At 56.1% G+C, this 57,671-nt stretch carries 42 protein-coding genes and 3 pseudogenes; 23 read left to right on the forward strand and 22 right to left on the reverse strand.

Annotated features, from left to right (window positions below; translation table 11 throughout):
* Positions 1-229 precede the first annotated feature (229 nt).
* Together LAQ58_RS17330 and LAQ58_RS17335 are read right to left on the reverse strand one after the other, a co-directional pair.
* On the reverse strand, positions 230-946 hold the full coding sequence (locus LAQ58_RS17330) for a DUF2270 domain-containing protein (protein ID WP_224450512.1): 717 nt from the start codon (positions 944-946) through the stop codon (positions 230-232).
* A gap of 579 nt (positions 947-1,525) precedes the next feature.
* A pseudogene (locus LAQ58_RS17335) lies at positions 1,526-1,971 on the reverse strand (response regulator).
* A gap of 558 nt (positions 1,972-2,529) precedes the next feature.
* Here LAQ58_RS17335 and LAQ58_RS17340 point away from each other — a divergent pair.
* Together LAQ58_RS17340 and LAQ58_RS17345 are read left to right on the forward strand one after the other, a co-directional pair.
* Positions 2,530-3,651 carry a hypothetical protein gene (locus LAQ58_RS17340; protein WP_224450514.1) on the forward strand — a complete coding sequence of 374 codons (1,122 nt, stop codon included), beginning with the start codon at positions 2,530-2,532 and terminating at the stop codon, positions 3,649-3,651.
* A gap of 338 nt (positions 3,652-3,989) precedes the next feature.
* Entirely contained in the window at positions 3,990-4,715 is a 726-nt protein-coding gene (locus LAQ58_RS17345) for a hypothetical protein (protein ID WP_224450515.1), read from the forward strand.
* 16 nt (positions 4,716-4,731) lie between these two features.
* Here LAQ58_RS17345 and LAQ58_RS17350 read toward each other — a convergent pair whose 3' ends face one another.
* From LAQ58_RS17350 to LAQ58_RS17395, 11 genes are all read right to left on the reverse strand, one after another.
* A complete protein-coding gene (locus LAQ58_RS17350; protein ID WP_317988552.1) occupies positions 4,732-5,745 on the reverse strand; it encodes a Cdc6/Cdc18 family protein in 1,014 nt (337 codons plus the stop codon).
* A 22-nt stretch (positions 5,746-5,767) separates the two neighbouring features.
* Positions 5,768-6,028: a DUF8156 family protein gene (locus LAQ58_RS17355; RefSeq protein WP_224450517.1), complete on the reverse strand. Its 261-nt coding sequence runs from the start codon at positions 6,026-6,028 to the stop codon at positions 5,768-5,770.
* The gene (locus LAQ58_RS17360) at positions 6,015-6,575 is read right to left on the reverse strand and encodes a P-loop NTPase family protein (RefSeq protein ID WP_224450518.1); all 561 of its coding nucleotides are present in this window, start codon (positions 6,573-6,575) and stop codon (positions 6,015-6,017) included. The genes LAQ58_RS17355 and LAQ58_RS17360 overlap by 14 nt, the downstream gene beginning before the upstream one ends.
* Before the next feature lie 65 nt (positions 6,576-6,640).
* Positions 6,641-7,141, reverse strand: a complete 501-nt coding sequence (locus LAQ58_RS17365; RefSeq protein WP_224450519.1) for a DUF7845 domain-containing protein — start codon at positions 7,139-7,141, stop codon at positions 6,641-6,643.
* A complete protein-coding gene (locus LAQ58_RS17370) occupies positions 7,138-7,401 on the reverse strand; it encodes a hypothetical protein (RefSeq protein ID WP_224450520.1) in 264 nt (87 codons plus the stop codon). The genes LAQ58_RS17365 and LAQ58_RS17370 overlap by 4 nt, the downstream gene beginning before the upstream one ends.
* 31 nt (positions 7,402-7,432) lie before the next feature.
* Positions 7,433-7,972, reverse strand: coding sequence for a hypothetical protein (locus LAQ58_RS17375; protein ID WP_224450521.1), 540 nt, complete (start codon positions 7,970-7,972; stop codon positions 7,433-7,435).
* A gap of 274 nt (positions 7,973-8,246) precedes the next feature.
* Complete coding sequence (locus LAQ58_RS19175; RefSeq protein WP_425490742.1) at positions 8,247-8,471, reverse strand: DUF7563 family protein; 225 nt, start codon at positions 8,469-8,471, stop codon at positions 8,247-8,249.
* 112 nt (positions 8,472-8,583) lie between these two features.
* Positions 8,584-11,475 (reverse strand): MEDS domain-containing protein, encoded by a 2,892-nt coding sequence (locus tag LAQ58_RS17380; protein ID WP_224450522.1) that lies wholly within the window; start codon positions 11,473-11,475, stop codon positions 8,584-8,586.
* A gap of 724 nt (positions 11,476-12,199) precedes the next feature.
* Positions 12,200-12,538, reverse strand: a complete 339-nt coding sequence (locus LAQ58_RS17385) for a hypothetical protein (protein ID WP_224450523.1) — start codon at positions 12,536-12,538, stop codon at positions 12,200-12,202.
* A gap of 115 nt (positions 12,539-12,653) precedes the next feature.
* A complete protein-coding gene (locus LAQ58_RS17390; RefSeq protein ID WP_224450524.1) occupies positions 12,654-12,992 on the reverse strand; it encodes a HalOD1 output domain-containing protein in 339 nt (112 codons plus the stop codon).
* A 77-nt stretch (positions 12,993-13,069) separates the two neighbouring features.
* Positions 13,070-13,720, reverse strand: a complete 651-nt coding sequence (locus LAQ58_RS17395; protein WP_224450525.1) for a helix-turn-helix domain-containing protein — start codon at positions 13,718-13,720, stop codon at positions 13,070-13,072.
* Between the two features lie 342 nt (positions 13,721-14,062).
* Between LAQ58_RS17395 and LAQ58_RS17400 the strand changes: the two genes are divergently transcribed.
* The 4 genes from LAQ58_RS17400 (at position 14,063) to LAQ58_RS17415 (ending at position 17,773) form a co-directional block, all read left to right on the forward strand.
* On the forward strand, positions 14,063-14,872 hold the full coding sequence (locus LAQ58_RS17400) for a hypothetical protein (RefSeq protein WP_224450526.1): 810 nt from the start codon (positions 14,063-14,065) through the stop codon (positions 14,870-14,872).
* Positions 14,873-15,437: 565 nt separating this feature from the next.
* The gene (locus LAQ58_RS17405; protein ID WP_224450527.1) at positions 15,438-16,286 is read left to right on the forward strand and encodes a hypothetical protein; all 849 of its coding nucleotides are present in this window, start codon (positions 15,438-15,440) and stop codon (positions 16,284-16,286) included.
* A gap of 400 nt (positions 16,287-16,686) precedes the next feature.
* Positions 16,687-17,070, forward strand: a complete 384-nt coding sequence (locus LAQ58_RS17410) for a hypothetical protein (protein WP_224450528.1) — start codon at positions 16,687-16,689, stop codon at positions 17,068-17,070.
* Between the two features lie 133 nt (positions 17,071-17,203).
* Entirely contained in the window at positions 17,204-17,773 is a 570-nt protein-coding gene (locus LAQ58_RS17415; protein ID WP_224450529.1) for a flavodoxin domain-containing protein, read from the forward strand.
* Positions 17,774-17,784: 11 nt separating this feature from the next.
* On the opposite strand, the gene LAQ58_RS17420 is transcribed toward LAQ58_RS17415, so the two are convergent.
* Together LAQ58_RS17420 and LAQ58_RS17425 are read right to left on the reverse strand one after the other, a co-directional pair.
* On the reverse strand, positions 17,785-18,039 hold the full coding sequence (locus tag LAQ58_RS17420) for a DUF7542 family protein (RefSeq protein WP_224450530.1): 255 nt from the start codon (positions 18,037-18,039) through the stop codon (positions 17,785-17,787).
* Between the two features lie 146 nt (positions 18,040-18,185).
* Entirely contained in the window at positions 18,186-20,984 is a 2,799-nt protein-coding gene (locus tag LAQ58_RS17425) for a PEP/pyruvate-binding domain-containing protein (protein ID WP_224450531.1), read from the reverse strand.
* Between the two features lie 331 nt (positions 20,985-21,315).
* Here LAQ58_RS17425 and LAQ58_RS17430 point away from each other — a divergent pair, with 331 nt between their 5' ends.
* On the forward strand, positions 21,316-22,641 hold the full coding sequence (locus tag LAQ58_RS17430; protein ID WP_224450532.1) for a right-handed parallel beta-helix repeat-containing protein: 1,326 nt from the start codon (positions 21,316-21,318) through the stop codon (positions 22,639-22,641).
* Positions 22,642-22,669: 28 nt separating this feature from the next.
* Here the strand turns inward: LAQ58_RS17430 and LAQ58_RS17435 are convergent, their stop codons facing one another.
* Together LAQ58_RS17435 and LAQ58_RS17440 are read right to left on the reverse strand one after the other, a co-directional pair.
* Positions 22,670-23,227, reverse strand: coding sequence for an RNA 2'-phosphotransferase (locus tag LAQ58_RS17435; protein WP_224450533.1), 558 nt, complete (start codon positions 23,225-23,227; stop codon positions 22,670-22,672).
* A 551-nt stretch (positions 23,228-23,778) separates the two neighbouring features.
* Positions 23,779-24,570: a helix-turn-helix transcriptional regulator gene (locus LAQ58_RS17440; protein WP_224450534.1), complete on the reverse strand. Its 792-nt coding sequence runs from the start codon at positions 24,568-24,570 to the stop codon at positions 23,779-23,781.
* A gap of 343 nt (positions 24,571-24,913) precedes the next feature.
* Between LAQ58_RS17440 and LAQ58_RS17445 the strand changes: the two genes are divergently transcribed.
* The 11 genes from LAQ58_RS17445 to LAQ58_RS17495 all read left to right on the forward strand — a co-directional run bounded on the left by LAQ58_RS17445 (position 24,914) and on the right by LAQ58_RS17495 (position 43,819).
* On the forward strand, positions 24,914-35,080 hold the full coding sequence (locus LAQ58_RS17445) for an Ig-like domain-containing protein (protein ID WP_224450535.1): 10,167 nt from the start codon (positions 24,914-24,916) through the stop codon (positions 35,078-35,080).
* A gap of 354 nt (positions 35,081-35,434) precedes the next feature.
* On the forward strand, positions 35,435-35,773 hold the full coding sequence (locus LAQ58_RS17450; protein WP_224450536.1) for an ArsR/SmtB family transcription factor: 339 nt from the start codon (positions 35,435-35,437) through the stop codon (positions 35,771-35,773).
* Positions 35,770-36,288 (forward strand): SRPBCC family protein, encoded by a 519-nt coding sequence (locus LAQ58_RS17455; RefSeq protein ID WP_224450537.1) that lies wholly within the window; start codon positions 35,770-35,772, stop codon positions 36,286-36,288. Before LAQ58_RS17450 ends, LAQ58_RS17455 begins: the two co-directional genes overlap by 4 nt.
* A complete protein-coding gene (locus LAQ58_RS17460; RefSeq protein ID WP_224450538.1) occupies positions 36,285-36,758 on the forward strand; it encodes an SRPBCC domain-containing protein in 474 nt (157 codons plus the stop codon). Before LAQ58_RS17455 ends, LAQ58_RS17460 begins: the two co-directional genes overlap by 4 nt.
* A 537-nt stretch (positions 36,759-37,295) precedes the next feature.
* Complete coding sequence (locus LAQ58_RS17465; RefSeq protein ID WP_224450539.1) at positions 37,296-38,435, forward strand: DUF4382 domain-containing protein; 1,140 nt, start codon at positions 37,296-37,298, stop codon at positions 38,433-38,435.
* Between the two features lie 259 nt (positions 38,436-38,694).
* Complete coding sequence (locus tag LAQ58_RS17470) at positions 38,695-39,351, forward strand: helix-turn-helix domain-containing protein (protein WP_224450540.1); 657 nt, start codon at positions 38,695-38,697, stop codon at positions 39,349-39,351.
* 317 nt (positions 39,352-39,668) lie between these two features.
* Positions 39,669-40,922, forward strand: a complete 1,254-nt coding sequence (locus LAQ58_RS17480) for an RNA-guided endonuclease InsQ/TnpB family protein (protein ID WP_224450541.1) — start codon at positions 39,669-39,671, stop codon at positions 40,920-40,922.
* Positions 40,923-41,073: 151 nt separating this feature from the next.
* Positions 41,074-41,601, forward strand: coding sequence for a DUF7342 family protein (locus tag LAQ58_RS17485; protein WP_224450542.1), 528 nt, complete (start codon positions 41,074-41,076; stop codon positions 41,599-41,601).
* Positions 41,602-42,051 (forward strand): toxin-antitoxin system TumE family protein, encoded by a 450-nt coding sequence (locus LAQ58_RS19180; protein WP_425490743.1) that lies wholly within the window; start codon positions 41,602-41,604, stop codon positions 42,049-42,051.
* A gap of 143 nt (positions 42,052-42,194) precedes the next feature.
* Positions 42,195-42,584 carry an IS200/IS605 family transposase gene (gene tnpA / locus LAQ58_RS17490; RefSeq protein WP_224450543.1) on the forward strand — a complete coding sequence of 130 codons (390 nt, stop codon included), beginning with the start codon at positions 42,195-42,197 and terminating at the stop codon, positions 42,582-42,584.
* The gene (locus LAQ58_RS17495) at positions 42,581-43,819 is read left to right on the forward strand and encodes an RNA-guided endonuclease InsQ/TnpB family protein (protein WP_224450544.1); all 1,239 of its coding nucleotides are present in this window, start codon (positions 42,581-42,583) and stop codon (positions 43,817-43,819) included. Before tnpA ends, LAQ58_RS17495 begins: the two co-directional genes overlap by 4 nt.
* A 162-nt stretch (positions 43,820-43,981) precedes the next feature.
* Here LAQ58_RS17495 and LAQ58_RS17500 read toward each other — a convergent pair.
* Positions 43,982-44,431, reverse strand: a pseudogene (locus LAQ58_RS17500) (zinc ribbon domain-containing protein); the annotation flags it as partial.
* Between the two features lie 1,007 nt (positions 44,432-45,438).
* On the opposite strand from LAQ58_RS17500, the gene LAQ58_RS17505 reads away from it, so the two are divergent.
* The 5 genes from LAQ58_RS17505 to LAQ58_RS17525 are packed head-to-tail and all read left to right on the forward strand — an operon-like array spanning position 45,439 to position 54,445.
* Positions 45,439-48,237, forward strand: coding sequence for an alkaline phosphatase family protein (locus tag LAQ58_RS17505; RefSeq protein WP_224450545.1), 2,799 nt, complete (start codon positions 45,439-45,441; stop codon positions 48,235-48,237).
* Positions 48,234-49,043 carry a hypothetical protein gene (locus tag LAQ58_RS17510; protein WP_224450546.1) on the forward strand — a complete coding sequence of 270 codons (810 nt, stop codon included), beginning with the start codon at positions 48,234-48,236 and terminating at the stop codon, positions 49,041-49,043. The genes LAQ58_RS17505 and LAQ58_RS17510 overlap by 4 nt, the downstream gene beginning before the upstream one ends.
* A gap of 27 nt (positions 49,044-49,070) precedes the next feature.
* Positions 49,071-49,364: a hypothetical protein gene (locus LAQ58_RS17515; RefSeq protein ID WP_224450547.1), complete on the forward strand. Its 294-nt coding sequence runs from the start codon at positions 49,071-49,073 to the stop codon at positions 49,362-49,364.
* 6 nt (positions 49,365-49,370) lie between these two features.
* Positions 49,371-53,216 (forward strand): hypothetical protein, encoded by a 3,846-nt coding sequence (locus LAQ58_RS17520; RefSeq protein ID WP_224450548.1) that lies wholly within the window; start codon positions 49,371-49,373, stop codon positions 53,214-53,216.
* Positions 53,213-54,445, forward strand: a complete 1,233-nt coding sequence (locus LAQ58_RS17525; protein WP_224450549.1) for an ATP-binding protein — start codon at positions 53,213-53,215, stop codon at positions 54,443-54,445. Before LAQ58_RS17520 ends, LAQ58_RS17525 begins: the two co-directional genes overlap by 4 nt.
* Positions 54,446-54,453: 8 nt before the next feature.
* Here LAQ58_RS17525 and LAQ58_RS17530 read toward each other — a convergent pair whose 3' ends face one another.
* From LAQ58_RS17530 to LAQ58_RS17545, 4 genes and pseudogenes are all read right to left on the reverse strand, one after another.
* Positions 54,454-54,738, reverse strand: a complete 285-nt coding sequence (locus LAQ58_RS17530) for a hypothetical protein (protein WP_224450550.1) — start codon at positions 54,736-54,738, stop codon at positions 54,454-54,456.
* A gap of 463 nt (positions 54,739-55,201) precedes the next feature.
* Positions 55,202-55,699, reverse strand: a pseudogene (locus tag LAQ58_RS17535) (DUF8008 family protein); the annotation flags it as partial.
* Between the two features lie 1,048 nt (positions 55,700-56,747).
* The gene (locus LAQ58_RS17540) at positions 56,748-57,224 is read right to left on the reverse strand and encodes a hypothetical protein (protein WP_224450552.1); all 477 of its coding nucleotides are present in this window, start codon (positions 57,222-57,224) and stop codon (positions 56,748-56,750) included.
* 157 nt (positions 57,225-57,381) lie between these two features.
* Positions 57,382-57,576, reverse strand: coding sequence for a DUF8118 domain-containing protein (locus tag LAQ58_RS17545; RefSeq protein WP_224450553.1), 195 nt, complete (start codon positions 57,574-57,576; stop codon positions 57,382-57,384).
* Positions 57,577-57,671 lie beyond the last annotated feature (95 nt).

Consider the following 57,671-nt stretch of genomic DNA (forward strand, 5'->3'; position numbering starts at 1 on the left):
ATGACATAGTGATGTTTGGAATGGTGTGTTAAATACTGAGCCTTATTGAGTAGGTTCTCAGCACAGAGTCAGATATCATTCTATTGGAGATATTCGGAGTGCATCTGGTTGTTCGCCAGCACTGCCGAAAGCTGAACTCCCGATACAGTACTCATCACATGTCGTATAATTACAGTAATGAGGAAATCACACGCCCACCATCCTCTATGGTATTTGCAATTGGAACGGATCAATGACGTTCATCGTCTGTCTCCTTCCAATCGCCGGGGTCAACGCCGTGGATTTCTCCTTTCGCCTCACGTTTACCCGGCCAGAACGCAATCAAAAAGACTCCGATATAGAACAAAGCCAGCACTGTTGCGACGACCAGGCCAGGGATCCCCGGGAGCTCTGCGGCCTCAGTCCACTGTACTTCGGGGCTAAAGAGAGTGACCTTAGAGGCCCAGGCGAGCCCGACGACAACAAACAGTAACGCGTACACCCGACGGACCCGACGAGACAGAGCATTGAAGTATGAGACCTTGAATGTCGGTTGACGGAGATCGTCGCTAATTTTTTCTCTCCAATTTGGATGATATTCGACGCCTGCAGGATTGAAGGCGTTTGCGAAGATGTTCTCCTCAACGAACCGGACTTGAGACCGCCAGACGTCGTAGAACCGATAGCGTCGGACTTCAAAATAGAGGAACATACCCAGCAGTATCAGTCCAATCAGTAGGAGGTACGCCGGCATAGCCTCGCTTGCAAACACTACCGAGAGTAAGGCGGCGATCAAGGTGATTGCCCAGTCGGTTGTTCGGTCGAGACGATCTTGTGCGTTTACCGCCTGAGTCACACTACCTCGATAAAAGTGCGGGAGGAGCGAAAGGAACTCCTCCGGATTAGCGCCGGCCTCGGCCGCAATCTTCTCATCTTCCGTATCGAGTTGGTCGGATGTCTCGTCCATGTCAATTGTACCCCTCTAACCGGGATAAGTTCTCTACGTGCCCAATACAGTTAGACAAGTATCATTTCCTCTGCCATCGGTTTCAGTTTTTAGTCTATGACTTCTACATTGAATAAAGGAAAATTTCATCGAAATAACAGCGACGATGTGCTGGATGCATCCTCTGTGCCTTGTTTAGATATTCAGCAGGCCAGTCCTGAGAACATCCAGAGAGACAGAGTCCTACCTCAATAACTGTACTACCTGTACCTACCGACTTGGTTAGCTCACATTGAGTGGCGAGCCAGTAACCGACACGCGCGCTGCATTCAGCACAACAGCTGAAATCTACCACTCCCTTGTCAGGATCAGCGTACGAGATACAGAGGATGTAGTCAGCAAGACTCCCTCGTTTATTCCGGAAAATTTGTGGCGAAACGGCCGCTAAGTAGGATGTCATATCTAACACCCAAACAGCGAGTGCACTGGGAGAAGGATACCGAGAAGTAACGGGTTGATCACGGAAAATTCGAGGTGAAAGCCTCGCCCGTCAGCAGCGGGAGGATGTGGATATGTCCTCTTCCATAGCAATCACACTGTTCAGTGTGTAGATGGGAGTTCTGCGAGGGAGAACCAAAACTCCTCGACCGTTCTCGCCAGTGAAACGAACTCGATCGGATCGACGGGTTTGATGAGATACGCGTTTGCGCAGTGGGCGTAGGCGTTGCTGATGTCCTCTTCGCTGGCCGAACTCGAGAGGATGATTACGGGAATCCGTCGCACGTCAGGGTCCTCTGCAATCTCTGTGAGGAGTTCGCCACCATCCTTGTTCGGGAGATCCAGATCGAGCAGGATGAGGTCGGGGCGGTGGCGTCGGCGTACGCGCCCCGTTGATACAGGAAGTCCGTGGCTTCCTCCCCATCCCGCGTAACGTGGATTTGGCAATTGGTTTTGCATTCGTTAAATGCCTCCTGTGTGAGGCGGATACCTCCCGGATTATCTTCGACCAGCAGGCCTGCAACCGATTCGGTATTCGCTACTCTCAGTCCCTCTACAGTGCATAATCTTGGCCGTGAATTTTGTCGACATTGTTGTCACTCGAGTGTTAGTTTGTCGAGATGCAGTCCGCGCCGCTCAACCGTCTCGTAATAGTCACTGAGCACATCACTCGCTAATTTCGACCACGAGCGACCCATCTGGCCAATAACCTGCGTGAGCGCACGGCGATTCTTCGATTCAACTAACTGTGAATTCTCGTCGAGGAACCTCTGGGTCACTTTCTCGCAGTCGTGGTCTTCGAGGTAGGCAATGCGCGTCACTACACCGTTGAATCGCTTCGCGGGTCCACCTCTGACGACGAAGAATCGGAGCCCGGCCTCTTGATGGCGACTCAGTGGGGTCGTTGGCAGATCGTCTTCTGGTGAGGGTCCATGTGATTGGAGGTAGGCGATGTTGCGGGTGGGTTGGATGGGATAGAACCAATGCAAAATTCTACAAATCGTACTTATATTGTGACATTATGGGAGCATAATATAAAATCGTAAGACAGTGTTCTATAGAAAGGAAAACTAAGAATTATATCTATATTTCACATTGAGTATTGTATGGCAAATGACAAACATGAATTGGTGGTGAAGACGAACATGGATAATCTGTCTCCCCATGCAGTGGGACTGAATTCCTCTTTTATGGAAAAAAGTGATATCCAGATTGGTAACCGGCTCGTAGTAAAAGGTCGTGACTATACCTCTGCTGAAGCTCAAAGAGCTGATGCTGATATTAGTGAAGATGAAATATGCCTGGGCTCACTTGTTGAAAAAAACTTGAAGGCCAAAAATAGAGATGTCATTACAGTTGAGAAACGTCAACCAAAGGATGCTGACTTAGTTGTCTTTAACAAATCTACAGAGGGAAGGAATGAGGAGACAGAGGAACAGTTGAAGAGGCTATTTAGACACAGGGTGGTAACAACTGGTGATTTGGTACGAAGCGATGGTGACGAATCATCAGCTGGGACACGTCTAGAGGGGTCGACTAATGAACAAATAGAAGTAACTGTTAGGCAAGTTGATTCGGCTTCTCCTTTAGAACTGGGCGATATTGCTTGGAGCCTCACTCCACAGAAAATAACGGATGATACTCGAGTTTTACTACGAGAAAAACCCTCAGATAAGGTACAACAACTCCTATCCGAGGAAGCAAACGACATTTTCAGACTTTCGCTTGAACGGCGAGTACAAATGGAAGATGCTGCATTGCGACTTACTGAACAAAACGCAGTGATTCTTGGTATTACATTTGCGGGATTAACACTCTGGGCAGACCTTCGATCGGGGGGAGGCGGAGGAACACTTCTGTCAGCGTTTGAGCATCCAGTGATGTTGGTGGCTGGGCTTCTGTCTATACTTGGCTCTATCGCGTATTCCTTTGTGACTTTTGCAGACTATCACTATAAATTGCGAATTGGATGGCCATTTGAGAAGAAAAGCCGCGCTGGAGGATTAGATTGGGAAACCACTCGAAGGGCTCTCAATAGCGGTAACGAAATCCCAGAAATCGAGGCGAGGTTATTAGAGGGCAAGATGAAATGGAGTAAATTCAATACCAAATATAATAATAATATGAAAAAGAGACTAATATATTGCCAAACCTTACTTGTATTAGGTTTATCACTAATTGCTGTGGCCCTTTTCTGGCAATTTCTCAACGATTCTGGGGCTCTTTAAAAATTCTGTGTTATCCAGTCGTGATCGGTATGGCTAATTTGAGGACGAACACTAACAACACTCGCCCAGCGCCGTGCAAAAGAGACACTTCAGTACCTTTCTCTCAATGACTCTTCCTCTCGTTCTGATTTACCGCTGCGGTGGTCGACAACTATATCAATGAAATGACTCTATCTGTCATCTACTGTCCGTTGTGTGAAACGGAATATGGCAGCCAGCACAGTTTTAGTTCTATGAAGGTTAAGCTTGTAGCCATAACTGTCCGAATTCGCTCACTGGCTAAAATTAATGAAAAATAGATATCATCTTCTGCATCGTATAGCTCTTGGCGAACTTAAATGTCAGTAAATAGCAATTTAACGCCAGTTGAGGGTGCAGTCATCGCAGAAGCCCTTACGAAGAAGGAAGGGACCTTCGTTGATATTGAAAAACCAGAAGATTTCGTATTTACGAAAGCCGATGAAACTCGGTCTGTAACCTCAGAAACCGTAAGCGAGGCGGTCAAAGTAGTCGTTGCAGAACTTGAAAGTCAGGGAGTGGAAATCCCGGCATCTCTCCGCGAATCTAATTTAGATGTCGTTGTTGGTGACACGCTCCCTGAATCTGCACTGGAGACAGTTCTTATCCATACGGCTAGAGAAAAATCAGGAATGTTCCTCGACTTCGAGGTACACCCCATCTTAGATCTCTACACTCTCCAAAGGGATGCGAAATTCACGTTTTTCGTAGAAGGGAGCCCAAGCTACAGCTTTGATGCTGTGATCACCTTCAAGGTAGCCGGAGGCGGCGTAGCAAAGTACAAAACGTACACTATCACCCTTTCTCCGCAGGAGGGCCTCAAAATCGAGCCCAAATCTCACACCTCGTGGGCAGTGAATAACGTGAATGCTGGGTGGTCAATCCGATACCTTGCTGAAGGTCGAGTTGGTTTCCCGAGCCGAATTGGCCTCAGCGTATTGGGAAAACCGCTTCTGAAGCGCTTGGACCAACACCTCTACGGGAAACTAGAGGTTGACCAAAAGCCAGAGTTCAGGCTGATCGAGCCAAGCGAGGTGCCCGCATAAACCGAATACTAGGGACTCAGTGCCGCTGAACCTCGTACTGGGTCCACCGCCCAGATCCCTTCGACCGAATGAGTTTGTAACGAGCGAGTCCGTTGAGATACTTCCGCTGCATCCGTGGAGTCTTCGCATTACTCCCTGAACGCTCTTCGTACCGTTCACGAAGCTCTCCAGCGCCGAGTTCACCGGCATCTTTGATAATCTCGTAAAGCATCCGCTGGTGGGTGCTTAGAGCGTCGACGTGGCGCATATGTAGCTCGTCACGAGCGTCGTCCCGAATCTCGTCGACGACATCGGTCGTAATCTGACTGCGCTGCATCTCGATAGCCCACCGCGCCGACCGGCGCAGTAGCGCGATACCGAACCGAGCGTCGCCCGTAGCGGTGTCGGCGATGTAGTCGACCGCTTCGTCGGAGACGGTGTTTGGCCCCAAGCCTGCGCTGATCCGTCCACGGAGGATGTCGACCATCTCGTCGTGGCTGTACTTCTCAAGTCGTACCTTCCCAGCGCCTCGGAGTCGACTCTCGACACGAGAATCGAGATCAGCAAAGAGATCGTCCTCGTAGACGGTGATGAGAATCATCGTCACGTTCGGAAGATCGTTGAGTGCGAGTAACGTCGTCAAATCTTCGAGGACGTCAACCTCGTCGAGGACAGCGACGAACTGCCCGTCGAGTTCTCGCAGACGGTCGATGAACATCGACGCCGGAGTACCCTCGATACGAAGGTCCGCAGCCCGACCTGCGTGCCTAGCGAGAGCGTGCAAAACTGCGGACTTCGAGGAGTCACTCATACAGTTGACGTAGCCCCAGCGAATACCGAGAGCCTCGCGTTCGAGCTGGCGGAGGACGAACTTCGCTGTCGTCGTCTTGCCAACTCCACTCGGCCCAAAAATGAACGCATCTTCTCCAACATCGCCGTGCGTAATCGGTCGAAGTACTGAGGAGAGCTGCGTAATCTGCCCCTCTCGGTGATAGAGTTCCTGGGGTAGATACTCCGGTCGGAGCGCACGAGCGTCAGTTATCACATTCACAGTCAAATCAAGAGGCGAGCGGTCACTCTGTGTCCTCTCCCGCGTCGAGTTTCTCTTCGAGCGCTGCAATCCGTTTCTCCTGTGCTAGCGCGATAGAGACGAGAATCGGAATCTCGACGTATTGGTGGTTGAAGTAGCCGCTGGCGTCAGCGTAGGTTCGGGCGTGCTCGAACAACCGATCGAAGTGCGGTTGATCCTGCCGTCTGAGCGCCCGTCGATATTCTTCCCACCGATTCTCGGCCGCTCGTAGCATATCGCGGTAGGTCGGATTAGTTCGCCCCAAGGGCGATCACCTCCGGTGTGGTCGTAGATGCGTTCACCCTCGGGTGGCGTGCGGCGAGGATGTGGTTCCAGAACGAAATCGTCGTCTGGACCATGCCATTCTCGAGGGGATAGACGAGCGTCTCGAACGAATTTCCGGCGAACCGCGGCCCATACTTTGTGAGCTCACAATCGAGGGTCTCCGAAACGACATCGAGGACGGGTTCGCTGAACTCGTCCCTGTTCGAGAGCGTGACGAGTATCGGAAGATCGACGATGTCGAGGATTTCCGTAAGTCGTGTGACCACCTCCGAAAGCATCCGCTTGCCTTCCCCACGTCGGAGATCGTCCATCCGATAGAACCGGCCGAACTCTGGAAGGACAACGAGCGATGTCTCCTCTGATATTAGCTCGGGGAGCGCGTCAAGGAGCGAGTAGTGTTGCCAAGGTGTGAAGCCGCGAGCGATGTGGATTCGCTCGAGTATCCGGAGGTTCGGGACGAGCCGGCAGAGATGTTCTGTCGTCCCGTGTCCGTTCACGTCAACCCAAGCAGCGTCTCCGTCTTCCAAGAGGAGATGGTCGAGTACGAGCGATTGAAGTGCGCCAGTCGTCCTGCCGTCGACTTGAAGTAGCGTTACTCCATCCCGTAACGTCGGGAGCGTCGGTTGAAGTCCGTGCCTGCGTTTGTCGCAAGCTCCTGGAGCGAGCGCTGGAGGACGTAGAGGTACTCGTCGTAGGTAAGGTTCGAGCCCTGGACGTGGATTTGCACGCCCTCGCCACCGCACCACGGCCGGCGCATTTGCTCGCCGTCGAGCTTCTTCTGGTCGTCCCATCGCGGCGAGAAGACGAAGTCGGCCTTCTGCTCTCCAGGACCATCGGCGTGAACCTTGAACTCGTAGGCTCGATTGCTACCGATTGGGTCGGAGTCGCGCGGAGCGATACCCGTCTCGGCGTTGTAATTGAGGCGGATTCGCCAGTCACCGTCTCCAAGATCGGCGAACACCTCTCCGTAGCCGTCGTAGGCGTTGATACAGAGGTTTCCGATGGCCCAGTACGGTGAGAGCCCGTGTTCGGTGAACCAGAGGAACATGTCGACCTCGTGGAACGCTGTGCCGACGTGTTCGTTCTGGCTCACGGCTCATCACCGTCTTCTTCGGCGTCGATCAGCCCGCGAAGAACCGCGATGACGTTCCACCATGTGACGCACTTGCAGCGCCGGCAGACGTGCCGGAACGACGGGACGAAGTCAGGGTCCGGCTCGTCAATTGACGCACGCTTGACCGTGACGCACTTACAGCAGGTACACATGGCGTCGACGGGGACGCCGTGTTCTCCTGCTTCCGGGCGGTCGAGTTCCGCTTCAAGGTCACGCACGTTGTCGGAGTCGGAACTCACCGCTGGTCACCTCCCTCGACCGCTTCAACGGTCATCGCGGTTCCTCCGGGTACATCGTCTCGCGAACCTCGGGGTTCATACGGACGAACCCGCGATTCAGCCGCAGGTGGTCGATGAACTTGCCGACCTGACCGAGACGAATCTCCTTCGTCGCCCGTGTCTCGAGGCGGCGGTCGACGGCCTCGAAGGTGACGAGACCGTCGTTGTCGGGGTCACCGTGGTAGATAGCGAGGCCGAGCACGTCGAGGCCGACCAGATACTGTTCCTCTCGGACTTGCTCGGGGGCGTCGTCGAAATCGACGAACCGGTCACCGCTATCGGTGTAGAACTTCGGATCCGGGATGTCGGCGCTGCGGATCTTGCGCCACACCTCGGGATGCTCGGCTTTGAACAGCGCGAGGTGGAACGGACACTTTGCAAGGTCGGCACCGAACGAGTTCGGATGCGGCACCGAGTAGACGGCCGTCTCGTCACAGATTCCGAGATGGCAGTCGGTGTCGTCGTCCTCGAGGAGACCGACGTAAGGCGTGAGTTGCGTGGCGATCGAGCGTCGGAAGCGTTCCGACGACATCACCGACCGCCTCCAACTGGATCGGGACCTTTTCCCGAACCCCACGTTTTCCCGGGTCGGTGGTAGTTACCGCCGCTGGAAGCACTGCGACGAAGCGATTTGGGCCGGCTCGGACAGCCGACGCGATGGCCGTACTCGGTTCCGTTCCGAGGGTCTTCTGTGCAGCGTGCGTTGCACTCGTCGCAGCGGAACTCTCCAGGTCCGTCGGTCCTGAGCGGGCCGCTGTAGGCGAGCGTTGAGAGGTCTGTTGTCTCGCCTTCGTCGGTAGCGGCCATCAGTTCTGCCCTCCGTGGCGACCGGCGGACGTTTGCGGGTCAGGGATTTTGACAGAGAGACCGACAGCGCTACCGCGACTGATTCGAGCGTGTGTATCGCAGCGCGGACAGCGATGTACCCTATCGCGATGATCCCCGAAGACACGGGCGAACTGCTCGGTGATGTGGCTGTCGCAGTGGAGACAGCGACGCTCTCCAGCGACCGACGAGAGGTCGGTCGCCATCAGACAACACCTCCGAAAGAGAAGAGGCTCTGTAGGTCGTTAGAACCGGTAAGAAGCTCCGCAATAGTTTTATTCGGTATGGGACCGCCCGGATCTAGATTTTCTCACTCACCTACGAATCACCATCTACGTACTCCTTTGTATCGGGAACCGTGAAGGAGAAGGTCGACCCCTCACCGGGTTTTGAATCGACCAAAATGCGGCCGTCGTGAATATCGACGATCCGTTGGCAGAGTGCGAGACCGATGCCAGTGCCCGCAAACTCGTCAGTGGTATGGAGGCGGTTGAACACCCTGAAGATACCGTCGGTCTTGTCTGGATCAATCCCGATCCCGTTATCACGGACGGACAGCACCCACTTACCGTTCGGCTTCTCGGCGGTGACGTGAATACGCGGTGGTTCATCGCCGGCGTACGTGATGGCGTTATCGAGCAGGTTCTGGAACAACTGGATCAGCTGTTGTTTGTCACCCATGACCGTCGGAAGTGAGTCCGAGGTGATCTCGGCGTCGTTCTCCTCGATGGCGATCTGGAGATTGCCCATGGCCTCATCGAGGACAACGGCACAGTCAACTGGTTCAAATTCGTCGCCGTCCCAGTCGAGCCGCGAGTATTTGAGGAGCGCGTCGATCATCTCGCGCATCCGATCGGCACCATCGACGGCGAACTCGATGTAGTCCTGTGCGTCGGCGTCGAGATCGTCCGCATGGCGGTGTTCGAGGAGTTGCAGATAGCTGGATACCATCCGTAGTGGTTCCTGAAGATCGTGGGAGGCGGCGTAGGCAAACCGCTTCAATTCGGTGTTCGACCGCTCAAGTCGTTCGTTCGAGCGTTCCAGTTGAGCGTTGGTTTGTTTGAGTTCCTGCTCATACTCTTTGCGCTCGGTGATGTCTCTCGCCATCCCGATCCATTCGTCGATAATACCGTCCTCGTCAAGCATCGGGACCGCACGCCAGTACGTCCAACCTAGGCTCCCATCGACTTGCTCCACCTGAGATTCCAACTCAAAGATGCTCTTGGTCTGGATCGCTTCGTCGATGGCCTCCATAACTCGCTCCTGGTCGTCTGGATGAATGTATTTATCAAGCCAATCGGTGGTCGATTCCTGCGTATCGGGGATGAACTCCTTGCCTTCGAGATAGTACATTTCACTCCAATCAGGGCTCATGCGATATACGACATCCGAACTCGCGGAGACCAACGCACGGAATCGCTCCTCGCTTTCGCGCACCGTTTCATACAGTCGAGCGTTATCAATGGCTACGGCTGCTTGAGCAGCAATCCCGGTGATGATGCTTTCATCCTTCTCGGTGAATATACCCGGCTCCGAATGGCCGAAGAAAAGGCCGCCGTGTACTTCACCGGAGTTCGAAATTACAGGAACCGCCAGGTAACTGCATACGGGCAGATGGCCTTCGGGCATCCCCTTGTAGGGCGCGTTATTACCGTAGCGCGGATCTTTGGTGATGTCGTCCGAACGGACGACCCCCTCGCCGTGAAAGGTCGGACCGAAGACCTCCGTATTGCGCGGCATCGGGAAGTCCTCGAATGCCTCATCAGGAACTCCTGAGAGGGTATAAAGCGTGTAGGATTCGCCCTGATCATCGATGACGTTATAGAAGAAGGCACCAAACTCCGCGTCGGTTATTTCCGTACCGGCGTCTGTAACCTCCTGCACCAGATTCTCGAGGTCGAGTTCGGCGGCCAGTGAGTTGCCCACCTCGTTGATTGTTTCGAGGGTGTGGGTATGTTCGCGCAGTGCCTCCGCGGCCTGCCCGCGTTCAAGTTCGTACTCTACCCACTGGCCCATCAGGCGGTGGAACGTGCGTTCCTCGTCCGAGAACTCCCGGTCCCGTGGCTCAGTCGAGACGAAGAAGAGCATCCGGTCGACATCGCCGTCGACTTCGACGTGGGTCCCAAGGTAGGCTCTCCCGCCGAACTCCTCGTAGGCTTTCGTGTCTTCGAACCCGCTGTCTACGGGGTCTGAGTCGCCAGCCGTCCGCTCACCGCCAGCAATTACTCGACAGTAGGTCTCCGAAAGCTCGACTTTGGCTCCCGGAACGAGGTGTTCATGGTCTCCGCTCATGACTTCCACCTCGAAGAGGTCGGTCGCCGGATCTACGCAGGCCATCCCGCCCAGTTCGAGGTCGAGCCGTTCGTACCCGAGGTCGAACAGTGCCTGAAGTTTCTCCTCGAACGTCTGGTCGGAGCCGGCCACAATCTCGTACAACGTTCGCTGAGCCTGCTTGTGATCCTGGAGTTCCGTCTTCGCCTCAGTCAGATTACGCAGCGTCTCCATCATCCGGTCGACTTTGTGGGCCGATTTCTCGGGACCGAAGAATTCCTCGGGCGGTGTGTAGTAGACGTTGTGACTGACCCTGTTGCCGTGGATGATGTGGGGATGGGTGCTGATGACGTCGTGGATGACCCCCGGCGAGAATCGCGCGCAGTTGTACTGACAGAGCGCGATGCCGTCCACGTCATTGAAGAGGTAGTTGGCCTTGGCCTCGCACCTGATGAGATCCTCACCGTCGGGGTCTTCCTCCAAGACACTACTCATCTCGCCGGTCACCCGGAGCGCCTCGTACTCCTCGGTAGCCTCCTCGATGGCCTCGTCGAGGAACGCAATCGTATCGTCTGGGTCGAATGTCCCGTTCCGGAGGTAGCTGTCCTGGGCGGTGTGGATGGAGAATGCGCCCGATTCGAGTGCGGCGTCGACATCAATGCCATCGGCCCGCATGGCCTCAAGGACCTCTTCTCTGGAGTTCTCATAGGTGATGTACAGGCACCGTTCGCCCCGTTCAAACCCCTGGCGCATGAACGGGATGGCGGCTGCAAACTGCTCCTCTTGGGTCTCGTAGAGGAGTGCGAAATGGTCGTTCGCGTGGGTATGATCGTCGAGGGGTTCGACCGGGCCGCGAAACTCCGAACTCTGACGCAGTGCTTCGAGTCCCCGCTCGATGTTCACTTTCCCTTGGTCCCTCGGCTCGCTCCTTCGGCTCACTGCCACTCCTTACTCACGGGGAACGTTTAAGATTAGGCATCATCGTCACCGGGGGGTGATACGTCCTCATATTCCTCTCGTTTGAGTGAGCGATCGGTAGATATACACCCTATATGTAACACTGAGATCGGGGAGTCCACATGACCGAGAAGCGCTATCTATTCAGCAGCACCTCTACGAACTACCAAGGTTCAGTCAGAAACGCCGTGCGAGATACAGAGGGTGTATTCAGCACTGGTTCAAACCACATACTCCGATGAGTCTGGACTGTGTGAATTCAGGACGTAGAGACGAAACGAATCGCAGAGTAGAGGGAAGCACCTCCACCAACGACGAGTAGGATTAGATGCCAGACCAGTCCCGGCGGAGACCAAGTTTGGTTAATCATCCCGAGAGCAACTAATATGACGAGAAGAGAGAGGAGGCGTTCTATATGTTCTGACATACTACGTCTTTAGATTCAATCGCAGTATAATTTTCGCATTTACCTGCTGAACAAAGCCAATTCAGTAGGATTTAACCAGAATCTCTAGCTCAATCCTTTGCAACACACGCGCTCTCTATTCAGCAGCCGCTGAGTGAACCCCTCGACAGCTGTCAGTAATGACGTGCGAGATACAGAGAGTGTATTCAGTAAGGGTGCGAGAATTCTTTCGTGATAAACCTCGCTAGAACATATCGAAGTAGATGGTTTCAGAATATGCCGATACCTGTCCGTAGCGGCTCAACGGTCGTCACCGCGTTTGAGCAGTGGGCGGGCCTCATGGAACCGTAACCCTCGTATTACTGTCTCTTCGTGTCGATTAAACTCAATCACTCCGGTAGTCTGTAACTCAAGAAGGTGGACGTGGTGGAGTTCATAGACGAGGGTGACGTACTCCTCGCAGGAGAGGACTTCCTCATCCCAAATAATTGGTGTTGCATCGATTTTCTCTTCTGTTTCTAATGCAGTCACCACGCGCTGTTGTTGCTCTCGTAGCACAGTCAGGAAGTCCCCACGACTTGAATCCGCCTGCTTACTCATCTCCAGTCTCACCTCCGATCTGGAAATTCTCGCATCCACACGTGGAGCACATATCCTGATACGGAATGACCTCAGCACCAGGCATTAGTTTCCGGCCTATCCGAGGCGTTCCACAATTAGCACACACAATTTGATACGGAAGCATCGGTGCCGATTACGTGTTCTCGGTGGGGGCAGCCTCGATGATTCCTTCACTCCGTACTGTGACGTCGACTTCCTCGTAACAGAACGAAATACAATCGCAGTCCCCAAGTCCGTTAGATAACTTCGCGGTCCGTTCGTCAAGCACGTCTGTCTCGATAATGGACTGGAGTGGAATCAACTCCAGTGGGTCCCTGTCAAGAGCGGTCGCAACAACTTCAACGACTGCTAAACTCGTCGAGTCACGAGTACTGTCGTACGTCGCCCGGAAACATTCTTCATCCACATCGAATTCGATAACACTCATCGACGGTGTGATTTCATCAGCCAGATTCTCTTGAGAGGGTTCCATCAACATAGCGGAGGCCTTCTATGGGGTTGAGAGTGGCTTTTGCTCGCGCAACACGCCTTTATACGATGTTTTCGTGTTTACTCGTCGGGAGTAACTAGGGTACTCGCTACGAGGCGTCGAATGCCGCGCTGTAACCGCGATGAGACCGCCTGCCGGGTGATCTTGAGTTCGTCTGCGAGATCACCTTGAGTTGCGTCTCGCGGTGAGTCAAAGTATCCACGGGAATACGCCAGTACCAACGCTTTTCGTTGCCCATCTGTCAGATTGTACTCTCGATCAGACTTGAGCGACGAAATAGCGTGCAGCTCAGTGAGCTCAACCGGGATGTTGTGCTCTTGGCAGTACGTCTGGAAATCTGAGAGGGCCTGTTGCTCGCTTGCACGGACCTCAAACGTCCATTGCTTGTTATTTCCGATTCCAGAAAGGAGCGTAATATCGGTATTGACGATAGCCGTCAGAATACTCTCATAGTCGAGATTCCAGTCAATACGCACGAACATTTGTTTCTCCAATTGATCGATTACTTTGACCTGATTGATCCCGAGATCAGCACTCAAATCTGTGGTGAGTTTAGCCGTGTCGTCGGCAGAAATCCAGAAATAGGGGACAACAGCCTCACCCGTTGGCACAACCCGGTCTAACTCGATAGACACGTCGGTTAATTGCTCAAAAACAGCACTCAACGGGAAATCCGCTTGCTCGATAGTGAATGAGGCCTCAATAGCCATACCTAATTACTAGCGATTCAGCCTTTTGGGTTAGTCGCTACTGATCCTCGGGGTACTTCCACCGTTTAGTAAACCAATGTCCTGTACGTCCCGATCACCGTCCTTCATAGATTTCTTCTCACCTCATGCTAAATTTGCGCTATCTATTCAGCAGCACCTCTACGAACTACCAAGGTTCAGCCAGAAACGCCGTGCGAGATACAGAGGATGTGTTCAGCACTGGAGCGCCGTTCACTTCACCCCGCTCGCGATAAGCCAACGATTCAAAAGCGCATACATTTGCAACATACCTCTCTGGTCGGCAGTCGGAATATACTTCATTTGTAGCAGATAGTATTTGGCATGAAACGCCGCGCCCTCCTCTCTACACTCGGCGTCGGAGTATCAAGTCTCGCGGGCTGTACCGACAGTATATACAGTGCAGATGGACCAACGACGAGTGGTCAGTCAAACCCCCCTCAGCAGTATCCCGACGGGGCAGGACCGGACTCCATCAACTTCTCGACGCTTAGTTCGGACGATAATACGGTTTTGCACACGCCGAGGGATCACTGGGATTCGTACGCGATTATCTACAGTGAACCGCCCGGGCGTCGCCGTGTCGAAGGGAACTACTACATCAACTCATCCACCGGAGAAGTGATCTCCGACCTATGGTATGGCGCAAAGGACTATCGCAACGGCGATACGTACGCGTACGTCCAGCCTGCTAAACAAATTCCCGAACATCAGCCACGCGAGGAGTTGGAATCAGACCCACAGTTTACCTATGATAACGCCACCGACGCGTACTATCGGTATGACCGTCACTACGGACAGATAGCTCCCACGAATATTGGTCGGCACACGGATATCCTCGACTCCTACGACTGGGAGGCAACCGACACGACGACACACCACGGTGTCCCTGTCATCACGTACCAGCTATCTGATACAGAGCCTGACAACTCTCGTGTCGCGCCAGCCGTCACAGGTTCTCTCTCACTCGGCGTCGAAGATGGAATCATCTACGCGTTCGACATCACACTTGATGCGGAGGGTGAGCCCCGCTATACCTACACCGTTCGTCCAGCAGCGTTCCCGGACCACGGTTGGGTCGAGACGGCCCGGACGGTCGCCGCTGCGAGTAAATCCGCCAATAGTAGTACGTAATCCAGACGACGGCACGCGCACCTCTGTTTGGCAGAGAGTTAGTGACCGATACGCACCCTGTATTCAGCAGGCAGTGAGCAAGCCTCTCGACAGCTGTCAGTAACGGAGTGCGAGATACAGAGGATGAGTCTAGCACGGTGAGAGCCACCTATTCAAAAGTGTACAGCTGAATAATCCTCTAAACTCTCGCTTTTAACGCGAATCAAGTGAAATAGAGCATCGCTACAAACGCGAGGAATATGAGAAGTATTACGACTATGAGCCAGGGGCTATCCGAACCCTTACTCGACTCGTCGAGAGGAATGAGTGGTCCGCTATCCATGCGGAATAATATCAGAGAAGTCAATAATATGTTTCGGTGATTTCAGTTTGCTATGATCGGGAGAACGTTCTTTAGGAGGAGTACTCTCTACGGAAGATACGCGCCCTCTATTCAGCACAACCGCTGAAACCTACCCATCTCTTGTCAGAAAGCGCGTGCTGAATAGAGAGGGTGTATTCATCGAATGGGAGGGAACACATATACTCTCATACACGAAATTAGGAAGTAAGAAATGTGGTAACAATGGGCAAACAGAACTCAGTTCTTCGAAGATGGGTGGGTACCTCTGCCCGTGACGGACAAGTCCTCCCGATTACTCAATGGGTCGCGCGCTTCATTATCCCGTTTCTAGCCGCGGCGTTTCTGGTCCTCTACGGACTGCCCGATCAGACCACTACATACTTCGCGTGGACCATCAGGCCCGAAATGACGCCAATCATCATGGGCGCAGGCTATGGGGCAGGTGTGTATTTCTTCTATCGAGTTTCCACCGTCGACAAGTGGCACACGGTCGCCCCGGTTTTCCTCGGGATTGCTACCTTCACCTGGTTGATGGCTATCGCCACCGTGCTCCATTGGGAAAACTTCAACCACAGTCACTTCACGTTCGACCTCTGGGTCTTCCTCTACGCAGTCACCCCCGTCCTCATTCCAGCGATTTGGGCAATCAATCGACGGACCAATTCCGAGGAACTAACAGGAAGTAAGCCCCGTCTGCCACAAGCGGTGCGGGTGCTCGGTGGTGGTGTCGGAGTTCTCCTCACAGTCAGTGCTATCGGCCTGTTCGTCGCCCCGGAACTCATGATTGGTGGGTGGCCATGGACCGTCTCTCCTTTCACGGCGCGAATTTTGGCGGGATGGTTTGCGCTCTTTGGTGTCGTCAACGGTGTCGTCGTACTCGATCCACGCTGGAGCGCCGCACGAATACTGATCCAAAGTCAAATACTTGGCTTCACGTTGGTGCTGATCGGTGTCGTCCGTGTCTGGGCTAACTTCGACCCGTCGAACGTGCTGACGTGGGGTGTCGTCGGAGGGATGGCGCTGTATTTGATCGCCATACTTCTCCTATATCTCGGGATGGAAACTCGCTGAACGCCTCTCAGATGGCATCGTCTCGTGTTGATGGATACGCGCCCTCTATTCAGCACACCCGCGTTAAATTATGCCTTCACTCAGTGCTGCCGTGTAGTTCGTGATTCACGGAATACTGGAATATGGACTGTAAGCCATCCCGAACTTCTTCTACCTCCGAGTAGCGCGTCCCACCACCCATACAAACAGGATTCACTTAACCAACGAGGCTTTGCTATTGGCGTCTGTGTTGGTTAATACGGCAGTGGCCCATATTCAAACCCAAACGCCACCTCAAGACGTACCAGACGATATCGGTGAACTATCGCTAGTCTGTCTACTCGCGCTTTGGGGCAAGTGATGCGAATCACTGGATTCAGGGCGTGTATTGAATTTGGTAGGTGTGGCACTAGTTCCGGTCATGCTACGTATCATCCTCACCATCGTCTGCCTCACAGAACTCCTCACACCAAAAGGACTCATCAGTGCTGCAGAAAAACTTGCACTCGACAATTCAGGCGAATGCGAGTACAAATCTTGGGTCATCCCCGGCGCCCGGATTGAGGGACTGCTCTTCTTATTCTTCATGTGGCGAAGCGACACCACATACGCCACATTCAAAGAATTCCTTGGCATCATCGGCCTCCTTGCGTTTCTCTTCCCACGGGCGTATGTCGACTATGGCTCTGAGTTAGCCTACGCAGATGCTTCCAACTGTGAATGGAAACCGTGGGTGTACGCAGGCACCCGACTCGTCGGCCTCCTCTATATCGGAATTGCACTCAGAGAACTACTCAGAGAGTGACTTCAGAATTGTTGGCAGCAATCTCCATTATTATAACGCCGCTTGCTTTCAGGATAGCTCGCCTGACGCGCACCAGTGCTCCGTAGAAAATGAAGGGGCCTGCTTTTTGCTCGATGAATTAGTATGTGAATCTATGGCACACATCCTCACTGTGTACGCGACTGGTGAGGGACAGACCGCAAAAATAGCCGAGCGCATCGACGCTGAATTCAGAGACCGCGGCCACGAGACGACGACGGTGAACGTAAAGGAGATTGACGCAGATTTCAATATCGACGACTTTGACGCCGTACTGGTTGGAGCGTCGATCCACATGGGCAAACAGCAGAAGGCGGTCCGCAAATTCGCCAAAGCGAACCGCGACGCGCTGGCGACAAAGCTGAACGGCTTCTTTCAAGTCTCGGGATCGTCCGGGGCGGGAACCGAGGAAGGCGCGGCGGAGGCAGCGCGATACGTCGACGAGTTCATCGAAGCCACAGATTGGCATCCAGATCGAATCGGTCTATTCGGCGGCGCACTACGGTTCTCAGAGTACGGCTTCCTGATGCGCGCACTCGTCAAATTCGTCGCCCGAACAGACTCATCGGGAACGAACCCCCTGGCCGACGTCGAGTACACAGACTGGGAGGAGGTCGAGATGTTCGCCGACGAGTTCGCGACGTTCGTCGAGCAACGGTTCGGTGAGACTGCCGAAGCAAGCTAAAAACGACCGTCCTATTCGTGGTCGTCGGTAGACCGTTGCCAGTCGAAAAGTGCCGAATTCGTATTCGCACAGCCGGAGATACCAAAGATGCCAGCATCGGCACCTGCCTGTTCGACGCCAGCGGAGACACGGTTAATTTGCCAGTCGACGTCGTGACCGGTCTCTAGCTCATGGTCGTTGAGAGCGACGCGTGCACGACCGAGATTTGGGAATGATTCGTCGAACGTGCAGTCACGACACTCAACCACGACGTTTCCCTCGTCCATACCACTCGTTTGGCCCTGAGCGACGAAAACGCTCCGGTTGGCTCGATTAGGTCGTACAGTCGGCTCTCGCAGCTACAAGAGGACATCTCGAATCTGTAGATTCTATAGACACACAAGGCGAGTACCTCGGGGCCGTCCGAGACACGTCACTCAACTCTACTGGAATCGGGCTCGGGTTGCTCGGTGCCCACCTCGTTGGTGGTCGCCGACTGTACATCGAGTAGTTCGACTGTACCACGGGTGCCGTCAATGCGGATACGTTGCCCGGTTCGAATCTGCTTTGTTGCTTCTGGGACAGAGACGACAGCGGGCAGCCCATATTCTCGAGCGACAAGCGCACCGTGACTAACGGGGCCACCAACTTCTGAGACGAGCCCGGCGGCATTCAGAAACAACGGTGTCCACCCGGGGTCGGTCGAGGGCGCTACGAGTATCTCGCCTCGTTCCACCGTCGTGACTTTGGGGTCACGGATGATACGGGCTACTCCCTCGACGACGCCAGATGAGACGCCAGTCCCAACCAGCGCCCCCTCGGGAACCGTTCCGCGATCCACGTGACCGCGAACGGCTTCCCCCTCGCTCGTCAACACGGGCGGGGCGTCCACGCCGACATCACGTGCGTGTTCCCGACGGCGGGCAGCGATATCGACGTTGACGTCTTTGCCATCAAGTGCGGCGAACAGTTCGTCTCGGCGGAGATACCAAACGTCGTCCGGTCGGTTGAGTCGATCCTCAGCGGCGAGCAGTTCCCCAGCATCCAGCAGTGCCGTCCGCCACACGGTGAACGCTCGGGCGGCGGCCTGTTTGGGGTACTCCCGGAGGTAGACCGTGTCGCGATACGTGCGGATGAGCCAGCGGACATAGCGGCGGCGGAGCGGCCCCAAAAGGCCGTAATCGGCAAGCGATTCAAGACGCACAGCGGCCGCTTCCGCTTCGGACTCGAGATGTCGGATACGTTCACGGTGGTCGCCCACCTCCTCATCCGTCAAGTTCGCCTGGACAACGGCGTGGAGCATTGACGGGTCTTCGGACCAACGTGGCCTGCTGAGATCGATCTCGCCGGTGCTGCGGTGGCCAAACTCGTCGAGGAAACCGTCGAACGCCTCAACGAACGCCTCACCACCCTTCACTTTCTCGAGGTCAGTGAGGGAGGCACCATCACGGAGGGCCGCGGCGACCTGTGGGTGGCCTCGGGCGACGTCGGCGAGGTCGCCGAGGCCGAGGTTGATCCGAGTGACGACATCGCGTTCGAACCCTCGGCCGACTGCGTTCACGTCGTCGGCGTGGTCGGGGAACGTTCGCATGAGCCAGCCACCGAGTGTGAACGCTAGGAACAACGGGCTGATTCGTGGGTAAGCCTCACGGAGAATGCGCCCGATATCGATGGCCTCGAACACGGCGCGAGCTCGGCCTTCGGTGGTCTCACTGTCGGTGACCTCTCCGACAAACAGGTCGCCCAAGCGATCCCAGGACTCGTCGGGGGTGGGCCCACGGCCGGCCAGCGCACCAAAGACGTTCCAAATGATGCGCGGGATTGCGGGGCCGACCAGTAGGGCCACTCGCCCGGCCGTGGCGACGTATCCCGGGAGCGCGCCGATCGTGACGCCACGGGACTCGAACTCCTTTGATCGTCGCGACACAATTTCGTCGAGACCGGCAGAGATGGGTTCGTTTATCGCGGCGATTCGCTCGATTAACCCAGATTGGAGGCCAGGATGGCGTAGGAACGAGGTGATGTCGATAAAGACCCGCCCTCCGGCCTCGACTGTCGGGTTACTGAGGCCGGCGGCAGAGAGCGCGTTTCCGGTGTAGGTTCGCCAGATGTCTCGGACAAGCGGTGGCATCGCCTCCGGCATCGCTTGCATGTGACCCATACTGATGTAGACGTGGAGGCGCTCGTCGACGGGCAACGGCGACGGACGCGGGAACAACGACGTGATAGGACGCGATTGCAGGAGCACGAACTGGCCGTCGACGAGCGCCCACTCGATATCCTGTGGTGCCCCGAGGAGCCGTTCAGCCCGTTCGCCGAGTCCGACGAGCGTGCGAAGCTGGTCGTCGGTGAGTACACGCGACTCCCGTCGATCCGGAGAGAGTTCGATCCGCCTGGTTCCACCCGTTTCGACGGGGCGCCTTCCTACGGGTTCGATACGTCGTGTGTTCTCGCCCGTAATGGTGTCTCTTTGTAACTCGACGGCGATCGTCTTCGTGCTAATCGTGTACTCCACTACCTCATCGGTCTGGGTGTTCACGAGCGCGTGGTCGGGCGTGACGTCCCCGGCAACGATGCTCTCCCCGAGACCGAAGCTCGCATCGATCGATGCGATGTGTCGGTTCCCAGTTGCGGGGTCCGTGGTGAAGAGGACGCCAGCGGCCTCAGCGTCGACCATCGGCTGGACGACGACGGCCATTTGCACATCGCCGTGGGCGATTTCGTTGTGCGCCCGGTAGGCGACCGCTCGGTCGGTAAAGAGACTGGCCATGCAATCGCGGACGCGGTTGAGGACAGCTTCGTTTTCAACGCCAAGGAACGTCTCGTGCTGACCGGCAAACGACGCGCTTGGCAGATCCTCAGCTGTGGCGCTCGACCGGACGGCGAAAGAAGCTGTATTCTCGAACGATGCCGTCGCGTCGGTGATTGCCGTCTCAATAGACGCATCGAATTTACGACTCTCGAGGAGCGACCGAAGGTCGGCGGCGACTGCAGTGAGTGTGTTGGTCTCGGTCGAGTCAAGTGCATCGAGGTGATCGATTGCGTCTCGAATCTGTGGTGAATCGACGAGCGCCTCGTATGCAACGGTCGTGACAACGAATCCTTGTGGGACGGGGAGGCCAGCCTGTGCTAGCGCAGCTAGGTTTGCGCCCTTGCCACCAGCGACACCACTATCTTCGGCGTCTAAGTCGTGGAACCACCGTATGATACCGTTGTTTGATGGCTCAGACATCGTGATTCAGAGTGTATTGATACGCACCGTGTACGCATAACAATAGTGACAATATGAGCGAGCCACCCACTCGATCGACGTCGAAACAAAGGGCAGTCCGTAGTGTCGACACATGATAATTGGATAAATGGTTAGGTAGAACAAACGACGTTGTTCACGACCTGGTTGTCGTCCGAATCGTTGACCCGGCCCTGACGGTGACGCTCAAGCCACAGTGTTTGTGCCCGAGGGCGAACTCCGACGTCCTCACTGAGTCAACGTTCGAGGAGATGTTCGCGCGCTGGCCAGACGCCGAGTCGCTCGTTGCACCTCCTCTTTTGCAGAAATACCTATGAGAGCAACAGTAGAACACCTGAGCATCGAAGGGTGGAGTATCGTCGACGTCGGTGAGTACAGTTCGGTCAACGAAGCGGTGAGCGCCACCGCTGCGCAGGACCCCGTAGTCTACGTGCTGTCCAACGGTGTCCATCACCTCGACGAGGAGCTGCACTTCGACGAGCGGGCCGGCGTGGCGGTCGTCGGCAGGCCTGACGCGACACTCCGAGTCACCGACCCTGAGATGAGTCGGGCGCTCACCTTCGTCGGCACGGAACGCGCGATTGTCAAGAACGTCACCTTCGACTTTTCCGAGTCGGGAGTCGGCCCGAGAGCAATCGGGGCGACCGTCCCGGATGGGCTGTTGGTCGAAGACGTCAGCGTTACCGGTCAGATAGATCGCTTGGAACGCCCGCCTGCGTCATTGATGTGGTTCAACATCACGACGCCCGAAGGGACCGGCGTCGTCCGCAACCTCCGGATGGCCGACGGTTGTATCTACGAGCCTGGAACGCAGCAGCAGCACAACTATCGAATCGGGGTGAACGTCGAGGCCGAGCACGAGGGCACGCTCCGGCTGGAGGACTGTGAGGTGAGTGGCTTCATCGACAACGGCGTCTACGCGAAGACTTCGGGGCCTGGACGGACCATCATCGAGGGCGGGCACTTCGAGAACAACGGCAACGGGAACATCCGGCTGGGCACTGGCGAACACGGCGACGATGTCGTTCGCGATGCGACCGTGGTCCTCGACGGCGAGCACGTCGACCATACTGGGTGCGGCATCTGGGCGCAGGAGGGTCGCCCACGCATCGAGGGCTGTACGATCACCGCGACGAGCTGGGAGAATGACCTCCTGCGCGTCAGTGAAGGAGCCGTCGTTCGCGACACGGTCATCGAGTCGGATGCGTCGTCGCGAGCGATAAAGATCTCTGGAAAACGCGAGAACAAGGTACTGATGGATAACGTCGTGGTTCGCGATTCAGGCTCTGGAGACGCGAGACAGTACTCGGTCCAGGTCGCAGATGGTGGAGCTGGTGTCACGTTTCGCAGCTGCACGTTCCGATTCGACCATGGTGCGTACGCAGATCGTCACGGGATTCACGTGGGAACACCAGGCGTCGTCTTCGACGACTGTGAGTTCCGACAGACTGGCGACGCGAATGTCCTCTTGCTGCTGGGCGCTGAGCGTACTGACGTCAGATTCTCTCGCTTCCGGGGCGGGACGCTCGGCGTGAACAGTGACAGTGCCGCGTCGGTGTTCGTGGGCAACCAGTACGACGATGTATCGACGAATCTGGACGGCTTCGACTTCGACAACATGTTCGACCCCGTCGAGTAGGGTGGCTACTGATCAGGGTGTTGGAAAGTCATACAGATCGAGTACGGTCATCGATATATTTGGGCGGTACACGCTCCACGGTGAACGTTTCTGCTCCCCGCTTGTCGATCTGGTATCCCTCTCGTTTCATTGCGTCAGTGTCGACAGCGAGCACAACAGGCGTGTCAGCGTGTCGTCGCCCGACAGTGTGGGCCTCTTCAATCGTTGATGAGAGATGCACGTACTGCCGCGACATCGGCCGCAATCCCTCTTCGAGTATCGAATCGAGTATCCGTGGGTCGGTCCCGTGGTACAGCTGGTCTGGTACTGTCGATTCCGTCGCTTCGAGGTCCACGTCGATCGAGTGACCGTAGGCGGCACGAATCCGATCATCTTGACGCTCAAACCGGCCCTTTTCGTCAGTTTCGATGACTGCCGCAACGTGTCTGGGTTCAGCCCACGCGTACTTGGCTGTGACAACCTTGGCAAGGGAATCATAGTCGGTCCATCCCTGTGAGTCGATTGATAGACCGAAGTCGTCGGGGAAGTGACGCAGTGCGCCGCTCACGAACCTCGAGAGTTGACGTCGCCGCTTTTCGTCGAGCACGGGCTCTCCTTTGTTACCACAGACAGGGCAGTTATCGTCAGCAAAGTAGCCGTGGTCCTCACAGACTCGGATCACTCGTTGATAGTTGTTCGAGCAGCGACTAACTTGTCGCTCACGCCCTAGCAAAAGCAGCCATCTCTATCACACCGCCTGCGGCATTTCGTGACCAAATTGGGCGTCTACGGACTCAGTCGGGGGTTGATTAGATTAACTCGCTCTTGGCAAGCCGCCGCCGACCGTAAATCACGACAAACTCCGCCGTGTCGGACTAATAAACGAATTCGGCCATACGACTCTGTCATCTTGTATCCAGAGAGAACTCCCGAAAATGGAAATCATGATTTACGAAACCTAGATTTCTATATTCTGTAGACACACGGTGAGGAGTCCCCTTCCGTATCGGCACATGAGGCTGACGGTCATATTGGTGCAGACGCCTATTTCGCCGCCGGACAGTACCGGCTGGAGGAACGTTATTGGGCCTCACTCAGGGGCGTGGCTCCTCGAATACGAGGTTTTTGGCCACCTCCCTACGCTGAACGGAAACTTCGTCAGCGTGAGACGGACGAGAGGTCTGTGGAGCCTGCTTCCTCGCGGTACTGCCGATACAGGTCGACTGCCCACTTGCGCGCCTCGGGGGCGTCGGTGTCGACGAAGACGCGGAGCATCCCCGTCTCGTCGTCGTATGCGCCGAGGCCGATTCGCTCGTCGAAGATGGCGAGGCCGAACGGGAGTTCATCATGCTTCCAGAGAGAGAGCCGACCGCTCTCTGCGGCCGCAGTGAGGTCGTCGGGGTACGCATCCAGCATGTCTTCGATGACGGTTGGGAGGTAGACGATGTCAGTCTCCATCCCGCCGAGAATCTCCTCTCTGATTTCTTCGACGTAAATGGGCGCGACTGTGGTGGTGTCGAAGCCGCGTAGCGTTTCTGATTGTTTGAGGAGTTCCATGAAGCGGCCGACGGGCGCGTACGGGTTCGTCGGCTCCACCTTGGTCACGGTGGCCTCTGCCAGCAGGCCTACATCGAGGTCGAACGGCGCGTCCGAGATGGTTTCGAGGAATGATTTGACATGCTGGGCAGCCGAGAGTCGTCGCCGGTAAGTAGACACCTCGTCGGCGACGGTTCGTCCGAACGCGGACAACTCGAAGGTGCTGCCCTTCTGGATTATAAGGTCTTGTTCTTCGAGGCTGCGGACGGTTCGGTGGATGGTGGTCCGGGAGACTCCGAGAACGTCCATCAGGTTCGCCCGGGTCATCGGGCCGTTTCTGAGTGCCCTCAGCGCGTCGGCACGCTTTAGCGCTTCTAGCAAAAGTGTGTCGTCGTCTGAGGGGTCGGCGGCCATTACAAATGGTACTGGCAGTGAGTCGCGATAACTGTTCGGTAAATGGAACGGTATCCGGATGGTGAACAGATGACCGTACCTCGGTTAATGTACGGTAGGTGCATATATTCGGTATCTAACGTATGGTCCGCTTAATATGTCTCAACTTCGGGGCAACGTAGCCGTACTGCGGTTTTCCTGTATCAAAACTGACTCTATTGCCGCCGTCCTGATTTCGGCGCTCATCGTTCTCTCCGTTTTCGTCGGTCCCGTCGGAGCCACCCTCGAACCGTCGACGACCTCGTCCGAGAACGTCGCTGAAAGCACTCTGGCTGAGACGTCCGTTGAAGACGGTGTCACCGACGTGAGTCGATCACTCAATACCGACGGCGCAGCGGCATCAGCCGGGACGCAGGAGTGGCCGACGCTTGACTCCGACGACTGGTCGACCGCCGGCCGAGATCCGGGGCGTTCCGGATACAACCCGAACTCCTCGGGGCCGAAAACAGGTGCTGAGTCACGATGGGTTTACGAGGCGGAAAATCAGAGCCAGACCGAACCAGCGGTCGTCGCTGACGGCCGAGTGTTCGTGCCGACCCGAGAGGGGCTGCAGGTACTGGACAACGAGACAGGTGAGACGGTCTGGAACGACACAGACCTCAACGTCCAGCATGTCGCCGTCTCCGACGGAATCGCCGTAGCCGTAAGTAGCTGGACCGACGACGAAATCCGTGCCTACGATGCGGTGAGCGGCACGGAACTCTGGAACGAGACGGACTTCGAGGCGGAGTCGTCTGTCATCTTGAACGGGACCCTCTACGTCGAACGAACGCTATATCAGGGTCACTACCTCTACGCTTTCGACCTTCAGAACGGAACGGAACTGTGGTACGTCAACTACGCCGACGATGCGGCGGGCGGCATCGCAGCCTCCGGGGACACCGTCTACGTCACCGGCTGGCTCAGCGATAGCTTCGACCGCGAGCGTGCCGTGTACGCGTTGAACGCCTCGAACGGAGAAGAGCGCTGGCGATTCGAGGTCGAAGGCCACATCGAGATGAATCCAGTTGTCGCGAACGGAACAGTGTACGTCGGTGCCGGCGACGAGGAATCCTTCGGAGGCGAAACCTACGATCCGAAGTTCTACGCGTTGAACGAGACTGACGGCCACCTCGAGTGGATCTACGACGCCCACGTCCGGCCGAACGGCGCTGCGGTCGCCGACGGGTCCGTCTTCGTCTCGATGGGTAACGGAATTCACGCGCTCGACGCAGCCACCGGCGAGCGCCAATGGGTCCACCGGATGGCCGGAGACGTCGACTACGGACTCACGTATACGACGATGAACACGAACCCGCCCGCCGTGGCCGACGGGGTTGTCTACGCCACCAACGACCGGGGATTCGTCTACGCCCTCGATGGCGACACGGGCACCGTCCATTGGTCCTCCCGGGTTGAAGGCCGGGCGACGGATCCAGCAGTCGCCGACGGACGAGTATACATTCACGCAACAGTCGGTGAGAGCGGTGCGAACGTCGTCCGCGTCTACGCGCTGGAGACGCCACCCTTCTTGTTTTCGGGGCTGGGCGCGTCTACGATGACTCCGACGCCGGGTGAGCTGGTGACGGTGGACGTGACGGTCGAGAATCTCGACGACGAACCCCGTGACTACGACCTCTCGTTGATGGCAGATTCGCCGTTACACGTCGACTGGTGGGAGGAAGACAGTGCGACCGGAACGCTGAATGCTGGCGATTCGACTACGGTGACGTTTGAGGGACGGTTTAACACCACCGGGGAGTGGAACCTCTCGGTCAAACGCACCCTGGAGTCGGACCCCGCTATCGGCCCACTCACCGTAGAGGTTTCCCACACGTCCCAAGTCGACGACTGGCCGACGTGGAAGTTCGACGGCGGTCTCACGGGGAGTAACCCCGATGCAGTCGCGCCAAAGCGCCACCTCCAAGAGCGGTGGAACGTCACGGATTTGAACCGGGACACTCGTCCGGTCGTCCAGGACGGAACTACCTATGTCGTCCACAGTGAGTACCGATCCGGACAGAACAACATCCACAGTCTCGCCGCCTACGACCTCGAAACCGGGGACGAAGAATGGAAGTTCAACGTCTCCGCCTACAACCGGTTGTCCGCTGGTTCGGCAACCGTCCACGATGGGACAGTTTACCTCTACACGACACCGTTCAACTTCGACGGCGAGGGAGCCGGAAACGACGGCACGGTGTTCGCGTTGAACGCGAGCGACGGCAGCCTTGAGTGGAGACACGAGACCTCACTGAATCGATCTGTGCCCAACGACCAGGCGCCGATAGTCGCAGACGGTACGGTCTACGTCGCTGGTGGTACCTTCGAACCGCACACGGACCTGTACAGCAACGGTTCGGTGCTTGCACTAAACGCGGCTGACGGTGCTGTTAAATGGGAGTACGAGCGTGCAGAACGGGGAACCACTGAACTGTTCTACGGGGTCGCTGCGGTCGATGGGTCCGTCTACGCTACTCTCCAGAACGAAGAGTGGGTGGACAGTTCTCGGGTGCACTACTCCGACCTCGTTGCGCTCGATGCCGCAGGCGGCTCGATGCGTTGGTCGACCGAGTCTCGACCGTTCAACCTCGACACGACCGAACAGCCGGTGGTCCGAGGCAACCTCGTCTACGTTATCAATCGGACGTCCGACTCAGCGGGCGACACCACTCCGGAGCTTCACGCGATAAGCGTCTCCGACGGCAGTGAACAGTGGCGGTACACGTCGCCCAGCGTAGGTCACGGTTGGCGGCTCCACGATCCCGTTGTCACCGAGGACGCGGTCTTCCTGCGACAGCGTGAGTTGGGAAGCGGCCTCCTCTACGATACATCCTACCTCTACCGTCTCGATGCGGCTAGTGGGACCCTCGAGTGGAACCGCAGCACCCCCTATCTCGCGACACTGCTCGCGGTCGACGGTCTCCTCTACGGCGGCGAGGGTGACGACGAACCAACCCACGTCTACGACGCCGTCACCGGGGAGAAGTATGGCGCCACCGACGCGACCACCAGAGCCTCCGGAACCGTACAGACCGTCGCGAACGGCACGATGCTCACCGTCGAAGAGTCGGGACAACCGCTCCGAGCTCTTGTGGAAGGCGGCGCGTTCGAGTTCACGGACCTCAAAGTCGATTCAGAGCGCGTCGGTATCGGCGAGAACGTAACTGTCACGGCGACGGTGACGAACGTCGGGGAGTTGACTCGGACGTGGAATGCAAACCTCCGTGTTTCGCCCGACTCGAGTCGCCAATCTCATCACATCTGGAACTACCCCTCGCGCAGCGGGACGCTCGCGCCCGGCGAGAGCGAGACCGCCACCTGGACGGTCGAACTCCGCGAAGGCGACGACTTTGTGTTCACGCTGCAACCGAATTACGAGGATACGGGGATGAACCGGTATCTCTACGACCGGACCACCGGCGTCACCGCGAGCGCTGGTGACGAGCGCGACGGCAGCGTCATCTCCCTCGGCGGCCCGCGAGACCTCACACCCGACGCGAACTCCTGGCCGAAAGAGAGTTTCGACGCCGGGAACACCGGGAACAATACCGGGACCGGAGCGCCTACCGCAGTTGGAGCGGACGTGGCGAGCTGGTCTGTGAACCACTCTTACGAGTGGACAAGCGGCCCGACGCTGGCGAACGAGACAGTGTTTGTCGGCGGCAACCACGTGAGCGGCGGCGAGTTCGTCTACGCCTACGACGCGGCCGACGGCGCGCTCCGATGGCAGTACCAAACCTACCTGTCGCGCGATGTCGAGGTACCGCCGACGTATGCCGGCGGTTACCTCTACACTGCCGACTCTGACGGTCGCGTCTATCAGTTCAACGCCGCGACTGGCGAACGGCTCTGGACGTACGGCGTCGGTGACGTCGGAGGCATTACTGTCGTCGACGACGTTGCGTACGTGGCTGGCTCTGATTACGACGACTCCTACTTCGGTCTCGTCCACGCGCTGAACGCCACGACCCGCGAGGTGCTGTGGACCTTCGAGCGCGACAGCAGCTACTACGGCATGAACGTGAAGCCGGCCGTGGTCGATGGCACGGTCTACGTCACGAGCGACGACGGGTACACGTACGCGCTCAACGCGACGACGGGCGAGGAAGTCTGGAACCGACCCATCACGGGGACGGGATCGAGACTCCATTCACCTGTCGTAGAAGACGGCGTCGTCTACGTCGATGACGCCGCCTACGGCGACACCGACGGGCGCATCTACGCGCTGGACGCGACGGACGGCAACACCCTCTGGAGCACGCCTGCGAACGTCGACGGCTACACCGGCTCCTCGCCCGTCCTCGCGAACGACACGCTCTACTTCACCGCGGACGGCGTGATCCAAGCCATAAACGCGAACAACGGCAATCAGCGGTGGGCCACGGCAGTCTGTACGGCTGCCAGGCACTCGCCGGTGTACGCCGACGGCATCGTGTACGTTCCGACGACAGACAGCGCCATCCGGGCATACGACGCCAACACTGGTGAGTTGGTGTGGCGCTACGATGCCTACAGTGAGACAGCGTTCACGCCGGCAGTCGTCGGCGGGACGCTGTACGCAACCGGGTTAGAGAACAGCGAGGATGTCTACTCGCTCGTCGCGCTTGAGGGCGGAACAACGGATGCGGCGAAAACCTCGTTCACCTACTCGGGACTCTCCGTCTCCTCGTTGAACGTCTCTACCGGTGAGGCGTTCACCGTCTCCGCGACCGTCGAGAACCAGGGAAGTGTCGACTGCGCATACACCGCCGACCTCGAAGTCGACGAGAGTGTCGTAGACAGTACGACCGGCAGCGTCAGTTCCGGTTCCTCCGACACGGTGGAGTTCACTCACACGTTCTCGAGTACGGGCACCTACAACGTCTCCATCGAGGGCCTGCCACCGGTCGAAGTGACCGTGACCGAACCGGTTGCCGTTCCGGTCGTCGAGCCGACGACCCGCGACTTTGGGGACGTCGAGGTCGGTAGCTCGACCGACCGATTCGTCCAAGTGACGAACGAAGGGACCGAGACGCTCTATCTCGACAGCGCGTCTATCACGGGGACGAACGCCGACGAGTTCTCAATCCTGAGCGGTCCGCAGACGAACGTGTACCCGGGCGACAGCGCCACCATCTGGCTCCGGTTCGCGCCGACCTCGACGGGTGCTAAGACCGCGACGCTCGAAGTGGAGACCTACTTCGAAGGCACCGTCACGGCCACGCTCACCGGCACCAGCGCCGGTCCGGCCAAGGTCGACGTCTCGCCGACGGCCGTCGACTTCGGCGACGTGGAGGTCGGAAACACTTCCACCGCGGATGTTACCGTCTCGAACGTTGGTGGGTCGCCGCTGTCGTTCGACGGTGCCCAGCTCTCCGGAACCAACGCCGGCATGTACACCGTCACGAACGGCGGAACCACGACCATCGCGGCCGGCGACTCGCACACCGTCACCGTCGAGTTCGCACCCACTGCCACGGGACCGACGACTGCGACCCTCGAACTCTCGACAAACGATGCAGACGACCCGACGGTAGACGTGGCGCTCTCGGGTGACGGAATCATCACGGAGCCGAACCGACCCCCGGTCGTTGCCGCCGACCACTACGTCGTCACCGCGGGCGAGACGCTGACGGTGAGCACACCGGGGCTACTCGTCAACGACCTCGACCCGGATGGAGACGCTCTCGATGTGGCCCACTACGGAACACCCGACAACGGGACGCTGAACGTCGTCACCGACGGTAGTCTCACCTACACGCCCGATTCAGGGTTCACGGGGACTGATTCGTTCGTCTACCGCGTACAGGACGAGGAGGGTGAGTACTCCTCGTATGCGACAGTCACCATCGACATCGTCGAGGAGAACCGCGTACCGGAAGCCATCGACGACCACTACTCGGTCCACGCGGGCGAGACACTGCTCGTCGGCGCGCCAGGTCGCCTCGAAAACGATCGCGATCCCGACGGCGATTCGATCATCGCTTCCCACCAGGGAAGCCCGAGCCACGGCACGCTCCACAGCTCGACCACGTCTGGTAGCTTCGAGTACGAGCCCGACCCCGGCTTCACGGGCACCGACTCGTTCGAGTACCGTGTCCAAGACGAGCACGGCGAGTACTCGTGGTGGGCGACCGTCACCGTCGACGTGCTCCCGCCGCAGAATCGCGAGCCAGTCGCAGTTTCGGACGCGTACTCGGTCTCTCAGGGAGACACGCTCGTCATCGACGCACCGGGCCGACTCGCGAATGACTACGATCTGGACGGCGACTCGATCATCGCCTCCCACCAGGGGAGCCCGAGTCACGGCACGCTCCACAGCTCGACCACATCTGGCAGCTTCGAGTACGAACCGGACCCCGGCTTCTCGGGAATCGACTCGTTCGACTACCGTGTCCAAGACGAACACGGCAAGTACTCGTGGTGGGCAACCGTCACCATCGAAGTCGCGGCCGACAACACCGAACCGGTGGCCGTCGCGGACCACTACGCTACACTGAAGGGGGAGAACCTCACGGTGGGTGCACCGGGTCGGCTCACGAACGACTACGATCTTGATGGTGACTCGATCATCGCCTCTCACCAGGGCAGCCCGAGCCACGGTACGCTTCACAGTTCGACGACAGCCGGGAGCTTCCTCTACGAGCCCGACCCCGGCTTCACAGGGACCGACTCGTTCGACTACCGCGTCCAGGACGACCGCGGCGAATATTCGTGGTGGGCGACCGTCACCGTCGAAGTCGTCGATCCTGCGGAGACGAGTCCGGTCGCGATGCCAGACAACTACACCGTCTACGAGGGCGAGACCCTCACGGTGAACGCGCCGGGGCGCCTCGCCAACGACGTCGATCCGGACGATGACTCGATCATCGCCTCCCACCAAGGGAGCCCGAGCAACGGGACGCTCGTCAGCGCGACCACGTCCGGCAGCTTCGAGTACGAGCCCAACCCCGGCTTCACGGGCACCGACTCGTTCGTCTACCGCATTGAGGACGATTCGGGTAACATCTCCTCGTGGACCACCGTCACCATCGAGGTGCTCCCGGACCCGGACACGGCGGGGAACCGCGCACCGACCGCGGTGGCGGACACCTACTCGATCTTCCAAGGTGAGACGCTCACGGTGAGTGCACCGGGTCGCGTCGAAAACGACTACGATCCGGACGGCGACTCGATCATCGCCTCCCATCAGAGCAGCCCGAGTCACGGCACGCTTCACAGCTCGACCACGTCCGGCAGCTTCGAGTACGAACCCGATCCCGGCTTCTCGGGAATCGACTCGTTCGACTACCGTGTCCAAGACGAGCACGGCGAGTACTCGTGGTGGGCAACCGTCACCATTGAGGTCGTCCCGAACCCGAACCGCGACCCGGAGACGACTGACGACCACTACTCGGTGTACGAGGGCGAAACGTTGTCAGTGTCAGGGCCGGGACTGCTCGTCAACGACGCAGATTCGGACGGCGACGCAATCGACGTAACGCACTACGGGAGCCCCGACAACGGGACACTGACCGTCGCTAGCGACGGCAGCTTCGAGTACGAGCCCGACCCCGGCTTCACGGGGACCGACTCGTTCGACTACCGCGTCCAGGACGACCACGGCGCCTACTCGTGGTACGCCACGGCCACCGTCGACGTCCTACCCGACCCCAACCGTGCGCCCGACGTCGCTCCGGACTACCACGTCGTCCTCCAGGGCGAGACACTGTCGGTGAGTGCGCCGGGATTGCTCGCGAACGACTACGACCTCGACGACGACTCACTCGATGTGCGGCACTACGGGAACCCGTCGCACGGCACACTGAGTGTCGTCAGCGACGGCAGCTTCACGTACACCCCCGACCCCGACTTCACGGGCACCGACTCGTTCGTCTACCGCATTCAGGATGAACACGGAGCGGACTCGAGCTTCGAGTCCGTCACGGTCACCGTCGTCGACGCGTCGGTCTCAGGGTTCGCGGACGTCGCGGTGGCCCAAGACAGCGTCGACTTCGGAACCATCCCGGCCGGGACGAACGTCACGGCGACCGTCACCATCGCCAACGTCGGCGACGAGAACCTGACGTTCTCCGACGCGACGATACTGGAAGCGGGTGGCGCCTTCGGCAGTACGGACGGAACCGATACGACGGATGGTAGTACTCTCGACGGCGGGAGCCTGTCGTTTTCCGGTTCGGAAGACACCGACCAGAACGGTTCCGCGTTCGCGGTGACGGCCGGAAACACCGCCACAGAACTCGGCTACGGCGCGACCCACACCCTGACCGTCGAGTTCGCCCCGACGAACGTCGGTTCGGCCAACGCGACACTGATGATACAGACGAACGACCCCGACGAACCGACCGTGATCGTCCTGCTCACCGGTGACAGCTACGACGACACCGGCCCGACCGTCGACGCCGTCAACGTGAACGGCTCGTACCACGACGGAACGGCCGTCTACGCGAACGAGACGGTCGAAATCTCGGTGAACGCCACGGACGAGTTCGGGACGGTTGACGACGTCCGGGTCACTCTCGACTCGCAGTCCTCGACCTACCGGGTGACGGATGTCGCCGCGTACAACGCGACCACCGGTAACTGGACGGTCGAATTCGACGGCGACGACGTGATCGACGACGGTCGATACGACGTGATTGTAACGGCGCGCGACGATGTCGGCAACCGGGTCGACACCATAGCTCCCGACAAGGTCGACTTCGACCGGGCGCCGCCCAGTCTCGCGGCAACGGTCAGCCGAGTGAACGCGACAGCCGCGAACGTCTCCGTCAACGCGACCGAGTCGCTCCGACCTGGGGCGCTAGCCGTCGACGTCGAACATCCCGACGGGACGATCGAAACCGTCAGTGTCACCAACGAAGGTGGCCACTGGAACGGGACGTTCGACCTTCCGGCGAACGGTCAGTACAACGTCACCGTGACAGCGCTCGACCTCACCGGGAACCGCGGGACTGACCGAGCGAGGGCCCTGTTCGCGAACGAGAGCACCGACGCGAACAACACTATCACGGTGCAGATGCAGCCGTCTGGACTGTTCGTCCGGTTCACCACCGACCAACCGGTCAACGACACCTCCATCACGATGACCGAGAGCAACGTGGCCCTCGAACCGCTCGTTCGCGGACAGGCAGGCGTAAGGTTCCTGAACGCCGTACCCGGTGAACGTCTCTCCGACAACATGACTTACGCCGTCATCGGCATCCCGGTCGACGAGTCGCTTCTGACTCATGGAACCGATGTCGACGACGTGACCATCCGGTACTTCAACGAGACGACCCGCCAGTGGTCCGACGTTCCGACGACGGTCGAAAACGTCTCCGTCAACGGGACGTCCGATCAGTACTGGATCGCGAACGTCACCCACTTCTCGACGTACGGGGCGGTCGCGTCTGACACCACCCCGCCCGCCGTCACGGCGACGACACCCACCGACAACCACGAGTTTGCGTCCGGGACGTCGTCAGCGACACTCACAGTCGAGTACGAGGACGCGCTCAGCGGAGTGGACGCGAGCCGAACTGTGGTACTGTTCGACGACGCATTGGTCACGACAGACTCTGCCACCACAGTCACGGGTGACTACGCTGAGTTCGAGGCGACCGGATTGACTGACGGCTCAAGCCACACCCTCGAAGTAACCGTCGAGGACCAAGCCGGCAATAGCCACACCGAGACAGTGTCGTTCACCGTCGACACGGTCAGCTCGGATGGAGGGAATTCACAGCCGGACAACGATGATTCTTCGTCGCAGTCGGACGATGACGACTCTACGTCGCAGTCGAACGGTAACGACCAGTCCGACGGCTCGACCGGTGAAGGCGACGATCAGCCGACCGCCCCCCGTGCGTCGATCGACAGCGCGGTCCTCGGTGACGAGAGCTTTGTCTTCCGGATCCGCGATACGAGCGCGAACGAAACACTGTCGGCGACCGTGGAGAATGGAACGATCGGCACAACCGGCGTCACTCTCGAACGACTCACCGTCACAGTCAACGCAGGCGGCGACAGTGACCTCGAAGTAATCGGGGGCGCGACGCCGACCGAGAGTCCTGCGCTCTCTACCGGACAGGGCACCGTCCTCACGTACCTTGACGTCACGAACGCCAGTACGGTGGACGCGACGCTCCAGCTTTCCGTGCGTCGGGACGTCCTCAAAGAGCGCGGCGTCGACCCGATCGATGTGGTCGGTTACCACCTCGTCGACGGTTCGTGGAGAGCAGTCACCCTCACGCAAGTGAACGCAACCGATGACGTCGTGGTCTATGAGGCGAACTTTTCGGGCCTCACCGGGTTCGCACTGGCAACCAACGCACCGGAGGAATCCACGACCACCACCGAAGCGCCGCTCACGGAGACCGAGACCACTGCGGAACCCACCCCGACAACAATCTCGGCCACCACGACTGACACACCCGGATTCGGTCTCGGCCTGACGCTACTCTCACTACTTGCCGTCGTGAGTCTCTTCGGGCGGCGTCACAATCGAGAGAAGTCTACGAAAAAGTGAAGCGCCTCGGGCTTTCCGCCCCGAGACACTCCGGCTGGGTTATCTTCATCGCCTCAGTTCATAAGGCGTTCACTGACCGGTCTTGTGCGACCGAATAAGCCTGTAGCGAGTCCGTTGGGGACATCCTTCGAGGACGATGCACCACTCGGTCTCAGAGAGTCCTCCGACGCGGCGCTGCTTCTTCTGTGTGAGATGACCGTTAACGAGTTCAATCATCGCATCGAGTGTCCGACGTGCCCGGTCTTTTTGGAGAGTGACCGAGACCAACCTCTTTTCCGAAATTTCGCAGGGAGAGCCCCTCCAGACAATATTCAACTAGATAGTTAAATAGCTACAGCACGTCCATTCAACTAGATGGTTGAACAGACCTCGGACGACCTCAACTTGGACGCAATCTTCCAAGCGCTTGCCCACCCGATCCGTCGGGAACTCCTCGAACAGCTTGCCGGTGGCCCTGAGAGTGTCAGTGAACTCGCCGACCCTCACGATGTCTCTTTGGCGGCAGTGTCGAAACATCTGCAGGTGCTGAAGGATGCGGGTTTAATAGAAGTCGAGAAGGACGGACGGGTTCGCCGATGCCACCTCAACGCAGCACCGTTGAGTGCGGCTTTCGGCTGGCTGACCCGCTACCGTGTCTTCTGGGAGGATCGATTCGACGCACTCGCCAACCATCTGGAGGAAGAAGACCAATGACCGACGAACAAAGGACCACAGAAGTGGGAACCGAAACGGCGCTGACGGCTGAGCCGGACAGCCAAACAATCGAGATCGCGAGAACATTCGAGGCATCACGGCAACGCGTCTTCGAGGCATACACGGACCCAGAACTGATTCCGGAGTGGTGGGGGCCGAGAAGCTACTTGACGTCCGTTGACGAGATGGACGTGCGCCCCGGTGGAATCTGGCGGTTCCTCAATTACGACGGAGACGGAAACGAGTACGGCTTCCACGGTGTCTACCACGACATCGTTGAACCCGAACGGATTGTACAGACGTTCGAATTCGAGGGCACACCAGGACGCGTCCAACTCGAGACCGCGACGTTCGACGAACAGGACGGCAAAACACGGTTGACGGTCCAGTCTGTCTCCCAGTCTAGAGCGGACCGCGATGCAATGCTTGAATCAGGAATGGAAGACGGCGCTCGAGAAACATGGGAGCGGTTTGCAGAGTTACTGGAGTCGATAGAGGAGGCGACTAGCCGATGACGAATCAGGATCCGAATGCGGGACAGAGCATCACGGTGAGTCGTGTTATTGAGGCCCCTCCTGAGCGAGTCTACGAGGCATTCCTTGACCCAGACGATCTCGCCCAGTGGTTACCACCAACTGGCTTTTCTGCTGAAGTCCACGAATTGGAGCCTGAAGTTGGTGGGAAATTCCGCATCACGTTCACGGGCGACACCGAGGAATTCGCGGATTACGGCCACTCATTCGGTGGGACTTATAAAGAGTTGAAGCCGAGTGAACGCATCGTTCACACCGACGCATTCGAAACTGACGACCCGGCAATGGCAGGTGAGATGCTTGTCACGGTCACCTTCGTGGCGGTTCCGGATGGAACCGAGGTCACTGTCCACCAAGAGAGGATTCCAGAAAACATCAGAACTGAGGATGCAACTGCTGGATGGACCGACTCCTTGGCTAACCTCGCAGACTTGGTGGAGGACAGTAGTTGAAATTGGAATCTTGGTGTGAATAAGCCTCGCAGCCTCAGTCACCGAGAATTGTCCATTTTTAAGGACCTGATTTTAGGTTGGCCGGGCTCTGTTGGAATCCTTCAATGTTGATATCGAGACTACAGCAACACCATGCCGTAGCTGATGACTGGCCTTCAATGGTCAGGTAGTTCGTAGACCTCTGCTAATGACTCGGCAAAAATCGTATCGATAAGAGGAACAAGATGCTCGTTGTCGGCGACGGGATCGCCATACGCCGCCTCAAGTGCTTCGACGTAAGCAGCAAAGAAGTCCTGATTAAGAAGAAAGCCAAGCGCGACAATTCATCATCCACGACTAAAGTTATGAGCTTTCTCCTCGATTTTGTGTAGCTCACGGCCGTACTTGGCCTAACTCACAATCGAATCGCCACATTTCGTCAGGACGAAACTGAACAGAGCAAGCTCGTATTTGCAACCAACATAATTAAAGTAGTGATAGTATATTCAGTAATCTAGTATGGTGCGATACCCTCTTCAGGTGCTGCTCGTGGTTGGCATGGTTCTCCTCGCCGGCTGCGCGGGCGGTATCTCAGAGTCCCCAATGACTCCGACAGCGGATACTTCCGAGCACGCCACGACTCCGACAACGGATACGAGCCAGTCCAATGCCGTAGCTACGGCCGCAACAGCGGTGAGCACAAACGCGGGAACGGTCGCCTTCTACATCAGTGATGAAGAGAACGCAATCGGTGACTTCCAGCATCTCAACGTGACAGTAACGCGTGTCGGCTTCGAACGCGCAGCGGCAGACGGTGGCGGATGGGTCAGACACGACGTTGACGCCCAAACAATCGATCTCACGGAACTGCAAGGCGCGAACGCCACGCTCATCGATAAGTACAACCTCGAGAACGGCACCTACAGCAAGGTGTTCATCCACGTCAGTAACGTGAACGCGACGCTCCAAAACGGAGAGCAGAAGCGCGTGAAGCTACCGAGCAAGAAACTGCAGCTAACAAACGAGTTCACAGTAGAGAACGGCTCCGAGGTGAACTTCGTGTTCGACATCACGGTCCACAAAGCCGGGAACAGTGGTAAGTACATCCTCAAGCCGGTGATCAGCGAGTCCGGCACGGACGTCCCGATCAAACCCAAGGACGACGAAGAACAGCGTGAGGGACTGAACCTGGAACTGGTCGGCAACGTCTCACAGGGAGAGAACGTCACCGCCGAGGTCACTCGCGATGACAAACCAGTTGCGAACGCGACCGTCGTCGTCAACGAACAAGTCGTCGGCGAAACCGATACCGATGGCCAGTTATCGTTCGAGGTCCCCAATGATGAGACGCTGAAAGTCACGGTAAAGGAGGGTGGCGACCAGGCGGCCCGCGAGGTAAAGTTCGAGCCCACAAGTGAACAAGGCGAGAAGGAAAAAAAGGAGGTGACGTCATCGCTTCACGCGACGTTCATCAGTAATGTTTCACAAGGCGAGAACGCGACGCTGAGCGTCACACAGAACGACAGTTCCGTCGAGAACGCGGACGTCTTCGTTAACGATGAAGAGGTTGGCACGACTGACGCCAATGGCGAAATCACATTCGAGATTCCCAACGCGGATACGATGACGGTGACTGTACAGGTGGGGGACGAGGAACTCGAAGTTGAACGCGAGTTTGAATCCAACGAGAGTCGGTAATCCAACCCATTTTTGCTCTCTGCATGCAGCATACGACTTCTGACACAGACTAAGTAGGTTTCTACGAGTATGCTGAATACATAGCGCGTATCCCTCACGAGGTGAGGAAGATTATGTAGCGAAGTTTTCTATCTGTTGGCTCAGATGTCGAGGAGAATTTTGAGGAGTGATAGGAGAACCAGAGAGACCAATACCACGGACTATCAGATATCTTAGTTAATGGGTAGTCTCAAGACTTGTATTGACATAATGTCCTCTCATGAGTGTCATTGCAGATTTCAGTGTTCCCGCTGATGCGTTCTGCTTAGCGCACACACTCAAATCTGCCCCGCAGACGGCAGCCGAGTTAGACCTGTTAGTTGCTCACAGTCCTGATTACATCATGCCGTTTCTCCGTGTAGTTGGAAACGAGTGGGAGCAATTCGAGACCGTACTTGATGAAGACCCAACTGTTGATGAATCAGAGTTGACCGATTCGTTCTCCACTGAGCGCTTATATCAAATCCAATGGGCAGACGTTGTTAGCGAACGTCTGCGCATCATTCTCGATCACGAGGGAGTCATTCTTGATGCCCGTGGATCGGGTGACGAATGGCGGATGCGCGTCCGTTTTGAATCCCGCAATCATTTCTCCGAATTTATGAACCACTTCAAAGAAGAGGGACAAGTGACACTGCACCAATTATTTACTCCGACCACATCTGGGGTTCACTCCTATGCGCTTTCGGAAAAGCAACGTTCTGCTCTTCTCACAGCATATAACAGTGGTTACTTCGATGTCCCACGGAAGGTAACAGGAGACGATCTCGCTGAACAGCTCTCTATCTCACATCAGGCAGTCTCAGACAGATTACGTCGTGGAATAAAGGTTCTTATTGAGCAAACATTAGCACGAGAACAGAGCCGTGAAGGATGAAATACACGGTAATGTATCAGTCTGAAGTATCTTTGCGACCAGCAAAAGTCTGGTCGTGGAGGCGCACCCGTAGGCGTACGCTTGAACAGCGAGACGTCGAATGTAAACGGCGAGTATTCGCCTACCCCTCTATTGGGTGAGAATGGGAGTTCACGCTGAATGCCACGCCCTTCAGAGCGTGGTAGTTCACACAGATTCGAGGAGGAAGCCCACGACTTGAGTCGTGGGAGGAATCCGACAACAGTCAACTAATCCACCGACGACAGTATGCCGACTCCCAAACGCACATAATAGGTGGTCGCGCATGTGAAGTCACAATGGAGGTCAAACGAACCATTCCCGTCAAACTTGACGTACCCGACGAGCGACGGGATGACCTTCATCAGACCATCGACCAGTTCAACCACGCCTGCAACTATACTGTCGAACACGGTCGCAACGACGATGACTCCCTCATTCTGAACAAGTCGAAGATACACGACAAAGTGTACTACGACCTTCGGGACGAGACCGACCTACCCGCGAACCTCTGTGTTCGTGCGTACTCGAAGGCGGTCGAAGCGATGAAGTCCACAGTTGCCGAGTGGAAGAAAGGTAACAGCAGACCGATCCCGCGCTTCAAGCAACCGTCTGCCATCTACGACAAACGAACGCTGACCATCAAGGATAGGTCAGCCACGCTTTCGACCATCAACGGGAGAGTCGCCGTCGAATACGTTCTCGGGGACTACCAGCGGTCATACCTCGATGACGACGACTACGAAAAGCGGATGGGGACGTTGCACTACCGTGAAGACGACGACTCATTCTACCTCCACATAGTCCTCCTAAAAGAGGTTGAGGAACGTAGTGGCGACCGCGTGATGGGCGTCGATTTGAACTTGAAGAACGTCGCCGTGACCAGCACGGGTCGCTTCTTCGATGGTGGCGAACTACTGTGGGGACAGAACCACTACTTCCGAGTCCGCCGTAGCCTCCAAGACAAAGGCACTCGTTCCGCGAAGCAAGCACTCGCGCGACTGTCGGGACGAGAAAACCGCTTCGTCTTGGACCGCTTGCACACCATTTCTCGGCGTCTCGTGGACGAAGCCCGTACCCACGACTGTTCGTACATCGCCGTCGAAAACCTGACCCATATCCGCGAACGGATGTGGAACGGCAACGACCAGATCCGTCGCCAAATGCACCAGTGGGCCTTCCGAGAGTTGCAGGAAATTCTCGCATACAAGGCCAGCGAATACGGGATTCGTGTCGAACAGATACCGCCTGCGTTTACGTCGCAGACGTGTTCTCGATGTGGACACCAATCTAGCACGAACCGCGATAGCGAGACAGGGTGGTTTGAGTGCAACGAGTGTGGTCAGGAGTACGACGGCGATTACAACGCTTCCAAGAACATTGGTCTGAAGTTATTAACTGTACCCGAGGGCAAACGTCCCTCGGGGTTGGGCGACGGTCATCTCGCCCTGAAGAACGGGACGCTGAATCCGAATGGCGATTACACTGCCTACGACCTTGCGTCGTCAGAGGGGGAGTCCCACGTTCAAGCCCACGACTTGAGTCGTGGGTAGATGACTGTATCCTCTGAACCCAGCATGTCGATTTTGCCATGTGCTGGGGTTCAACAGAGCCGATTGCGGCTCTCCCGCGAACCAACCCCGCCCTATCGCACATATATGAAGAAACAGAAAATATATTGGGAGAAGCCGCCTATAGGTAGGTATGACAGAGTTCGATCCTGCTCCCGAGTCGGACGCTCCCCAGCGACGGTGGCAGGCGGGAACGGACACGTTTGGTCGTGTCTACGACGTCGTTCTCGGAGTTACGTCTCCGACTGCGTACACCGAAATCGCTGAGCTTGCAGACTGCTCTCCAAACGCCGCCAAAAAGCACCTTGACCGCTTGGCGGAGATGGGCATCACCCGAGCCGATAGAGACAGCCGCCCGGCGACATACGTACGAAACGAAGGGTATCTCGAATGGCAGGACGCCAGTCGGATCGCAACCGACCTCTCGGTCGAAGAGATCATTGACCGCGTGGAAGCGCTTGAAGCGCAACGGACGGAATACGAAGCGCAATTCGAGACGACAGACCCGACGGCTATCAACGTGTTTGACCACGGTAATCACGAAACTATCCACGAGCGAATGACCGCAGTCAGCGAGTGGCAGGGTGTGATTCGAGATATCCGGCTATATGAACTTGCTCGCCAGCTCTCCCAGAACGACGGGCACCTGATTTCGGCGTAAATGAGCCAGCCACCGGAGGATTCAGCGCCACACTCGACAGGCCCACCGGATCGGCAGACGCTGCGCCTGCTAGAGCGATACCTTTCGTCAGATTCACTCGTGGCGGAGACTGCGTTTGACCCGGATTCCTACGAACCCCGATTGCTTCATGGACTGCTCGACGCTGGACGATACCCGGACTCGGTGACAGCAGCCCGACTCGACATCCGATGGTTCACGACAGGTGATTTCTCGGTCCACTACGTCGAAGAACACGAGGATGGGGAACGTTGGGAGTGTCGCTGGGACCGGCACCCGAACACGCACAACACCCGATTGCATTTCCATGAGCCACCATCTGCGGACGAAATCACTGACCTCGAACTCCCATCGCTCCATCCACTCGAAGTATACTCGACAGTGCTTACCGCGATAGAGCAACGCGTACAGACACTGTGGTCGTCGCAATGATACAGTTACGAGCGCATACCCCTGTCTTTAGGCGGGGGTCAAGCGGACAATAGCGTACATCCCCACCGACGACGCTACGACTGGATTTCCCACCGATTCACCGTCAGTACTAATACTCCACGACCCTATAGTGTGTAACACGGATGAAGACCACACGCCACGCGACCTACAACCTCAACTACCACATAGTGTGGTTGCCGAAGTACCGCAACTCGGTACTCGTCAACGAGGTCGCAGACCGTGTGCGAACCATCCTCCACGAAATAGCCGACGACAAAGGCCTCGAAATACTCGACCTGACCGTACAACCCGACCACATCCACCTGTTCGTCAGTAGTCCACCGAAGCACGCACCATCCCTTCTCGCTAACTGGTTCAAAGGCATCAGTTCGCGGAAGTACAACCACCGCTACGCCGACCACGACGGCGAGAAAATCGGATGGTCGAGGGGCTACTACGCAGGGACAGCAGGACACGTATCGAACGAGACGGTCAAGAACTACATCCAGCGTCACGAGGAGGACGAGTCGTGACCGAACTCACGAAGACGCTGGAACTGAAACTGGTCGCCCCGAACGCGCACAAACGGAGGAAACTCTGTAAGACGCGCGAGGCGTACCAGCAGGCGCTTCACGACGCCTTCGACGCCCGCTGTACCACGCAGACCGAAGCGAACGACGTGGTGGTTAACTACGACCTGAGCGGGTACGCGAAGAACGCGCTCAAGAAGTACGTCCCGCAACTCACGACGACGTACAACGCGGGCGAACTTCACGACGACCACCCTGTTCGGTTCACGAACGAAGGGCTACGGCTCGACCACAAGCCCGAGAACGCTATCGAGTGGTACGTCAAAATCCCGCACCACGAGGACTACCACCTCTGGATGCCAGCACAACCGAATCCCGAACAACGGGACTGGTTGGAAGCGTTGAACGCGGGAGACGCCACGATGGGCGAAAGTCGGCTGTTCGAGCGGGACGGGACGTGGTATCTTCACGTCACCGCCACCCGCGACGTGGAGGATGGTTCCGAGGTGTCCGCCGAAGAACGGACGCCCATCGGTGTCGATATTGGGGAAGCGTCGCTCGTCACGGTGTGTCACCGCGACGATTACGGTTGCCCGACCGCTCCCGAACTGTGGGCTGACGAGGGGAAAACCGTTCGTCGGCTCCGCAAGACCTACTTCACCGCCACGAAACGGCTCCAGACGCGGGGAAGCGAACGTATCGCGGAGTCTTTCGGAGACGACCTGTGGAACCAGATAGACGATGTGTTCCACCGCGTCACCCGCGAAGTCGTGGAGTACGCTGAGTCCGTCGAGAACCCCGTTCTTGTTCTGGAAGACCTGACGTACATCCGAGAGTCGATGGACTCCGGCGAGTACATGAACCGTCGTCTCCACGGATGGGGGTTCGCCAAACTCCACGCGCAGATACGCTACAAGGCCGTCGAGAAGGGTTTCCCCGTTGAGACGGTGAACCCGCGCAACACCTCGAAGGAGTGCCATGCTTGCGGTGAGGTGGGGTATCGTCCGAAGCAGGCGACGTTCAAGTGTACGAACGACGCTTGCTGGATGGGCGAGTATCAAGCGGACGTGAACGGAGCGGTGAACATCGCAGACCGCTACCTCAGCGGAGAGAGTTGTTCCAGAGAACACGAGAATGACGATGACTCGGCTGAGGATGGGGCGCGTTTGACCGCGCCACAAGACAGCCAAGCCGATGCTGACACCCAGCAGGCGACGCTTGGAACGTATGCGTCTTGAAACCAGAAGGTTGAGCAGACGCTCGGCCTGAAATCCCGTGGTGGGATTCCCGCGTCTTTAGGCGCGGGAGGAGGTCAATTTGTGAAGGGGCAAGCATGAGTCCAAATCGACGGCACTTACACGTTTCACTACTCCCACTGGGACGCAGTGAACTACCCCACCCTACCGCTCGACTTTTGGCTCGCGCTTGAGATTGGGGCTTCCTGTTTCCACCACGCGCTTTGCAGATACCGAGGTGTCCACAGGGAGCGCAGTCTCCACAGGCGTTAACGAGAGCAAATCTCTCGTTCGCACATCAGAATCGCAAGGCGATTCTGAGGACGTTGATTCGGATCGTCCCGCTCCTAACCGCTTCTTCACACCGCGAGAAAGAATGTTCCACGCCGCGTTCGCATCTCTATCCGCCTCAAACCCACACGCCGGACACGAGTGTTCGCGCACCCACAGCGGCTTGTCCGTCAAAACGCCGCAGGACGCACACTCTTTCGTTGTTCCGTGCGGATTCACGGCGACGAAGTGCGTTCCTTCACGTTCGCACTTGTATTCCAATTCAGGGTCCCGAAGCAATGTGCTTCGCAGAGCTGGCGGACTGCCTGTGCATCGGTTACGACTGCGCCGGTCGACGTCGTCGCTGCTTGGAGCGTTGCCATTGTTTGTCCTTGAGGGCGTTTTCCTGCCCCCGAACCCCTTTGGGGACAGTGAGGGTCTGTTAAAATACTCAGTTGCTGATAGTTCGTTGAGGCCGTGCTGAATACAGCGCGCGTATCGGTTATCGGCTCGGTACTTGGTGTGAGCAGATCGAATATCTCAGGATAGACTATACACTAACAGGGCGATACGTCGGTTCCAGTGAGACGTTTGACATCGGCAGCGGTAACGAGGTAGCGAGCATCCGACCCAGCATCCGCCACAACCAGTTCCATCGAGTTGTTCAGCGTAACCTTTTCCATTGTGTAACTGAACGAGTGTGTAACTGCAACGTACACTCCCTCAGCCGTTCGGTTGATGACTGTCGCGTTTGTCTCGACGAATGAGATCAATCCCCAGCTTTCGACACAAGATGCGTTCTTGAACTGTTCGGGGTATCAAAGTATCGTTGGTAAGAGCGTACGTGACTCCCGTTAAACATTGAGATCAACTCACGGTCAATGGGTCACCGTCTGAAGGATTACCCCATCATAACGAAGTCCCTGCAACTGTCCGTCACTAAGGTACTTTTATGAGAGTTGTCTAGACTGTTGGGTTCGTGTCAACCCCGTTCGCTCAACCCTCCCGGCCATCCCATCAGGCTGAACGGAGGGTTGATTTATGCACCTGCATTCACCGAAGTCGACGAAGAGGTACATACTTCGAGGATGCTGCATACATCTGCGCTCAACCGTTGGGGATTGTCGCTATAATCACTTTATGAGGGAATCATTGGCTAGAAAGATTACCGAAGAGCGGATCTCTTATCATCCAGCCATACAATAATGTTCTGGAGTTAGAACTGGTGACGGCAGAGAAAGGGACTACCTTGTCTGGGTGAAGTCAGACAGATCTAATCCCTGAGTAGGCTGGATGAATCGTGGTAGATGCGGGGGCAAACACTTTGTACCGGGCAGTCAGTGGATTCGACTATGCTCACGGATTTAGAGGATTCTGCCGAACCCTCTCTCCAATTCGACGGGATTACCAACCTTACAGAAACCAGCTCTGAGCTAACTGAAACGGCCGGGGTCCTGTACTACATTCCATCTACTTATCCCGTTCCGCTGGGTCGGACGCTTCTCACAGAACTCGCGGATGATTCCGTTCGATGTCTTCATTATCCTCGTACCTTCGAGAACTTCGAAGAAACAGTACACAGCGCGATCAATTTCATAACACGCGAACCGGGCACTAATTCTGCAGTTGTTATTTGTCCGCCCGCATTTATCGATCGACGAGACGACGTCATCGGCTCATCGTTCCTGGAATTCAAGCGGTTAGGGATTGAGGATTCGAACGTTGCTCAGCGAGAGGCCTACGGAGCAACGGTCGATGCCTCGCTTGATAGACACGATCTGTCGTTGGCTGAGTATCTGACCCGGCTTGTGGTAGCCGGTGCTGTCGGGAAAACTGTCGACACCGTAGCGTTGCAGCGAACACAGGAAGATGTTTATGATGATGTGTATATCCGGTACGATGATATCTCAGATGCTCCTGAGCCATTAGCCGAGTTCTTTCTGCGTGTTCTGAATCTCCAAGAGAAGACGGTGTTTGATCGGCTAGAAGATAATCAGAAACGGAACGTCTTCACCGTGCAGTGTGTCGATCATTATGGCGAGGATATCCCGACAGGGACGGGGAAGCGCGATGTCTTACTGCATCTCAGGCAGTTGGGGGAGGAGGTGATTGTGACGTTTCGGCGGTTAGCTTTGGAAACCGTGATTTCTCGGGAGTCCTCACGGAATATCGAGGATCTTGCTCCCACAACAGTTGACCGGGACTTTATCGATACGCTGCAGGCAGCGGTCAACGAGATTGGCGGCGATGATGTTGAGTTACGGTACGCTGATCCATTTGATGCAGGAGAGCTATTAGCGTCCCACTTTGGCCTCGTGTTTGCTGGGGCTGACGACGACGAGATATCACGGCGTTTCGCCGCGGCTCAAGATACCTTTGGTGACGAGGCTGAGCAACTTGCGAGCGGCGAACTGGGGGAGCGACCGACCCGGAACGCCCTTAATCGATTTGGGCGTTTCCTCCAGCACATTACAGAGCTTGTCATGATATCTGGTGGGGAAGCCGTTAACCAGGAGCTCTCTGGTGAGGAGTGGATAGATATTGCTGTACCGTATTGGCGGGCAGCAATAGAATTAGAAGCGGAGGATGTCGTTGCCTATCCCCACTTGACCGTGATGAATGAGGCGAGGGGCCGGCTCCTCGATCATCTTGAGTTGGAAGAAGAAGCGGCGGATATCCAGGGGATGGATGTCTCGTTGGAGAATCTTCCTGAGTTTCTCCGTCGATGGTCTGAGTTCGTCTTGGAATCGACGCCGACAGCTCCGTCCGAGTCGGATTTGCTGACAACACTGGTGCGGAAATACGACGCGTTTACTGACCTTGTTGTCTCATCCTATCCAGAAATCGTCAGCTCGAACGAGCATCCCCATATTGCAGATGTGCTAGAACCGGGGTCGGAGAGCGACGTCCGAGTTTTCCTGGTTATTGATAGCTTCGGCCTGATAGACTTTGAGGTGATTCAGCAATTGGATGCTCTGGGCAGAGACCCTGCGGATGTCGATGTGCTCTATTCGAATCTCCCCTCCTATACACCCTCTGCGATGACAACACTGCTCTCTGGACTTCCTGCCTCCGAAACAGGAATCTATGGATGGGCGCCGCGTCGAGGCGACGATGTCTATGACCTCCATCAGGACTATGGCCCCGATGCATTCGATTTCATTGACCGGACAACCTCCCACAGCTTCGAACTCATCCAGTCCACCCATCTTTCCGAACGAGGCATTACGCGTGTTGCCGAGCAGATAGCGGATATTCGGCAGACAACGGCACGAGACCTGACCGGGTCGCAGGCATCTCTCCGTGATGTTAGAGAAGAGCTGACTGGTGAACTGGAGAACGCGCTTCGGCAACGTATTGAGGTATATACTGATCCGTCTCGGCCGGCAGAAGCCCGAGAAGCTATGAAGTCGGATTTCGTATTATACGTCAGCGATTTCGATTCCTTCCTACATACGCCACTCGATTTCTCTGAATTCTCTAACTACTATCAGACGTTAGGGGGATTCATTGATCAGATCTACGAAGATATTGTATCAGCTATTGAGAATGCGTACGTAGATGCAGGACCTGAATTTGAGTCAGAATCGATATCTCTCGTTGTTGCGTCGGACCACGGGAAAATCACCACGTATGAGCGGGAGCAAATCATCGATTCTGTCCGATCCGACTACCGGTTCAATACGTCAATGCTGACGGAGGCGCTGGATGTGGACGAGGTATTTGAGATGAATTGCGAACGGTTAGAGGGAAAAACCAGATCCAATACGACCCGTGTCCCTCTTGGCCTCGCAGGCTCAGGTCGACCGATTCCATTCAATGAGGCACGTCGCTACATCTCGGATGACGAAACACTCTCAGATGAGACGATAGCAGAGGCAGTCCGAGTTAAGCCCTATCTAAACTCTGGGTCAAAGTACATGTATGGGTGGACGAGTAGTGTCGAAGACGACACAATGATGCGACTGGAACAACAGCCCGGTATTGATGTTGATCTGCCTTCGGGTGAGGCAATATTTGATTCGCCAACAATTGGGACGCTGTCACGGTATGCGGTTAAGGGACCACGGGCAACTGACCACGGCCACCATGGCGGTACGTCACTTGGAGAATTATGTGGTGTCCGCTTAGAGTTTGAACTACAACCATGAGTGATAGTACTGATGAGGCTGTCGGAGCAGCGGCTAAGAAGGAGGACTTGGATCTTGCTCTCCCTCAGTTAGGGAACCAACGGGTTATCGAAGGTCTGCAGCGGTTTGTCCGCTTGGTCTCCAGAAATCCCGGTATCTCTGAAGAAAATCTTCGTGAACAGATGGAGACCATCAACGAAGAACGCGACAACAATCTCTTCAGCCATCCACTTGACGAGTGGTTCACCTTCACGCTGCCCGGATACGCCGGCTCCGTGGAGGTCATCGAACAATGTGAGGACGGGATCTATCTCACCGAAGAAGGGCGTGACCTCGTCGAGGCCTCACCTCAGGATGTTGCGGCCTTCCGACTCTTAGTCGAGAAATCCCGGGACAACTTCGTGTACTTCTGGAGAGCTATCAAAGGCCTCGACAAACGAATTGCAGAGCGGAATTACGACCTCGGCACCAACCGAGGAAATGCGATCAATGATATGATGAAGTTCAATGCGAAGGGGAATTCGAATACTGCAGGGACGATCGGCGGCATTCTTAATGACCTAGGAATACTAACAAAGGAGGGCCGGCGATGGAAAATCGATCCCACGCAGTACCTCTACTTCCGACAGAATGATGAAGAGATCGTGTTACAGATTCTGGAAGAGAATGATCGCCACATGCCATATTCGGACCTTGAACATATCCTGAAAATGGATTTTGACTGGGATTCATCACGTATCGATGAAGTATTAGGTGAATTAGAGGACGGAGGACACATTTCAACCCGCAGGTACCACGGCAGGAAGATCATGGAGGTAGTTGACTGACTTCTCATGGCGCTTGTAGCACCCGTAATGGACGAGTTAAACAAACCCTGGAATAGACTCGTTATCGTAACAGCAGGAGACGCCAAGGCTGCCCAGGGATCTGTATTCGATTTCGTTGACGAGCTCCAGTTCCGTCTCTCCGGAGACTTCGAGCTCGCGTTCGTCGGTCCAGATGATGAAGATGATGGGGAGGGAAATAAGATCGTCTTAATGACACGTCCACTTAAAGAACACGTCGCTGGTCGCCGTGTTTATGTTGTCCCCGAGGAATCATACATCAAATCCGGACTAATGCGTTTCCGAGTCCGCCCATCTACATAAGATACCATGGATCAAGCACAAACACATATCGTCACGCTCCTCGAGGCACAAACCATCAAGGGATTCGAACGAGATTGCGAAGCCCTTGCTACGGACGAACACCCTCATTTCCGTGATTTTATCGCGTCGGAATCTGGTTTTATCCTCACCGACAAGAGGGATGCTATCATTCGAGGAATTCACTCTGGCCTTCTCGAAAAACAGAGTCCGGGGGTTGTCCTGCACGGAGCATATGGTTCCGGCAAGACGGTGCTAATGAACAATCTGGTTGACCTGTGCAGCCAATCTAAGGAATTTGTGAAAGATGGTGAACAGGTGGAATATGATCAATTCACCTATGGAGAAACTCTTATTGATCCAGTTGAGGTTAGCCTTGAAGACTGTGACAGCCCGAATCGGATGCTCGGACGGATTTTTGAGGGGCTGGTGTCGCCTGCTGATGGGCTTTCCGAAGGAGACCTGGTTGACGAATTCCAACAGAAGAAGGCGAATCTTACGGTCAGCGATCTTCAGGCGTTACCCTCCTCACAGCAGGACCGCCTCGAGGAGGTCTTTGACGATCCTTCAACAGTTGCTGATATTGCGATGACTGTGAAGGAGTTGACTACAGGAGATATCCACGAGACGCTTACGTGGTTCACTCGGCTTTACAAAGAGGAGACGGGTCGATATCCGGTTATTTGCCTGGATGAGTTTGAGCAGGCATTCGATATCGGGCCAGTGACTGATGAAGAATTGAAACTCCGAGCGATCGTTCGCAAAATGATTCGAAAGTCCGTGGTGGGTTTCGAGGACGTTGAGGAGCCACCATATATTCTCATTGCAAATACGCTCCCACTCCAGGACTGGCCGGAAATTCTGAACGCTAGAAGTGACCTGACTGACCGAGTCAGAGAGAGTATTGAGTATAACATTGACCTGTCTCGGGAAGAGAGTAAGGGACTCTTTGCGGACCTATATCGCCGCTATACTCTCCCACTGCTCCAAGACTACGATAAGGACGACTGGGAAACGCGTCTGAATGCAGACGATGACGAGACCTATGTGTACCCCTTCACCGAAGACTTCCTGAATTTCGCTTTATCGATCACAGAAGGATACAGGGAGGAAGGTGGAGACCGCGTTGTTCGGGGATTCCGTGACTTCAAACTGATTGCGAACGAGTATTTCAAGCGATGGGATCAGGACGGAATTATCGACCTCGACATGCTATATCGGTATGGCGACGAGGTACGTGATGAACTGGGAGAGTTGGATCGCGGGAACCTTGATGACCTCCCGGGACGAGATAGCATTGAGGAGCGTATTGAGGGCGACTTTGACGACTGTACTTATACACAACAGCGGTTACTTTTCGCGGTAGCTGAGGATGGAATTCTGTACCAGAGTCAAAATCCCGCTCTCTACAGTTCCGAACAGCTAGGAGACCTCGCAGACCAGTACGCGATAGACATCAGTGACGAGGAACTAGCTCACCTCATCGACACTGCAAGCACGAGAACCGATTACTTTGATATTGATGATGACGGAAGCTTGATCTTTGACTCAGGTGAGCTAACAGCAGAAGCTGCTCCAGACTCAGAGATCAATCTCTCCGAAGAAATCAACGGCGTCATCACCGATGAAGCTCTGCGGGGTACCAGCCCGATTCAACTCTATCGGGAATGGTATGACGCCCGCACTGTCTTCGACATCCCGTTTGATGCGGATAGCTCAAGCTACATCGAATTCGATATTGATGGCCAGCTGAGCTACACGGACAAGGTATATTTGTGCTTCAAGGAGATCCCGGAGGAACTGCAGATTGAATCATCGGATGACCAGCCGACTGCCCTTGAGTTCATCGTCTGCCTCACAGAGGCCGACGAGGACGACGACGTCGCTGCATTGTACGAGGTGTCTGAACGCTACGGACGAGCTGAAGACCTTGCCGAGGACTTAGAAAATGACCTCAACCCGGATATTCGACATGATCAGACGGAACGTGATCAAACCGAAAAGGTGCTCTCAACGCTTCGTTCGGAGTATCCCAGTTCGTCTGAATTCGACCGGTACCTGCTCTGGACGAAGCTCTGTCTGATCCGGGGTCTTGAGGAAGAAAACCCTGGCGAAGAACGGCTCCCTGACGGCCAGCTACGGATGCTTACCCAAACCAACTACCTCTTCTCGCCGGTAAACCTGAATGACGGTCTATCCAGTATATACCGATCTGATTATGTTCTCAATCGGCTGGGGTACGACGGCATCTACAATGGGAAGCAAGCGATGAATCTCGCCTATGCTGTACAGCATCTAAAGTACGAGGACTCGCTCGAATTTACTGACCCAGACATCCCTGAGGCAATGATGCCCAACTATCCGTATCTGAGTTTTGAGCCGATGTTTGGTGATGACCTTCGTAATACTCTTGAGAACTTTGAAGAAAACGAGTCCTTCGTGAATGATGGCGATATCACTGACAACTATACAGCCAACTTCCAGAGCAATATAGACGGGCTGAAAGAAATGCTGGAGGGGGATGATGAGGTCACCGAAGATGAGGTGTATAACCGCATTTTCGGAACGACCGAGATCGATAATGTTACTCGGGCATTGATCTTCCTCCTGTTCGTCATTGGGGACTACAACGAGGAGTGGATTCTCGACGATACTGGGACGATTATTGGCGCTGAAAGCGACCAAGAAGCAAGATGGGAAACCATCCAGGACAACCTTCGCAAAACGGTTGAGAAGCAAGTGCTGAAGAGCGCTCGCGGAGAGGATATTGACACCGACGAGCTTGCATCACTCCGCGAGGCCTATACAGATGTCGATGATATCCCCGCAGCTGGCCGGCTTGATGACCTAGAAGAACACTGCGATACGGACCTATCCGTAGAACATGGCCACCTCGATCAGCGGCTCAGGACCCTGGGAAGCAGTCCTGCATTCAGCGGAACCAATGTCCCTAATTATATCGCGGAGTTGCGTCCGCTCGGACAGTTAGAAACCGAGGTTCTGTTCCTGATTACGCCGGCTACCGAGCAGCTAATTGACCAGCTAGAAGCGGCTGAGGATGTATATGACTTGATGAACGAGGTCGAGGAATTAGAATCGACTTACACCTCACTGAGTGGCACCGATCCTGATCTGAACCTCGATGATATCGATGTCTCTGTCGTCTCGACGGTCAACGACCACTATGATAGGACCACTGTCGAAGACTTAATTGAAGGATTGTCTATTGGAGACGTGCTGTCCGAGTTCAGTGATGATGGACGAGACCTAGATCCGACTGTATCTGAACTCGAACGCCATCGACGGCAAATCGTACCTGACATTGAAGACTACGAGGCAGACGATGATGTCGCGGATCTGGAGTCCGATAAGGAGTTTCTCATCGGGGAGATTGAGGATGAAATCGAAGAGCTTGAGGAACAGGTGGAGGGGGAACGCGAGTACTTGGAGAATCAGGAGGACCGGCTTCCTGATGGAAGTTCGTGGTCTGGCCAAGGTCACCGGGTTCTGGATAGCTGTGAGGACGCTCTTGACAAGTCAGCTATTGACTTTGACTATGACCAGTATAAGAATCCGTGGGACCGGTGGAGGAACCGGATCAAGCAGCATATCGAAGAAGAGGCCTACGACGAGGACGAGATCTCGGAGGTGCTCGACAGGTATGGGGCACCGGAATCACCGGATACGATCCTTGAGACGGAGGAAGTGGATGTGGACGAGTCCTTGATGGGGCTGTCGGATTCGGACTTTGAACAGGTCATCAACGCCCTAAATGGGGACGACAACGATATCCAATCCCTTCGTCGAACCCTAATTAAGCAACGCGTCCGAAGTAAGCTGGGAGAAGAACAATGATTATCGGCGGAGACAACGAGCAACTGGCCGGATACATCGGCCGGAAGTTCTCATCTCAAGGCGAGTTGCGGGAGGATGTCCATATTGATCTGAATAACCCACACATGGTAACCGTGTGTGGGAAGCGGGGCTCCGGCAAGTCCCACACACTCGGGGTGTTCATGGAGGAACTGATGTCGCTGCCAAGGATGGTGCAGGACAACCTGTCGGGACTAGTAGTCGATGCGATGGGGATCTATTGGAGTTTGCAGGTTGAGACTCAGTCTAAGGATGCGCTGAGCGACTGGGACTTGACGCCTGAAGAGTACCCTATCACCGTATACTATCCAGCGGGGCTGGAGGACCGCTACGAGGATGTGAGTGAGTATTTCCATGAAGGGTTCGAGCTTTACCCCTCAGAACTCACCTTGGACGATTGGTTCTATGTGCTGGATATCGATGAGACGCAAGCGCAGGCCGGGTTACTAGCTCAAATTATTGAAGAAGTCGAAGAGGAATTCGGGCAGTACTACGGCCTTCACGACGTTATCGAACGCGTCGAACGGTCTGAGGAAAGTGCCAACATCAAGGAGGCTCTGCTTCGACGTTTGGAGAAGGCTGATTCGTGGGGCGTTTTCAGCTCCACGGGTAACACGATCGACGAGATCGTTAAAGGAGGCGAATTCGTTGTTCTTGATCTAAGCGGTGCCGGTGCGTTACCGTGGAACCTGCGGACTCTGTTGACCGGGATCCTTGCTCGGAAAGCCTACAATGAGCGGAGCTTCGAGCGTAGCCGTGAGGAAGTTGCCCGCATTCGAGGTGCCGACTCAGAGATTGATTTCCCCCTTGTCTGGCTATTCCTCGATGAGGCACACCTGTTCGCACCATCTGGTCAGACCGTCCCAAGTACAGAGCCGCTTGTGGAGTGGGTTCGGCAGGGACGACGGCCAGGTCTTTCAGTCGTCATGGCAACCCAGCAGCCGGGCGCACTGGACAGCAGGATTCTATCGCAGTGTGACACGGTCGTGATCCATCGGCTGACCGCCGGACAGGATTCCGATGCTGTTGGCGACAAAGTGTCTGAACTGCACGATACGAATGCCCTTAGCCACTACATGGAGAACATCCCGAAAGACCCCGGCTACGCATACGTCATGAACGACAGCGGCGAAAAAATGGTTCCTGTGAAGATCCGGCCCCGAAGAAGCTGGCATGCTGGCGGCAGCGCCAAACTCGAGGAGTTCCTCTAACCGAGAATCTACGAAGAGACGCTATCGGCTAACTCCAAGATCGGGATCGTCCGCTTCGTGTCCTTTCCGTGTTGGATTTCCTTGTTCTGGAAATCGAACTGGATGGGTTCTCCGAGATAGGAGGAGCGTTCTATTTTCGTAAGGACGTCCAAGTCACCGAGTTTCCAGCAGATCAACCGGTCGATATGTGACAGCGCGGCTTCTTCTTCGAAGAAATCACTCAGCTTGACGTGGAGGGCGGCCTTCTCGAAGCCGTTGTCGGTCTCGAGAATTGCGTTCACTTCGTCATCCATCTGGAAGTCTGCGATCCGGACGGTCTCCGGCGCTCCATCCAGTAGTGAATGTAGTACGGGCATCTGAACCGAGAAGGGTATGCCGCCTCCCGGAATTCCAGTAAGCTTGACTCAATATCAGGTGGGAGGGGTAAGCCCGGAACGAGATCCCCTATTATGGAATTCACCGCCTTATGTTGTAGTTTCGATATAATCCATCATTTAAATGTGTCTTCTGTTAACGGTCACGTCTCTTCCTCCGGCCACATCTTGGGTGGTTGGTAGAAACTCCGTCTCCTAGTACTGGTTTCTGACGACGACTGACGATCGAGCCGACGTACCCCAAGGTAGCCGTACCGGGAACCGATACGGAACGGACGTCGGCAACACGAGAGTGGGTCGTATCGCGTTCAGGTTAGCGGTGGAATCACGTGTTTCATGGTAGATTCTTGACCCTCTCGGGCGTGAGTTTACACCGACCTCATCACTTACTGGCCACCTCAGATGTGGCCGGTGAATCTGATGACCGTCGTTCCCCAGGAAGGTCGACGTCCTTCTTTAGAACGATTCGTCGCTCTTTGTACGAGAGCCCGTCTTTTCGGTGTGTCTTTTTCATCATACAGAGGCGGCCCTTTGCCAAGTCGAGCATCGAGTCCATTGTTCTCCGAGCGAGTTCCTGCGAATACTTCCTCGTGATGCCGGCACGACGACTGCGAATCTCTTCTGCAATGTCCGAAGAGTCGATGTAGACGCGGATGTCGCCTGAACCCTTGCTCCAGAGATCGTAGCGACCACACTCCTGACGCTTCCGCCACGCCTTCGCCGCCAGTTCGTCTTCTTGGCACTTCGTGACGCTTGCGAGCATCTCGTCGTCGTACCGAGCAAGTCGCTGAATCGGAAGCAGGTCGGCGGTCGCGTGAGTGACTGCTCCACCACGCATTAGGCAGTCTTCTTCGCCTGGAAGACGGCCGTAGGCCGAGCCGTCGTCTTCGTGATGCGTTCGATCTGATTGCCGTCGATATCGATATGCGTCTCCTCGACGTTTCGCTCGATGTTATCCCAGAGGAGATGAGCATCCTTCTCCAGTTCCCGAGCTGTAGCTCACCAATTAGAGGGTCGAGCGACTTTGCTCGGTTGATCGCAGCGTTGGCTAAAGACCTCGTAGCTCCAACCTCGCGCTCAAGTTCCTCAACACGGTCCTGTAGCTCTTCGTTCTCCTCGCAAAGTTTCTCAGTTGCTTCGTCGACCTTCTGTTCGATTAGGTCGTCAGGCTCGTCGAGGTCAACAGCTATCTGCTGAGAACTCACCGTTGCTCACCCCCACGAAGAATGACCAACGTTACTCCTCTCCCTAAACTCAGGGAGGAGTCGGATGGATGTTGGATTGTGAGGGAAAGCCAGTAAGTCAAGGGCCGGATTTGACCGGGTTGAGATTCTACAAAATTACCCATAATAATCCTGACAGTCGTGCACTACGACCCACTCTGGCAGTCCTGTCCTTCGACATATATGACACTCAACTAACGGAGTCAACGACAGTCCTTCACAGGACTGTAGAGTTGCATACAGATGCATTTGGACGTCTGGATCCTCCGTTCAGGATAAATTCTGTGAGAGATACACCTGGAGTTCATTGCATGCGCTCATGCCTCATGCTCCTTGCGCCGAGTATCAACGTACAGGCCAAGGTGTGCGACTTAGGCCCATTGAGTGCCACCCACGCTTGTAAGTTACTTACTGGGTGAGTGGACGACCATTGAGTGGTTGGTAATGATCGAGATCATAGTTGGTGAAGACGACGGTATCGTCTGGCCGGGGTATTGATGGCTGAATCCATCTCGGCAGACTTCAGTTGAGGGCTTTCACGGCGCGAATAATGAGCAAAGCTTCCTTCCCGGTGACATCGACCGTGCCACTCCGTTCCACAGCCGATGTACCCACCGCTATTAGACACTTCCATACAAACCCCAACACAACTAAACTAGAATCGTGTGAAATGGCGGTGGGATAGTCCTGTGAAAGATACCCACCTCAGACCCTCCGTTTCTCGGAGGCGTTATTCGCGGCGTGAATTAACGTCTCATCATTCACTGCCGCCAAATTCACGATCACTCGATTCGACCGGTTATCACCTGTCTCATACGAGAAGCCTTCGAGTTCTCCAGCAAGTCGCATAAGATCATAGCAATGCCCGGGCGATGGATGACCATCGAAGAGCCACTTAACATCCTTGTACACCATCTGTGACTTCTTAGTCTGCCGACTGGCTGCATCATCAACGAGCTTATTCCGAATCCGGTGAACCTTCTGTGACCGTGTGAGCTGCCCATACGTTACTGACTCAGGATGAGGCGAGACAAGTTGCTCGAGTTCAGCCAACCGCTCACTGAGCCTCTCATTCTCGGCTTCGAGTTCATCGATATGGTCAAACCCTGCGACACGCGCTCGGTTCAACGCCTCAAACCGTGCTTCCAAGTCATCGAGCTGCGCTTGTAGCGTCTCGCTCATTGACGCTCACCTGAGCAAATCTCGGGTTTCGACGATTCAGGACAGAGACCGTCGCCAGATTGGCGGTCAAGAAATGCTTGGCAGTCGTGCTCGAGGATGCGTTCTGGGAGTCCAACCGCCCCACAGACCTTGCACTCAATGAGCTCTGTACCGAGACTCATCCAAATAGGCACTCCGTGTTGTGGAAGTACGAGACGTCTATGAGGACGCTACGATCTGCCGCTTCTGCATCGCAGTGGCCACAGCGGTAGTAGGTTTGGCCGCCCTTTGACTGCGGTTCGCGGAATGGTCCAATAATCGCTACATCAATTGTGCCGGTGGTTTCAATACCGGCGCTTGCTTTGATACTCATGGTTCTTGATACTGCGAGAACCAGGCTACGGTGTTCCAGCACCGTGCCGCCTTCTGCGGCGTTGCCAGTTCTCAGTCACAACTACTCTCCAAGCC

The organism is Haloprofundus salilacus (assembly GCF_020150815.1).
In the GTDB taxonomy this organism is placed as follows: domain Archaea; phylum Halobacteriota; class Halobacteria; order Halobacteriales; family Haloferacaceae; genus Haloprofundus; species Haloprofundus salilacus.

Coding starts and splice junctions, on each gene's coding strand:
- LAQ58_RS17330 (WP_224450512.1), bottom strand. CDS start 946: ATGGACGAGACATCCGACCAACTCGATACGGAAGATGAGAAGATTGCG.
- LAQ58_RS17340 (WP_224450514.1), top strand. CDS start 2,530: ATGGCAAATGACAAACATGAATTGGTGGTGAAGACGAACATGGATAAT.
- LAQ58_RS17345 (WP_224450515.1), top strand. CDS start 3,990: ATGTCAGTAAATAGCAATTTAACGCCAGTTGAGGGTGCAGTCATCGCA.
- LAQ58_RS17375 (WP_224450521.1), bottom strand. CDS start 7,972: ATGTCGTCGGAACGCTTCCGACGCTCGATCGCCACGCAACTCACGCCT.
- LAQ58_RS19175 (WP_425490742.1), bottom strand. CDS start 8,471: ATGGCGACCGACCTCTCGTCGGTCGCTGGAGAGCGTCGCTGTCTCCAC.
- LAQ58_RS17390 (WP_224450524.1), bottom strand. CDS start 12,992: ATGGAACCCTCTCAAGAGAATCTGGCTGATGAAATCACACCGTCGATG.
- LAQ58_RS17395 (WP_224450525.1), bottom strand. CDS start 13,720: ATGGCTATTGAGGCCTCATTCACTATCGAGCAAGCGGATTTCCCGTTG.
- LAQ58_RS17400 (WP_224450526.1), top strand. CDS start 14,063: ATGAAACGCCGCGCCCTCCTCTCTACACTCGGCGTCGGAGTATCAAGT.
- LAQ58_RS17405 (WP_224450527.1), top strand. CDS start 15,438: ATGGGCAAACAGAACTCAGTTCTTCGAAGATGGGTGGGTACCTCTGCC.
- LAQ58_RS17410 (WP_224450528.1), top strand. CDS start 16,687: ATGCTACGTATCATCCTCACCATCGTCTGCCTCACAGAACTCCTCACA.
- LAQ58_RS17415 (WP_224450529.1), top strand. CDS start 17,204: ATGGCACACATCCTCACTGTGTACGCGACTGGTGAGGGACAGACCGCA.
- LAQ58_RS17420 (WP_224450530.1), bottom strand. CDS start 18,039: ATGGACGAGGGAAACGTCGTGGTTGAGTGTCGTGACTGCACGTTCGAC.
- LAQ58_RS17425 (WP_224450531.1), bottom strand. CDS start 20,984: ATGTCTGAGCCATCAAACAACGGTATCATACGGTGGTTCCACGACTTA.
- LAQ58_RS17430 (WP_224450532.1), top strand. CDS start 21,316: ATGAGAGCAACAGTAGAACACCTGAGCATCGAAGGGTGGAGTATCGTC.
- LAQ58_RS17440 (WP_224450534.1), bottom strand. CDS start 24,570: ATGGCCGCCGACCCCTCAGACGACGACACACTTTTGCTAGAAGCGCTA.
- LAQ58_RS17450 (WP_224450536.1), top strand. CDS start 35,435: ATGGTTGAACAGACCTCGGACGACCTCAACTTGGACGCAATCTTCCAA.
- LAQ58_RS17455 (WP_224450537.1), top strand. CDS start 35,770: ATGACCGACGAACAAAGGACCACAGAAGTGGGAACCGAAACGGCGCTG.
- LAQ58_RS17460 (WP_224450538.1), top strand. CDS start 36,285: ATGACGAATCAGGATCCGAATGCGGGACAGAGCATCACGGTGAGTCGT.
- LAQ58_RS17465 (WP_224450539.1), top strand. CDS start 37,296: ATGGTTCTCCTCGCCGGCTGCGCGGGCGGTATCTCAGAGTCCCCAATG.
- LAQ58_RS17470 (WP_224450540.1), top strand. CDS start 38,695: ATGAGTGTCATTGCAGATTTCAGTGTTCCCGCTGATGCGTTCTGCTTA.
- LAQ58_RS17480 (WP_224450541.1), top strand. CDS start 39,669: ATGGAGGTCAAACGAACCATTCCCGTCAAACTTGACGTACCCGACGAG.
- LAQ58_RS17485 (WP_224450542.1), top strand. CDS start 41,074: ATGACAGAGTTCGATCCTGCTCCCGAGTCGGACGCTCCCCAGCGACGG.
- LAQ58_RS19180 (WP_425490743.1), top strand. CDS start 41,602: ATGAGCCAGCCACCGGAGGATTCAGCGCCACACTCGACAGGCCCACCG.
- tnpA (WP_224450543.1), top strand. CDS start 42,195: ATGAAGACCACACGCCACGCGACCTACAACCTCAACTACCACATAGTG.
- LAQ58_RS17505 (WP_224450545.1), top strand. CDS start 45,439: ATGCTCACGGATTTAGAGGATTCTGCCGAACCCTCTCTCCAATTCGAC.
- LAQ58_RS17510 (WP_224450546.1), top strand. CDS start 48,234: ATGAGTGATAGTACTGATGAGGCTGTCGGAGCAGCGGCTAAGAAGGAG.
- LAQ58_RS17515 (WP_224450547.1), top strand. CDS start 49,071: ATGGACGAGTTAAACAAACCCTGGAATAGACTCGTTATCGTAACAGCA.
- LAQ58_RS17520 (WP_224450548.1), top strand. CDS start 49,371: ATGGATCAAGCACAAACACATATCGTCACGCTCCTCGAGGCACAAACC.
- LAQ58_RS17525 (WP_224450549.1), top strand. CDS start 53,213: ATGATTATCGGCGGAGACAACGAGCAACTGGCCGGATACATCGGCCGG.
- LAQ58_RS17530 (WP_224450550.1), bottom strand. CDS start 54,738: ATGGATGACGAAGTGAACGCAATTCTCGAGACCGACAACGGCTTCGAG.
- LAQ58_RS17540 (WP_224450552.1), bottom strand. CDS start 57,224: ATGAGCGAGACGCTACAAGCGCAGCTCGATGACTTGGAAGCACGGTTT.
- LAQ58_RS17545 (WP_224450553.1), bottom strand. CDS start 57,576: ATGAGTATCAAAGCAAGCGCCGGTATTGAAACCACCGGCACAATTGAT.